The following is a 57,671-nucleotide window of genomic DNA, read 5'->3' as shown; positions in this document are numbered from 1 at the left end:
CTCTTCGAACTGCGTCCAGAAAGTGCTCGGTTATCTACAGCTATTCCGGCTTTGAAGCAGCGTGGAAGCAGTTGGCCCCACCCCGCATAGGGGTAGCCTTCTTCCCCTTGATCGGTCACCGTGGAATCTCCCGCCAGGAACAAGACTAGCGCTTCATTGTCCACCTGAATGTCCAAGGCATTGATACGCGGTGCCGCACCCGAGAACGATAGCTTTAGCTGCCCATCCTTAATCCTAATTGCAAAGGATTCGCGTAAGTATTGGCCCGCAGGCACATTTAGCGTGTCCAATACGAACTTGCCCTTTCCAGCTTTGATAAATGTGCTGGTATCTGCCAGAGCATCACCCAACAGCAGCGTAACACGGTAGATCCCATTCGGGAGATCCAGAAGAAAAACTGCTTTCTGTGGGATGCAGCAATCGCTTCGCAGTATATCTGTTCCCCCTCTGAAACGACCAAAGACGGTGGAATCAGAAGTGAAACCATACCCTATTTCCTTAGAATAAGATGTGTCCGGCCGAATTTTGGTGTAGCCAGGCTCAGCTTCCTTAATCCCAAAATCAAAACGATAGCTATCCAAATTCAGCCGCACCCTTCTTAATTAGAGATTTAAAGCATTATATTCGTTTGCTGAAATCAACCTTTCAAACCACTGGTGCTGATTCCTTCTACAATCTGCTTTTGGAAGATAAAGAAGATAATCATGACTGGTGCCAAACTTAGAACAGACATGGCGAACATTGGACCCCAGTTGGATACGGACTCACTGTCCAGGAACATTTTCAGCCCCATCGAAACTGTATATTTAGAAGGTGAGTTCAAGTACAATACCGGTCCAAGCAAATCTTCCCACCGCCAATAGAAGGAGAAGATCGCCGCAGTAGCCATAGAAGGACGGATAAGCGGTAGTATGATTCTGAAATAAAGTCCAAATTTCCCACAACCATCGATGGTAGCCGCTTCATCAAGTTCTACAGGAATGGTCCGAATAAACTGCAGCATTAGGAAAATGAAAAACGGGACACCGAAGAACTGTGGAACAACGATCGGTTTGATACTGTCGAGCCATTCCAATTTGGCATAGATAATGTATTGAGGGACGAGCACCACATCGGAAGGAAGCATCAGGGTCATCATCATGATTCCGAACCATAAGCCATGGCCTACAAATTTATTTCGGGCAAAACCAAAGGCAACCAGTGAAGATGAAATGACTGCGCCCAGTGTTGCGACAATGACAATTACAAAAGAGTTCTTGATGAAGACACCAAAGGAGTAACCTGCAACACCTTCCCAGCCTTTAGCATAGTTCCCCCATTCCCATGGATCAGGTATAAGGTGCTGAGCTGTAACAAATACAAGCCGGCTCTCTTTAAAAGAACTCATGATCATCCACAGAATCGGATACAGCATAACGATAGCGAGGCCACCTATAAGGATGTGATAAAGCGGCCATTTCAGTTTAATTTTCGCCATGGATTATTTTCCTCCTTCCGACTCGTAGAAGACCCACGATTTGGATGTCTTGAACAAGATTCCGGTCATGATGCCGACAAGCAACAACATTACCCAAGCCATAGCCGAAGCATAACCCATATTATTAAACATAAAAGCCTGACGGAATAAATAGAGAGAATACAACATAGTGCCGTCCATAGGTCCGCCTTCACCTTTAGAGATAATATAAGCTGGAACAAAGGTCATAAATGCGCTGATCGTCTGCATAACTAGATTAAACAGAATCACTGAACTTAAGAGTGGCATAGTAATCTTGAAGAATTTTCTGAAGAATCCGGCTCCATCCACACTAGCTGCTTCATACATTTCACCAGGAATGTTTTTGAGACCTGCCAGAAAGATCAACATGGATGAGCCAAACTGCCACACAGATAGAGTTATCAACATGATAAGTGCAGCGTTCGGATTGCCAAACCAACTTACCGGTCCAATTCCAAAAAAGCCAAGCATGCCGTTAATAATTCCAGTATCACTAAAAATATTACGCCACATGATGGAGACCGCCACACTACCCCCTATAATAGAAGGTAAATAATAAGTTGTCCGATAGGCTCCTACCATACGTGATTTCGTATTTAGAATCATGGCCACAAATAATGCGAAGGTTAGACGTAAAGGCACACCGATAAATACGTAAAGCAGCGTTACCTTTAGTGAATGCAAATATTTCGGGTCATTTGAGAACATTTTGATGTAATTATCAAATCCAATCCACTTAGGTGGAGCGAATAAATTATATTTGGTAAAAGAAAGATACAGTGAAATGATCATCGGGATCAGTGTGAAGCAAAGGAAGCCAATGACGAACGGACTGATGAAGGCATATCCTGTAAGGTTACTTCGTAACCGCCGGCCGGTGAGGTTCTTTTTCTTAACAGCCAATGGATTCGAAGGTAGGGGATTCGTTAATGCCAAGGGTCTCCAACTCCTTTTTATGTGAATAATATGGGAAACGGGATGCCGCCTAGCGAAATGGCATGCCGTTTCCCATGTGAGACGCAGTATAGTTATCTGTTACCCTACGATTAACGGCTGGAGAGAATAGAGTTCGCTTCTTTTCGGAACTGTGCCGCTGCTGCTGCTGGGTCGATTTTTCCGAAGTTCATTTGTTCAGCGAGGTCTGTAAGCAGGGCTACAACCTCTGGGGAACCTACCGGTGGACTCATAGGTGAAGTAGTAGGCTCCATGTCAGCAACAAACTTAAATACTTGCTTACCGGAATCAGTTAATTGAGTAGCTACAGATTCTTTGATTTTGCTTGAAATCGGTACTCCGCGTTCGCCTTTGATCAGGTTGTTAGCTTCCACATCATTAATCCAGAAATCAACGAACTTCGCTGCTTCTTCCTTCACTTTAGAGTTAGAAGTAATTGACCAGTACATACTTGGCTGCATGTAAAGCCCTTTATCCATATCTGGACCAGGCATTTGTGCCAGCTCCATAGGACGATTTACAGCGATTTGCAAAGCAACGTATTGGTTCGACCATTGCCATACACCGATACCTGTCCCTTTAACAATATCCGACTCTTCAATAACCCCTTTATTTTGGCTCAGTTTGTCTTGTGATGGGACCGCTCCATCTTTAATCAGACCAGACAACATTCCGAAAAAGTCAGTGAACAACGCATCGTCCTCATAACCAAGTGCGGAACCATCATTGTTATAGAGTGCCAGCCCTTTTGTACGCAGATAATAGTTGAAGAACACGTCTGCTGCCATGGAACCATCCATATACAGTCCAGCCGACTTAGCTTTCGCGGCGATTTCCTTGTATTGATCCCAAGTCCAGTTCTCTGGGATAGAATCAACACCTGCCTTTTTCAGCAATTCTGGATCATATTGAAAACCAAGTACGTTAACCCCTAACGGAATTCCGTATTGCTTCTCACCGATCACTCCAGTACTCAGCACGTTCTCATTCACATCGCCGACTTGAATCTGAGAGTTCAAATAAGGTTTCAAATCTTCGAGCTGTCCGTTAGATCCATATTGATTAATATAAGAAATATCCATTTGAACGATGTCAGGAAGTCTATTTGCAGCAGCTTGCGGAGCAAGCTTTTTCCAGTAATCATCAAAGGATGCATATTCAGGCTCAATGGTTACATTCGGATATTTGGCTTCATACATATCAATAACTTGTTGTGTATAAGAATGTCTTGTATCTCCACCCCACCATGCTATACGCAGGGTTACTGGTTCTGCTGAGGTCGTGGCCGCAGGTTTCGTTTCCGAAGGAGTATTTGTAGCGGAATCCGTAGCAGTAGCATTGTTATTGTTGTTACCTCCACCGCAACCAGCTAACATCGACGACAGCAATAATGGTACGGCTAGTAAAGCGAATCTCTTTTTCAATTTCATGTCCCCTTTTCCTATGATAGTGTAAAGGCTCTGATCCCTTTAGGTAGCGCTTTCATTGGTTAAATTTTCTCAAATATTCCGTGATTATTGAATACAAAAAACCGTCTTGTTTGTTCAATAATCAGTTCGCTTGAGGGGGTTTCATGAAATCTGTAGGGGTCTGGCCGGTTACTTTTTTAAAAACCTGACTGAAATATTGTGCATTTCCACCGAAGCCGAACATTTCAGCCAGCTCAAATACTCTCACATCCCCACTTCTCAAAATATGCTCCGATGCTTTAGCAATCCGGTAATTGGTTACATAATTCGAGAATTTCTCCCCGGTAATTTTTTTGAATATTTTGCCGAGATAGTCGGGATTCATATATAACATTTCAGCAGCGACCGAGCTAAGTGACAGCTCTGCATTCTTGTAATCCTCTGCGATAATTTTGAACATTTTGTCTACAATAAGTGATTGCCGGGAACTAAAATGTCGGTCATACATCGCTGTTAAGCGAACCGCTGCCTCTTTGACGTATGCTTTTAAACCTCCCAAGGTTCTAATTTCGGCAAGCTCCGCCAAGCCTGATGTGAAGCTATTTCTTTCATCAGGGACTGCTAAACGAATCATAGCGGAGTATAACTGCAAAACATAAGAACGCGTCACGTTAATATCTGACCGTTCATCAGCGAGCAAGTTGAATAATCGTTCCAATTCCAGCTCTACCGTATTTTGATCGCCTGCTTTTATAAGTAGACAAATATGCTCTTCATCTAACTCGATATCATTTCTTCCACTTAGCTCATCACTTGGGATATCACTTCCGGTAATCAAACCGCCCGCCTCCAAATAAAAACGATGGTTCAGGCACTGCAAGGTCTGACGATACAATCTCCGGGAATGAATCATAAGGTCAGCATCACTAATCGCGATTGTCACATCCATTTTATAAAACTTGCAGAATACCTCTCTTACTTCAGCGATACGTTTAAGCAGGGGGCTGTTCTGCACCGTATTGCCTTCGTCTTCCAGTAATATTAATAAATGACCGCCTATCGTCGCACTCAGGAGTGTTTCCTGAAGTACGTCCTGGGCAATATTTTGCAGAGCGAACAATTGCTCATATTCATAAGATCCCTCTAGCCGGAACAGGAGCAAGCGCACCGTTTTGTCATTAAGCTCGATGCCGAATAGTTCCTGATAATACTCTAGATCCTGACTTCCATAAGTTTTGTTAGAGATCCATTCCTTCAAAAATTGTTCTTTCACATGGGGCAATACCTTCTGTAGACGTTGTTTCATACTATTTACGAATTCGCCCCGGCTCTTCTGTTCATCGAGCTCTGCTACCAGCTCAACCAGTGCCTCATGGATCTGATTCTCATTGCACGGCTTTAAAAGATAATGTTTGACCCCGTTCTGCATAGCAATACAAGCATAATCAAAATCCTTATAACCAGTCAGCATAACGAATTTCACATCTGGAAATCGTTCACTGCATTTTTGCACCAGTCCCAAACCGTCTAAACCAGGCATAGAAATATCAGTGATCACAATTTCTGGGCTAAGCTCCTCTATTTTCACCAAAGCCTCAAGCCCGTTCCACGCCGTGCCTACAAGCTCTGTTCCCGCTCGTCCCCAGTCCACAACCTGCGATATCCCTTCCAGAATCAGTCGTTCATCATCCACCAGCAGCAGTTTATACATTCTCTAGCACTCCTTTTAAGTAAGGTATACGCACATGTATAGTTGTTCCTTGACCCGGCTCACTTTCTATGACTGTGCCCCATTCAGGGCCGAAGACGATTTGAATCCGTTCCGCGATGTTAGCTAAGCCGATGCCTTCTCCACGGGTCTTAACTCTCCCCATCTGCAAATCTTTGATAAATTCAGGGCTCATTCCCGGTCCATTATCACTGACTCTGATATCGAGGCCCTGCTCTTCTTCACTAACTGTTATAGAAATGGTGCACGGTTCAATATTAGGCTCTAGTGCATAGCGGATAGCATTTTCGATTAAAGGCTGCAAGGTCAGCTTCGGAATCAAAGCGTCATGCAGATGTTCAGGTACATCCATCCGGAAATCTAGCCTCTCATCAAACCGTGTTTTCTGGATAATGACATAATTGCGCACGATAGTGATCTCTTTTTCAAGTGTAATCAGCGGATCCTTGAGACCAATAGAGCTGCGGAACAAGTAACCGAGCGCTTCTACCATTTCTGAGATTTTGGCTTGTTTGTTCATTTTGGCTAACCAGTTGATCGATTCCAGTGTATTGTACAAAAAATGCGGATTAATCTGGGCCTGTAATGCTTTCAGCTCGGTCTCTCTAATTATCAGCTGCTTCGCATAGTTCTCATCAATAAGCTCTCTGATCCTGCGGATCATCATTTTAAAAGTCCGGTTTAGCTGACTAACCTCGTCCTGCGCAGTCTGTGAAACCACACCTAATGACTGTTCCTCCAGATTGTCCAGATCGCCCTTCTCGATTTGCTTCATTTTTTTGGTCAGCTTAGAGATCGGACGTACAATACTACGAGCAAGCCTGTAGCCTAAAAGGAGACCAATTAATAAGATTAGTGCGAATATGATGACGACCAGCTTTTTGACAAAAGTAATATGTTTGAACATCTCATTAAATGGAGTTGCATTGATGTAGATCCAATCTATATAAGATGATTTCGTCTTAGTTATAAAATAAGTACCTTCTTGATATTTGGCCGTGCGATATAGCTCCGGACGTTCTGTCTCTTCTTTAAGCTCTTCTGGCAAAAGAATCGGCGCTTCAGGATAGATTGCCTGTCCCGTCGTGGCATCAACTGCGATTAATTGGTCGGTATCGCTCGTACTATCCGCAATGATTAGATCGATCCGAATACGGATCACAAGTGTTCCCAGATCATCCAGCGTAAACGTTGACCCTGTATAAGATTTAATCTGCCGAACCGCCAAAAGTGAATTTCTGTTTCCTTGCGGATACCACACTATACTTCCACTAGCTTCCGCAGCTAACGGCTTTAACTGATCCTGCAGATCCTGTGATACCCCTTCACGATTACCCGCAGTCATTACTCCGCCACTCGTATCCATCAGCATCATGGAATAAACGTATTTCTCTGCCCCTGCAAAAGCAACCAGCCTGTTTATGATCTTGTTATGTAGAACTTGTCTTTCATAAGGCTGTGGATCATTCTGCAATTGGCGCAGGCATTCTTGAATTTGCTCATCAGACACGACTGTAAAAGAAAGCTGATCCAATTCTCTTAGGGCATTTTCGATGCTTATAGAGGACATCCCCAGTACCTCAGAGGCCTTTTCATAAATTTGCTTGTCATAGATACGATATACATATTGCAAAACGGTCAAAGAGAATAAAAAGGAAAGTAGAAGCAAAAAGGAAATAATCAGTATCATTTTGTTGAAGATGCCCGAACTTTTGTAAGCGCTAACATTTTTCCAAATCATCTACATTCTCCGCTCCCTAAATATGATAATTTTCATTTATTATCACTATAATTCCATTATAAACCATATTGTTCCATTTGGGTAAATTTACGTGAACTGAAAGCTAAGGATAGTATAATGGCTCGGCGAAAAAATTCCTATGTAAAAAAGGGCTCGAAATGAAATCCAGAATCAGACTTCACTTCAAGCCCTTATATTGAGCTACCTCCACACCTACAACTGACTAGCCAAGCATCATTCGGTCATCTGCCAATTTATGTCCGCTGATTGTCTCGAATTCTCCGAGCAACCGTTCTACAGTAAGATCTTTTTTACGTTCCTCATCGATATCCAAAATAATACGGCCCTTATCCATCATGATCAGACGATTGCCAAGACGAATGGCCTGTTCCATGTTATGAGTAACCATTAGGGTGGTTAACTTCATCTCACGGACAATGGACTCTGTCAGTTTAGTAATTAGCTCCGCACGAGAAGGGTCAAGGGCTGCTGTATGTTCATCTAAAAGTAAAATTTGCGGTTGAGTAAAGGTCGCCATTAGCAGGCTTAGCGCTTGTCTCTCTCCACCTGACAACAACCCTACTTTTGCCCGCAGGCGATCTTCCAGCCCAATCCCCAGCCTACTTAGCTCATCACGAAACAAAGCTCTTTTTGCTTTATTTACGCCAAAGGTTAACCCTCTGCTTTTACCTCTTTTATAAGCCATAGCTAAATTTTCTTCAATTGTCATATGTGGAGCCGTACCCGCCATTGGGTCCTGAAAGACACGGCCGATCCAGCGACTCCGTTGAAATTCCGCCAAATGGCTGATTGAATTCCCTTCAATGCTGGCTGTACCCAGATCCGGCTTCATGACACCGGAAATAATGTTCATCAGCGTAGATTTGCCAGCTCCATTACTTCCAATGATGGTGACAAAATCACCGGGAAGAAGCTCCAAATCAATGCCGAGCAGCGCTATTTTCTCATCGGGTGTTCCGGGATTGAACAGCTTAGATACGTTCTCCAGTTTAAGCATCAATGGTGCCCCCTCTCTTGCTGCTTAGCGCCTGCTCAGCTAATTCAACGGAACGCCTCCGCGCCATATTCTTCTGCTTCAGGAAACGCTGAATCGATGGGAATACAAGAGCGAAAATAACGATAATTGCTGTGATCAGCTTAAGATCCGAAGCTTTCAGCCACGGTACCCGCAAGGCAAGTGCAACTACGATACGGTAAACTATGGATCCGAGCACAACAGCCAATGTGGCCCGAAATACATTTTTGGCACCGAATATGGCTTCACCGATGATCACCGAAGCTAACCCGATTACAATCATCCCAATACCCATGGAGGAATCCGCAAAAGTAGAATACTGAGTGATTAGCGCCCCCGAGAGCGCCACCATTCCATTGGATAAACTGACGCCAAGAATAGTGGTATTATCCGTGTTTACACCCAGACTACGGATCATTCTTGCATTATCTCCAGTAGCCCGCAGCGCAAGTCCAAGATCTGTACGCAGGAATAAATCCATTACTATTTTCACAAAAATAACTACAAACGGCAGAACGAGCAGAGGATCAATGGAAGTGAACAAGGTAGTGTCACCCATTAAAGACCAGTTCGGTTTGCCACCAAATATCCGCAGATTAATGGAATAGAGTGCAATCATCATCAAAATCCCGGATAACAGTCCATTAATCTTGCCTTTCGTATGTAATAGGCCCGTACACATTCCTGCCAGCATTCCGCCAGCAATAGCGGCCAGGGTAGCAAGCCATGGTGCATAACCGTTAGTAATCATAACAGCGGCTATGGCACCACCAGTGGTAAAGCTCCCATCTACAGTCAAATCAGGGAAATCAAGAATACGAAAGGTAATGTATACACCTAAAGCCATAAATGCGTAAAGCAGTCCCATTTCAACGGCCCCGAGCATCGAATTTAACATAGATGACTTCCTCCTTCGAGCGGAAAGGGGCGTTCTCACGAAATCGCCCCTATATAATGGCTTATTGAATAATATTGGTAGCTTGATCGGCAACTTCTGCCTTCATTGCATCAGTCACTTCTATGCCTTGCGCTGCTGCAGATTTCAGGTTAAGAATGAGATCGAGTTTTTCTTGCATGGTTACTTTCATATCAGCTGGCTTTTTACCATTTTTCAAAATATCCACGGCCATTTGACCCACTTGATAGCCATGATCGAAATATTTAAAACCAACGGTGGCAAAAGCTCCCTTTTCAACCGTATCACGGTCACTGGAGAAGAAGGGGATTTTCTTGTCATTAGCTGTTTGAATTATGGTATCCACTGCACTTACGACTGTGTTATCCAAAGTAATGTAGAATGCATCTACACGACCCACAAGTGATTCTGCAGCTTGTTTGACTTCAGAGGTATTCGTGATGGCAGCCTTCACTAGCTCGATTCCATGCTTATCCAACTCTTTTTTAGCAATCTCAGCCATAATTACTGCATTTGGTTCACCTTCATTAATAACGATGCCCAGCTTTTTCACGTTAGGAAATTGGGTAGCTATAAATTGCATTAATCTGTTAATCGCTTCGGGATTGGTGTCCGATACACCTGATACATTTCCACCTGGATGCTCCAGATCCGTGACAATCTTCGCGTCGAGTGGGTCAGTTACTGCTGCGAATAAAATCGGTGTATCCTTACTTGCTTTGCTAAGTGCCTGAACAATTGATTGAGCGGAAGGCGTTGCAATTGCCAATACCAAATCATTAGAGTCAGCGGCAATCTTTTGAGCAATGGACAAGTTATTCGCTTGGTCAGCCTGTGCATTCTCAAGGTCAACCTTCAGGTTCTCGCCCTCAACGATTCCTGCATCCTTCAAAGCAGCGAGAATTCCTTCGCGTGTAGCATCAAGTGAGGGGTGCTCCACATATTGCGAAATCGCAATTTTGTACGTTTTTGAATCTGCTGCTCCTGCATTCGTAGGGGAATTACCGGAATTCGCTGCATTTCCTGAGTTTCCAGCAGTGTTATTGTTGCCACAACCAGCTGCTACGAGCATGAAGCATAAGCTTAATCCCGCCAAAATGTTTCTCTTTTTCATCAAAGTACCCCATTTCATTAGTTTATTAACGCATACATCAAGGTGAGCGACTCAGCATTATCACTTTTATCGATAAAAGCATTAAAGCATAAGCTTACACGTACCTCACATTAATGATAGAAATCTATTAAACCTATATTATATGGAGGTTGTTTATCCGTCAATCACTTATCATATTTCCATAGATTTCAAATTCTGAAGAATATATGACATCAAAACAGGTAATGCTTGGTTGTCTCTTACAGCGATTGCCTTTGTTTCTTTTACATAAAAAAAATCGCCCTGCACAAACTTAATTTACAGTTTGAAGATGGAGCGTGTTAAATGGCTAATAATCACAAAAGACTACTAACCACCGCTACTGTATTGCTTGCTGTCGCTTTAACGAGTTCATCCTGCGGTTATTCATCTCAATCGCAAAAACCTAAGGTTAACGCGCTAACTCCTGATGGAAAAAACGCCTCCAGTTATTATGAACAATCTGCAATTACTGACGCTCAGGGAAAGTATTGGATTCCACTCAAGCCTGCGGTTACTTCGCTCGGATACCGGATGAAGGATGATGGTTCACGTGATGGATACACTAAAATCGGTTATAGCGATGTTATGTATATGCTGCGCCCTGGCTCACCACAGGTATTCTCACTTGGGGAAAAAATCACACTGCCACAAGCCCCTAGACGGCAAGAAGGGCAAATCTATATCACCCCTTTAGCCTTGTCCAAATTTCTGCAAACAGAAGTAGGCTGGAATCCCCAGTCGGGTGAGATAAACATTGCTACACCATCCGAACGTAAGACTATCGAAAAATTATCTTCGGTCGAATCCACGAGTGAATCTAAACCTTTGCGCATTCAAAGTATTTCTGAAGCGGATAAAAAGGAGTTAGTCGCTTTTGCCAAAAATTTCTTAGGTGTACCCTACGACTTTGGCGCTGGATCTTATGAAGAAACCAAAAAATTTGATTGCTCTTCTTTTACAAGGCATGTATTCAAAAAATTCGGTGTCAGCTTACCTCGTTTAGCTAAAGATCAAGACAATTTAGGTACTCGTGTAAGTCGAAGCGAACTGGATGTAGGGGATCTTATTTTCTTTACCGTTCCCGGGCGATTTGAAAGTGATGCTATACCTGGCCATGTCGGTATTTACATTGGAGACGGAAAGTTTATCCACACTTGGGGTGAACCCGGAGTTCAGATCAGTGACCTCGACTCAGGTTATTGGAGTAATGTAATCCTCCATATGCAGCGTGTTTTATAAGCTTCCCATACTTTAAAAGAAATCATTCAAAAAGCCTGATTCCCTATTGAAGGGATTCAGGCTTTTTTGACTACAACTCTTATCCATTTCTTAATCCCAGCTCTTGCCCCTTCCGCTTATCCGGACAAACAGCTTTACAAGTTCTACTATAACAATAATCGCTACGGCTGCTGCACATACTATTCCCCACTGTAATCCACTTAAATGCGAGACACCAAACCAGTCGTTTAAGCCCGGGATGATGATCACAAGCACAAGCATTAGTATAGAGATCAGCGACGCCCATAACATATAACGATTGCTAAACCAACCGATCTGGAATAGCGATTTTTTATTGGATCTGACGTTAAAGGCATGGGCAATTTGCAGTAATCCTAATGTGGCAAAGGCCATTGTAACCGCAATACCTTCATTGTAATGCGTATGCGCCCATTGGTACACGAATAACGTAAGCGCCGCTTCTATAATCCCTTGATATATAATCCCGATGCCTACACCGCCAGCAAAGATGCTACTGCTTGCTTTACGCGGCTTCTTCGCCATTACATCCTCACCGGCTTTCTCAAGCCCGAGGGCAAGTGCAGGTAAGGTATCCGTAACGAGATTAATCCACAGGATATGGATCGGCTCTAGAATACGCCAACCAATCATAGTCGCGATAAATAATGTCAGCACTTCCCCAAGATTAGCCGAGAGAAGGAACTGGATTGCTTTGCGGATATTGCTGTAAACTTTCCGTCCTTCTTCAACGGCAACAACTATAGTCGTAAAGTTATCGTCGGCAAGAACCATATCTGATACACCCTTGGCAACATCCGTTCCGGTTATCCCCATGCCCACACCGATGTCGGATGATTTAAGTGCAGGAGCATCATTTACACCATCTCCGGTCATCGCCACAATTTTTCCTTTTTGCCGCCAAGCCTTAACGATACGCACCTTGTGTTCAGGAGAGACGCGTGCATAAACCGAATAATCGGTAACCTTCTCCGCAAATTCCTCTTCGCTGAATTTATCCAGCTCACTGCCCGTTAATACACCTGATTCATCTTCAATAATCCCTAATCTTTTGGCAATAGCCGCTGCTGTATCACGATGATCCCCTGTAATCATTACAGGTCTTATTCCCGCTTTACGGCAGATGGCTACCGCATCCCGTACTTCCTCACGCGGCGGGTCTATCATACCAACCAAACCAATAAATACTAACTCTTTCTCCGTCGTATCTGGTGAGAGATCAGTCGGCAACTGCTCCTCATCTCGGAAAGCAAACGCCAACACTCGAAGTGCGTCATTTGCAAGCATTTTATTACTCTCCATGATATTCCGCTTATGTTCGTCTTGTAGAGGTACCATTTCTCCATCCACATAGATATGGCTGCATTTGGACAAAAGTACATCTGGTGCACCCTTTGTCAGCACACGGTAACGTCCAGCTTCGACCTCATGAATCGTTGTCATCAGCTTGCGATCGGAGTCAAAAGGCAGCTCATTTTTACGTGGATATTTCTTTTCCAGCTCCCTTTTGTCAGTACCTATACTAAGCGCATAATCGACTAACGCGGTCTCCGTCGGATCGCCGATGATTGCTTTTCCGCTCTTGGTTTGGGGATCCTTGGTTCCAGCTTTTGCTTCAGTTTCACTAGGAGTCTTTCCTTCGTCAATGCTGGAGTCATTACAAAGCGTCATAGCTTGAAGCAATAACTCACCACCAGGAATCCCTTCAAGTCCTGCACTGGAATCAGTGGTCTTTCCGTTGACATGTACTTTTTCGACAGTCATTTTATTTAATGTTAAAGTACCTGTCTTATCGGAGCATATAATCTCTGTACTTCCGAGTGTCTCCACGGCAGGAAGCTTGCGAATGATCGCTTTTCGTCCCGCCATTCGCTGCACACCAAGCGCGAGAATGATCGTAACAATTGCTGGCAGCCCTTCCGGGATAGCCGCTACCGCAAGTGAGATCGAGGTGAGTAGCATATCCATTAGCTCTCTTCCCTCGAAGATCCCAACGGCAAAGATAATCACGCAAACGCCAAGAATAATAAAGGTGAAATATTTCCCTAGTTCATCCAGCTTTTTTTGCAGCGGTGTTACATCATTATCTTCCTCCGAGATATAACCGGCAATTCTACCGACCTCCGTCTGCATTCCTGTTGTTGTAACGACACCAACCGCCCGGCCATAAGTAACACTGCTGCTCATATAAGCCATATTGGTGCGGTCACCGATTACAATGTCGCTACCTTCAAGCACACCGGCCCGCTTTTCTGATGGCAATGATTCTCCTGTAAGCGCGGCTTCCTCCGTCTTTAACGATGCGGCTTCCAAAAGTCTTATATCCGCCGGAACTACATTTCCGGCTTCCAGTAATACGATATCCCCGGGTACGAGGTCTTCACTTTTTATCTCAGTAACCTGACCTGAACGTCTTACTCTGGCATGCGGAGAGGACATGCTTTTAAGCGCATCGAGTGCCTGCTCCGCCTTATTTTCCTGAATAACTCCAAGCACCGCGTTCAGAATGACTACAAGCAAAATAATAATCGTATCCGTCCATTCCCCCAAAACTCCTGACAATACAGCTGCTACTAGCAAAATAAAGATCATTACATTTTTAAATTGTTCGATAAACTTTTCTAATAGCGATTTAGTCTTCGCTTCTTGCAGTACATTCTTCCCATATCGCTCAAGAAGTTTAGCCGCTTCATCGGAAGATAAACCCTCTTTCCGAGTTTCCAGCCTATTCAGCACTTCTTCCTCGCTCAGTGTATGGAAGGGTACCAGCCCTTGCGATTGTGGATCATTTGAATTCAAGACCATAGCCTCCTTCCAGAATTGAGATCTGGTAAAACCTCTCATATGAGTTTTACCCAAAACAGGCATGGTGATTCTTGAATGGTATGTACTTTTTTAGAAATTTAGATATTCTTTCTTCAAATCCCGATTAAAGCTTTTAAACCTAGTCCCTTGATACAGGAGTTCGCCCCGGTCCCCTTCTACAATCAGGCCAAAATCCTGATCTCTTACCTGTAACTCCAATCGAGAGCCATCGGCAAACTCAAACGTAACGTAATAACTAGTATTTGCTCTCGATTCACCAGATCCACCCCACACCTCGGTTCGTTTGGTGACCGCTGTGCAGTTTGCTTTTATCAGAGGACTTGCGTTATTGGACATCCAGATTCTCACTGATTTAACAATTATAAAAACGAAAAGACCAAGAAAAAGTAAAGCAAATAATTTAAAAAACAGTGGCATCTCATGAATGAAGCTTCCGAAAAAGCTGCGTTCATCAAAACCGTTAAAATCCTGCCATTCGCTCAAATTTATCCCTCCTGACTGAAACTTGATAATAAAAGTTATCTATGCTGCGAAATACGTCATTTTTCCCGTTCGGTTTCATGTTTTCATCCTCTATATATGAATTTTTTTCACAAAACAATTTGGATTCAAAGGAAAAGGTATGGTATGCTTTTTATACTACATACAGTCGGGAGGTGTTATTTCGGTGCAATATATAGCGCGTTTATCACTACATTGCTTTCTTCGTATCGTCCTAATTCTGGGAATGATGTTCTCTTTCCCACCTGCCTGGTCTGGAGGATTATTCACTACGGAGCAAGAATCAACGACATCCGAAATTGAACACTACGAGCGAAAGTTTACACCTCCCGTAAGGATTGCACCTCAAATAACCCCTCAGGTAGGAACCATCAAAATAACTGAACAGTGGGGAACGAAGTCTCTTGCGGTAGTTGCAATACTCCCTGTACTTTCTTTGCTGTTCCGTCCAGTGATTTATAAATTTCTGCTTCGACTGCGGCTGTACCTGTTAAAATTCACGTCTCATTTTCTAATATCACTACCTTAGCGAAGTTCACCTCTGCCCTAAATGAATGTCGGCTGAAGGGAATTTAGAACTTCGATTGATAAAAATCTTATGTATCATGAATTATAGAGAAGCAGATTTCCCGGTGGGTATACATGCTCGCATTGCTCATTATCCACCGGAAGAAAGCAAGTATCTTGGCTGAACCTTGTTCTGGATATCCGTTCCGGTGCGCTTTTGCATTATTAATATTCGCAGCACTATTCTTGATTGCCGGATTTTCCGAGACCACTCATCTAGCAGACAGAAGTTATTGGCGCACTACTAGTGGACTTGTTCTCGCTGAAACTGAACGTGAGAGACGAATTGAAAAGCTCGTGATCCTATTTCGTTATTTCTTAGGTGCCATCTTCTTCTTCAGCTTGAGACTGAGGTACATCCACCTCCCTTAGGCGGTGAGGCGCTTTGTTACTCCCTTGCAGCAGTTATCGTTATACTGATTGGCAACTTCGTTGCAAGGCTTGCTGGCCGGACGTAGCGTTGGTCTCAGCCCTCATGGTTTGGTTCATCTATCATTGGATGCCTATAGTCTCGCGGGATAAACTTTAAATTGTTATAGCCAATTTGGGTAAAGCAGGCGGAGTGCTGGCTATTCTTCACTATTTGCAGCCATTTGCAGCTATTTTCAGCCACTTGCGACCATTCGCGGCGACTTGCGGCTATTTTCAGCCACTTGCAACCATTTGCGACCATTCGCGGCCATTTGCGACCATTCGCGGCCACTCGCAGCTATTCGCAGCCATGTAAGTGCCGATCATTGCTATCACTTAGACATCGTCCGATGAAAGAATCTATATGGATTTATAAAATAAGGGATAAAGTATTCAACTTTGAGAAACGACATGATGCACGAATATCCAAAAAATCTGCCATAGCCACTGAAAATAAGTAAGGTCGTTTCCCCTGTTGAAGGAGGAAAAAACTATGCAGAACAAAATAAATCAACGTCAACAGCTACAAAGAAGCTCTACCTTCCGAGTTCTTACAGTCATTGCCGGAGCATTGCTTGCTGCTGTAGGATTGGAATTATTTTTAATGCCACATGGCCTAGTTGTCGGCGGGATTACAGGTTTATCCGCATTATTCGCTCATACTACTGAAATGCAGCTTGGATTGTTTCTATTTCTATTCAATCTGCCCTTTATATTTATGTCGCGAAAGCAAGTAAATCTCCGCTTTGCTCTTTACACTGTTTTGGGATTAACCTGCCTAACCATCGCGTCTCTTGCGCTGCATCGTTTTCCTGCTGTGATTAGCGATCCTTTACCTGCCGCAATGGCAGGAGGCATCTGTCTAGGAGTAGGTATTGGAATATCTGTAAGATTCGGTGGTGTAAATAAACAAGCCAGTGACCAGGGATATTCTCTGTTGAGCGGCGGACCTCCAAAGTCAACGGAAGTCGTTATTATGATCCTGAACTGTGCAATTCTGCTTTTTGCAGGTACATTGTTCGGTTGGGAGCAAGCGATGTATTCTATTATTGCCTACCTGCTGGCTTTCGAAGGTGTTCGTATCTCACTACGGGGATTATCCCACTCCCGCACTGCTTGGATTACCAGCAGCAGATGTTTGGACATTCAGCAAGCAATTGCAACCTCCCTAAACCGAGAAGCTGCGATTGCCGAAGGTTCAGGGCAAGATGGAGAGGTTAGCACGTTGTTTTGTCTGACGAACAGAATGGAAGAAGATCATCTTCGGTCACTCGTTTTACAGTGTGATTCAGAGAGCCAAATTGTATTCAGATCAGCCACTAAAGATCATAGACAAACACGCTTACACGAATAAAAAAGGGGAGTGCCCTTAAGCCAGGAAAATGGCTGGAGCGCTCCCTTCTTTTTAAATTTAGCCTTTGATCGCAACTGATTTTCGGAGTGAGGCCCAGTTTCTTGAGCGAAGACCCCTTTTTTGTTTGTGACCCAAAACTTATTGATCGAGGCCTCAAACTCCTTGTGTGAGAGCTCAAACTTCGCTTAATCTAACATGTTTTCGCGATTGAGGCAGCTATCGGACACAGGAGACCTTATACGAGAAATTACCCTGAATTTTGGATGCTATCGGACCCCATAGCCCCTATTGGCACAAAAAACGCCAACTATGAGCTTATTTTTTATGAATAACTGCACTGGGGTCCGAAACCTTGCTCCAAAGGCGATATATTTGTGAATAACGTCATTGGAGTCCGAATGCCTCTGCGGATGAACATGATTCGGCGACATCGGACGGTGGATGACTATGATTTGGGGTCTGCGGACGATGGATGACTATGATTCAGTGGTATGAGATGTAGGATGGATATAATTTGGCGGTATCGGATAGCAAATGATCATATTTCTACGATATATCGGACGGTAGAAGACTATGATTCGGGATCAGCGGACGGTGGATGACCATGATTCGGTGGCATCAAACGATGGATGAATATAATTCAGCGGTACCGGACGACGAATGACTATGATTCGGTGGCAACGATTTGTCCGAAATAGAGTCACTATTCAGCAAGCCGTAACTGCGGCCAAAAACGCAAAGCAGCGATCCTCCAATAATAGGAGGATCGCTGCTTGCAGACTGTCACATACGATGAAAAAAACATCTATGGACAACCCCTACTTTTCATTTAATCCGCTACTTAACGGAACATTCCCCACAAGCGGATTAAATGAAAGGTGTTGTTCGGATCGATTTTCTGCGCGATGATAAACTTTACAATTTGTTCTTCCTGTGTCGAGGTCAATTTCTCGTTCAATACACCTGACGTTTTCCGTACCAATCTGCGAACAACCGCAGGATCCTGCAGCTCCTGTTTCGAGATGCCCTCAATCATACTTTTGATACGATCCTTCACAGTCGAGTTTTTCATCTTCAGCTTGATGCGATCCACCAACTGAGGGCTAATTCCGAATTGTTGATAACCCAAGTGTAGCACCTCCCGTCATATCCAATCTTTCACAGTATATGAGCCTTCGGTGCTACATGTGCCTAGTTAGTCAATTAATTCTCCTTGGAAGATCTGTTCACTCTGTAAATAATGCCGAAGAGATGCATATTCAGGTGATGTCCAAAAGGCTTCATCCTTAAGGAGCTCTGCAACATCATCCCGCGCCTGCTCGAGAATTTCAAAGTCAGCCGTCATATCTGCCAGCCGAAACTCCGGCAATCCACTCTGCTTTGTCCCAAAAAAGTCCCCCGGACCACGCAACTCCAAATCCCTTCGGGAAATCTCAAATCCGTCATCCGTATCGGTCATGGCAGTCATTCGCTCACGTCCGATTTCAGATTTTGGATCAGCTACCAACACACAAAAAGAGGCATACTGCCCTCTTCCTACCCGTCCACGCAGCTGGTGCAGCTGTGACAAGCCAAAACGATCCGCATCCATAATGATCATCAATGTTGCATTAGGAACGTCTACACCCACCTCCACCACCGTAGTGGACACAAGCAGCTGCAGCTCATTGTTATAAAACGCCCGCATCACTTCATCTTTTTCAGCGGGAGTCATTTTACCATGTAAAAGCCCAACTTTATAGCTAGGGAAAGCTTGGCTCATCTGAATATGCAAATCAATAGCATTCTGCACATCCAGCTTCTCAGACTCTTCAATGAGCGGGCAGATCAGATAAGCTTGACGACCGAGATCAATTTCACGCTTAATCAGATTCAGCACACGATCCATGAGATCATGCTTTACCCAGTAACTAGTTATTGGCACCCGGCCTTTCGGCCTTTCAGATAAAGTGGATACATCCATATCGCCAAAAACAGAGATAGCAAGCGTACGAGGAATAGGCGTCGCCGTCATCGTCAGTACATCCGGATTATATCCTTTACGCCGCAATACACCACGCTGATTCACACCAAAACGATGCTGCTCGTCAGTTACCACAAGACCCAGATCACGGAAAAATACATCCTCCTGAATCAAAGCATGTGTTCCTACCACGATATCAAGCATCCCCATTTGCAACGAAGCCAATAATTCTTTACGTTTTCGGCCAGTCACACTGCCCGTCAGGAGTCCTACAGTAATCCCAAACGGCTCAAACATTCTGGTAAGTGAACGCATATGCTGCTCTGCTAAAATCTCTGTAGGCACCATAAGTGCGCCCTGAAAACCAGATCTTACCGTAGCAAAAAGCGCCACAGCCGCAAGCACTGTTTTACCTGAGCCAACATCTCCTTGCAGCAGACGATTCATGCAATATGGTGAACGCAGATCATGTAAAATCTCCAGCTCTACACGTTTCTGTGCATCTGTAAGCTCAAAGGGCAGACTGCGCACGAACTGGCGTACCGTCGCGTTATCCACTGTGTGAACTACCCCATCCATCCGCCCGCGGTTCAGAACCCTGAACGCTTGCATCTTCAACTGGAACAGGAATAGTTCCTCATATACCATCCTACGGCGCCCCTGCTGCCCTTCACGAGTGTCCTCAGGCCTATGAATAGTGGCAATGGCCCGTTTACGCGGCATGAAGTCATATTCCCTCATAATAGAATGCGGTAAAATCTCTGGAATCAGATCCCCATACTGCTGAAGTCCCTGATTAATAACCTTCCTGATCCACGACTGCGTGATCTTGCCACCTACTGAATAGACTGGCTGCAGTGTTCCTGTCTTTCCTTCACCACGATCCGGAAATTCATAATCAGTCACTGTAATCTGATTGCGCTTCTGATCCCATTTTCCGGTCAGCACAATTTCCCGCCCCACAGTGAGTTGCTCTCTTACGTAATGGCGGTTAAACCAGGTTGCTGTGAACATCCAGGGCTCTGCAACCATCTTACAGCTAAGACGTGACTTGCCGCCAAAGCGCTGCAGCACAGGGATACCGATTACTTTTGCCTCTACGGTCACTTTATCCCCGTGTTTAGTCTCGCTAAGCGAGCGGGGACGATAATCCTCGTAGCGGAACGGATAATACTCTAATAAATCCTTTACTGTAAAGACGCCAAAGGCGTGAAGCTCGCTTTGCTTTTGAGCACTCACGCCAGTTATGTTTTTTACTTCAATTTGATTTAATGCCAGTGTCATATTTATCCCTCATTTTGCAGGCCAAATGAACACAGCTAATGTACCGTTACCGACATGGCTGCCCACGACAGGGCCGACGTTGGTCAGCACTTTTTCTTCCAAGGTGAAGTGTCCTGCAAGCTCATTCAGGAACTCTTCGCCGGAAGCCGGTTCAGCCGTATGACCCACGGCCACATTGATTTTGTTTACACCCTGCAGATCCCGCTTGAACAGTTCAATCATACGGGCGACAGCCTTCTTACGGCCTCTAACTTTCTCCACCGCATAAATAATACCCTCTGCATCAATGGACAATATCGGCTTAATATTCAGAAGTGTCCCCAGAATAGCGGAGGCTTTCCCAATTCTCCCGCCTTTTTGTAAATATTCAAGTGTATCTACTAAGAAGTAAAGCTTACGCGATTGACGTAGGCTTTCTACAGCCTCAAGTATCTCTTCAGGCCCTTTGCCTTCAGCAGACATTCTGGCAGCTTCCACTACCATAAATCCAAAACCATAAGAAGCGGAGAGAGAATCTACAACAGTGATTCCTTCTCCCTCCTCCTCCAGCATCGATTTAGCCAGCAATGCAGATTGATAAGTCCCGCTCAGTCCAGAAGAAATATGAAAGGAAAGGATAGAACAGCCCGGGTTACGCTCCAGAATACTGCGGTACACATTCATATATTCAACCGGTGAGGGTTGAGAAGTAGTCGGCAGCTGTGAGGTACGGGGAAGACGCTCATAGAACTGCTCCGGAGTCATATCCAGATTGTCCCTAAAAGCCTCTTCGCCGAACATTAAGGTCAACGGTACTACCTCAATTCCGTACGTTTCCGCCATTGCTGGCGGGATATCTGAAGTGCTGTCGGTGACGATAATGGTACGATTCATGGATTTTCTCCCCCAAGCTATAATTTTGCCAACTACGCAATAGCAAATTTCTACTCCATTGTTAAAGAACCATTAGTTCTTATCTATGGCTCTACAGAGAACAGATAATAATACAGGGGTTGGCCACCCTCATGAATCTCAACTTCCACATTGGGATAAGTCTCTTCCAGCCACTCACTCAAAGAATCAGTAGCCTCGGATTCTGTTTCTGCGCCAATAAGGATCGTGACGATTTCGTCGCCATTCTCCAGCATGTTGGATAACAGCGCCTGACTTGCAGCCAAAAGATCATCTGCCGCAGCAACAATTTTGGAATTAGAAATCCCAATAAATTGGCCCGACTTAATCTCCAGCTCATCAAAGCTTGTATCACGCACAGCGTTCGTTACTTGTCCGGACTTCACATGAGAGATTGCTTCCAGCATATTCTCAGAATTAGTCTCCACAGCATCTTCCTCTTGGAACGCAAAAGCTGCTGCGATTCCCTGAGGAATACTTTTACTTGGAATCACCGTAATCTCACGTTCGCCTTCTAGAAGATCTTTAGCTTGTTGAGCGGCAAGAACAATGTTCGAGTTATTCGGCAAAATATAAACATGCTTCGCAGATATAGAAGAGATCGCGTTCACGAAATCCTCCGTACTAGGATTCATTGTTTGACCACCAGCAAGGACTACATCTACTCCAAGGCTTTTGAAAATATCAGCAATACCAGCGCCAGAAGATACCGCAATGAAGCCGTATGGTGCCAAATCATCAGCTGGTGGTTCAGCAGGAGACATTTGCACTGCGCTCTTCTCATTCGGCATATCAGCGAACACATCAGGCATTGGTGCAATATCCATGCCCGCAGTCAGCAGGTCACGATGCTGCTCTCGCATATTAAGAATGTGTATCTGCGTGATCTCCCCATAAAGAAGAGCCAAGTTCATCACTTCACCCGGAGCCTTAGAGTGCACATGCACTTTAATCGTCTCATCATCCGAAATCACAATAATGGAATCGCCATTAACTGACAACGCTTTCCTAAAAGCTTCCTCATCAAAATTAGTTCTCACGTTAACGCCTAACTGGCGATTAATGAAAAACTCCATATCATATAGAAATTCTATATCTTCAGTAGATAGCTGTGACTGTGCAGAAGACTGTACAGAAAACAGTTCATTTTCAGGTTTCGTTAACACGGGTTTAGGCGCTGGTGCAACGGGTGTGTGGGTTTGTCCTTGCACAGATTCAGACAGTCCGGTACTTCCGTTCGTCAGATGCTGGTGAAACCCTTCATAAATGTAGACCAAACCTTGACCGCCAGAATCTACAACACCGACTTGCTTCAATACAGGTAATTGCTCAGGCGTATAAGCTAAGGCTTCTTTTGCTTTGGCTAATACCTCTGTCATCAGCTCCACAACGTCAGTAGTACGGCGGGCATAATAAACAGCATGTCTTGCAGCCTCTTTAGCTACAGTAAGAATAGTTCCTTCTACAGGCTTTACAACTGCTTTATACGCAGCGTCCACTCCGGTTTGCAGCGCAGCAGCGAACTGCTGTGTATTAAGCTCATCATGTTGAGCCGCATACCTGCTAAACCCTCTGAATAACTGGGACAAAATAACGCCGGAATTCCCGCGAGCTCCCATTAATAAGCCCTTGGAGAGTACACCTGCACATTGGCCCACAGAAGTGGTGTTATTTTTCTTTAATTCATTCGCACCTGCGGTCATCGTCAAATTCATGTTTGTACCGGTATCTCCGTCTGGGACCGGAAAAACATTTAGGGAATTGACGTGTTCTGCATGCTGTTGCAGCTTATCCGCTCCAGCCAATACCATAGCGGTAAAATCTGTTCCGTTTATAGAACGCTTACTCAATTGAGAATTCCCCTTCCTAACTTCATGCCTAATCATTCTATGATTAACAGGACATAATGCACTAATTTACATTGTACTATAAGTATTAAAAGAAATAAATGTTTTTGAATCGGTTGACGTAGCAAAATTTGCTGTGATATTATAGATAAGTATTGTTTATGCAGGTGTTAGGAATAAGGAGGTGTAATCTATGTCCCGCAAATGTGCAGTAACAGGCAAGAAACCGAGCAGCGGCAACCACGTGTCTCACGCTAATAACCGCAACCGTCGTTCTTGGGGAGTTAACGTTCAGAAGGTCCGTATCCTCGTGAACGGTAAACCAAAACGCGTGTACGTCAGCACCCGTGCTTTGAAAGCCGGTAAAGTTGAACGCGTTTAGTCTTTAGCAATTTTTAAGACCGAACGATAACTTATATGAAGCAAAAAGCACCCTTTACATTTGTAAGGTGCTTTTTTTCATGTTTTCTTTTCTGTTAGAGGCTTAACTCTTCTGAAATGTGTTCAATATTGCTTTAACAAAACCTCCCAAAAACCTTGGCAGCTTAAACGTGTAAAATTTCATGATTTACCCTCCCATCAATTCATGCCGTACGCAGGAGACTTTCCTCTTGTCAATAACGGAAACGAACTGCAGTCCTCCCTGCCAAAACAAAAAAAGGCTACATGAGATTTCTGCTCATGTAACCATATTTATGCACCGAGGACTTGGCCTATACCTCTAGTCTCAATAGCCTATTTTTTAACGCAGTGCTGATTCGGCTGCTTCTCGAATTCCCCGGATCGCCGCAGCACGATCACTCCGGCCAAAAACTGCATTCCCCGCTACCAAAACATCGGCTCCAGCTGCCACAACTAATGGTGCTGTCTCTTCCGATACACCACCATCGACTTCGATCAATAAATCTGGATTCACTTCATTCGCCCATTCTCGAATTTGAGTGATTTTGCGCAAAGTGTTAGGAATGAATGCTTGACCACCAAAGCCTGGATTAACGGTCATCACCAGAATCATATCCACATCCTCCAGCACCTCACGCACCGCTGAAGCCGGAGTGCCCGGATTAATTGCTACACTTGCCTTCAGCCCCAGTTCCTTGATCTGATGAACCACACGATGCAAATGAACGCATGCTTCAGCGTGAACGGTGATCACACTTGCACCTGCTGCAGCAAAATCAGGGATATAACGTTCTGGTGACTCAATCATCAAGTGAACATCAAGTGGAAGCTTGGTATGTAACGATACAGCTTTTACAATAGGTGGACCCAACGTGATATTCGGCACAAAATGACCGTCCATTACATCCACATGTATCCAATCTCCGCCACTGGCTTCCGCCTCTGCAACTTCTGGACCTAAACGCGCGAAATCCGCCGACAATAAAGATGGTGCTATTCGTATCATGATGTTAGTACCTCCGCTTTTTATCTTTCATTTCATTAAAAAACAGTTTGTAATGATCATAGCGACTATCCGCAATTTTCCCTGCTTTCCAAGCCTCTATTACACGACAGCCTGGTTCATGCTGATGACTGCAGCCCCGGAACTTACAATCGGATGCGTATTGAGCAAATTCACGGAAACAAGTGGACAGCTCTTCTACACCAAGCTCCAAGAAATCAAGCTGACTAAATCCTGGGGTATCTGCAACAAAACCTCCACCACCAATATCCATCAGCTCCACATGACGGGTCGTATGACGACCACGTCCCAATCGTAAACTAATCTCTCCAGTTTCCAGTTTAAGCCCGGGAACAATACGATTCAATAAGGTGGACTTACCAACCCCTGATTGACCGGCAAAAACGCTAATCCCACCAGTAAGCCGTTGTCTTAGCTCATCGCTTCCGGCACCAGTAAGTGAACTTGTGACCATCACTTCATATCCGATATCCTCATAAAGTTCTTTAACATAACGGGTAGCTTCACCATCATCATCCGCCAAATCCTGTTTAGTCAGAACAATTAGGGGTTCCAGACCTGAATGCTCAATATGAACTAGAAACTTGTCCAACAGATTCAGGTTCATATCGGGCTCCCGAACGGAGAATAAAAGGACTGCGAGCTTAACATTCGCTACAGGTGGACGAATCAGTTCAGATTCTCTAGGTAGAAGTTCATCCACCATTCCTTCTCCATGCTCAGTAAGAATATAAATAACCCGATCTCCAACTAGCGGAGCGATCCCTTTTTTCTTAAGAATTCCTCGGCCTCTGCATTGAACAGAATGCTCTTCAGTCGCAATTAATCCTTCGCGGAGCGGTTTCACATAATAATAACCGCTTAACGCCTTAACAATTATTCCTTCAGGCATACATAGTGAGCCTTCCTCTCCTGATTTTGCGAAAATGACCCAAGTCTGATATCCCCGGGTCATTTCGCTACGCCAACCGTTCAGGTTAAACCCTGTTTAGTTGTTGTTTTTATCTTTAGATTTATCCTTGCCTTTATTATTGTTCTTATTATTGTGCTTGTTATTGCCATTATTAGTCGATTCACTGTTTACCGAACTATTATTTACGAACCCTGTCTGATTCACCGCCCCGTTATTCCCCCCGTCATTCTCTGAACCTGAACCCGGCAAGATCTCCGGTTCAATCGTAGGTTCAGTTGTAGGCGTAGGTTCAGCAGAAGGTGTTGGAGTTGGCTGTGGTGTTGCTATAACTGGTGGTTCAGGCTCCTGAACGGTTCCGTTCTTAGCATCGATATAAGGAATGACATAAGTGTCCAAAAGCACACCGTCACGGGTAACAATAACTGAACCATCTTTATTAGGAGCCAATACTAGATTCACAGATAACACTTGGCTTTTTCCAATGGTACGTGTTCCCCAATCCTGCTTCTCTCCATTATTGCGCGCATCCACGAATTCGATACGAATCTTGCTCTTTTTCCCATCCTGAGCAGGAGCGACTGGCACATTAAAGGTATAATTCAGGGCTTCAGGTGGATAACCTGTACTTAAGTAAATCGTAATCGCTGTTCCAGGTGGAACAGAAGTACCGGTCCCCTTATCAAATGCCCAAGTCTTTGTTACTTTACCTTCTTCAATGCTGAAGCTGGATTCTTTCTTAACTTCTCCAAGAACAAGCTTGGCGCCTTCAAGCAGCGCCTTTGCTTCACTCTCCGTCTTACCGATGAGATCTGGCAACAGTACACTTTCTTCTCCTTTACTAACGTAAAGGGTGATTTGAACCGTCTCAGGATCGAATTCAGTATTTAATGCAGGGTCAGATTTTACAATGAGACCTTCATCTGTATTTTCGTCATAGAGAGGTTTATTATCAATCCGGTCCTGGGCTACACCCAGCGCCATCAATGCTTTAACCGCATCATCAAAGCTCTTGTTAACTACATCTGGCATCTTAGGTAGTGGCTTAGCCGTATTCACAGTGAGTATAAGGGACGCTCCTTTTTTCACTTTAGCATCCTTTTCCCTACTTTGCTTAATGACCACATTCTCTTCAAAATTCGGACTGTAGTCATACAGAATAGGATCAGCAACCTCAAGCCCCAAATCCTCAAGCTCAGTTTGAGCTTGTTCTATCTGTTTACCTACTACATAAGGAACGGAAACCTCAGGAACAACTAGCTGTGATTTAACGTACCATACGAGACTGGCCATAGCCAACAGCAACAGCAAGGTAAGCCCAATCCATAATGTAGGTTTTGCCCATTGTTTTTTACCTTTGCTTGATGGCACCGGTTCATCGTCTTCATCACGAACCATCCGTTCCTCACGATGATTACGATTACCATTGCTTCTTTGAATCGGTTTTATCGCCGGGATAACCCGCGTACGATCCTCATCTTCTTCATCGTTGAACAGAATCTTCGCCTCACTGCGGCGCTCCGGCAATAAGCATGTTTCCAGATCCTGCAACATTTCTTTGGCAGAGTCGTACCGCTCCTCCGGGTTTTTACGCATTGATCTTAGAATTACATTCTCAACGCTTTGCGGAATGAGTGGATTCAGAAGTTTTGGCTCTTCAAACTCTTCTTGCAGATGTTTTAAAGCTACACTAATCGGACTCTCTCCCAAGAAGGGCAGGCTTCCGGTAAGCATTTGATAAAGTACAATACCTAATGAATACAAATCAGACTTTTCTCCTGTAGAGACACCTTTGGCATGCTCTGGCGAAAAATAATGTACTGAACCAACCACAGAACCGGTCTGTGTAATGGTTGTTGACGTAACTGCGCGGGCAATCCCAAAGTCGGTTACTTTCACCCGGCCATTGCGTCCGATCAGGATATTATGTGGTTTTATATCACGATGAATAATTTGATTCTGATGCGCATGATCTAGGGCATCACAGATTTGTGAAGCGATCCGTACGGATTCATCAACCTGCAATGGCGCACGTTCTTTTATAATTTCATTAAGATTCTGACCCTCAATATACTCCATGACAATGTAATGAATTTCGTCTTCTTGTCCTACATCGTATATGCTGACGACATTCGGATGAGACAAAGATGCGGCAGATTGCGCCTCACGCCTAAAACGGCGAATAAATTCCTCGTCATGCACAAACTGATTGCGCAATACTTTGATGGCGACATTTCGGTTTAAAAGAATGTCATGTGCTCTATAGACGAGCGCCATTCCACCTCCGCCGATCCGTTCGATGACTTGGTAACGGCCGCCCAATTCGTGACCGATCATCAATCCCACTCCTTTGTTTCGGGCACAGCGGCCTCTCCATGATGTTCTAACAAAGCGACGCTAATATTATCGCCACCGCCGGCGAGCAGTGCCAGCTGAAGTAAACGGTCCGCTCTTTCCTCTAACGATATCTCATGTATACCTGAAACTTTGCCTAAATGCTCATTTGTGACAAAGTTGCTTAAACCATCGCTGCATAGAAGCAAAATTTCCCCAGGTAGCAGAGCTATAGGCGCCATATCAACCTCAACCTCAACATCTGTACCAAGTGCCCTCGTCAGCACATTACGACGCGGATGATTATCCAATTCCTCCACACTGATCTGACCGTTCTTGAACAGCTCATTGACTAGCGTATGATCCTCGGTTAGTTGAACTGCCGCACTGTCTTTTATTAAATAGGCTCTGCTGTCTCCGATATGGCCAATATATCCGTTTGATCCATTCAAAAGAACAGCAACGACAGTAGTACCCATATTATGATACTTATCGTCTCCGGAAGCCTCTCTGAACACAGTGCTGTTAGCTTCCAAAATAGCAGCTGACAACGCATCACGCAGAGCTTCGTCTTGAAGTTCAGGCTCTAACCCGTCCAGGTTATTCCTCATTGTCTCCAAAGCGAGCCTGCTTGCGGTTTCACCAGCCTGATGTCCACCCATCCCATCGGCAATTATGCCAAGTGTATAACCGTGGCGCGTCGCGCCGATCCAGACCGAATCCTCATTGACAGAGCGCACTCGGCCAATATCGCTGGCATGAACTGTTCTGATCAAATATCCTCACCCCAACTCCATATGTTTGGCACGCAGCTGTCCGCATGCGGCCGCGATATCATGGCCTTGCTCACGGCGAATAGTAACATTCACCCCGTTATCAGCCAAAATACGTTGAAACTCAAAGATATCATTGCGTGAAGTACGTACATATTTTCGCTCAGGCACATGGTTTACCGGAATCAAATTGACGTGGCACAGCATGCTCTTAAGCACCCCAGCCAATTCCTCAGCATGCTCCGGTTGGTCATTTACCCCGCCGATCAAGGCATATTCAAAGCTGACACGTCGTCCCGTCTTAGCTTGATAATAACGCAAGGATTCAATTACATCATCAAACGGAAAACGGCGGTTAACAGGCATTAGCTTTGAACGCAAGGCGTCGTTAGGCGCATGAATTGAAATCGCCAAATTAATCTGGGTATCTTCTTCTGCAAATTTATAAATGCTCGGTACAATACCGCTGGTGGAAACAGTAATATGCCGTTGTCCGATATTTAGGCCCTTCTCATGAATCATTAGACGCAGGAATCTCATTGTTGCATCATAGTTCTCAAACGGCTCACCAGTACCCATGATAACAATGCTGCTGACACGTTCGCCGCGCGCATCCAGGATTTGTTGGGAACGTACTACCTGAGCTACAATTTCTCCCGCTGTCAAATCCCGTTTTAATCCACCTAGTGTGGAAGCGCAGAAAGTACAGCCGATTCGGCACCCTACTTGGGTTGTTACACAAACGCTATTGCCATAATTATGTTTCATGATAACTGTTTCGATAGCATGATCGTCATGCAATCCAAACAGGAATTTTACAGTTCCATCTTTAGATTCCATTTTAGTAATTTCAGTTAGCGCTGCAATTGAGAATTGTTCATTCAGCTTCTGGCGAAGCCCTTTGGACAAATTGCTCATTGCTTCGAAGTCATTTACACGTTTTACATACAGCCAATCAAAAATTTGTCCACCACGAAAAGCAGGCTCACCATTGTCTTTCGCCCACTGTTGTAACTCTTCTAAAGAAAAATCATATATTAAAGGTTTCATTATTATCTACACCTGTTCTTTCATAAGGATATGCGTATTATTTCTCATTCTTCCTATTTTAACACAAATTTCAGAGACGGTAAAAGAAAACGCCCGCCGTACGGTAGCCCGGCGGGCGGAGGATACTACAATTGTCAGAAAATTTGCTATATTACAAGACTCTCTGAAGCTTGGAAATATAGAACCCGTCGCTCCCATAATGATGAGGCAGCAGCTGAATTCCTTCACCCTCAGCCAGCGCAGTACCCTCCAGCCTGTCCCATAATGGGGAGGCAAAAGTTACAGCAGTGAAGTCAGGATTCTGCTTCAAAAATTCAGCTACTACTTCACTATTTTCTGCTTGTTCAGTAGTACAGGTACTATATACCAGAATGCCACCCGGTTTCAACAGTTTAGAGACCGACTGCAGCAATTCCCGTTGCAATGACGCTACGCTAGCCACATCTTCCGGCTGCTTACGCCATTTGAGGTCTGGCTTACGGCGAATTACGCCGAGTCCAGAGCAAGGTGCGTCGAGAAGAATTCTATCAAAGGATTGATGCTCTAAAGTGTGCTCCAGCTCCAGCGCATCTGCACTGCCTGTAGATACGCAATCAAGACCTAAACGTTCTGCTTGATCTGAGATCAATTTCGCTTTATGCAAATGCAGATCATTAGCGTAAATTGATCCTTCATCTTTCATGAGCTCGCCCATATGTGCTGTTTTGCCCCCAGGAGCAGCGCAGCAGTCAAGCACCCTCATCCCAGGCTCCGGAGCTACCGCTTCAGCTACTAGCATAGAACTCTCATCCTGAACGGAGAGATATCCATCACGATACCAGGAGGTGAGCGCCAGGTTTCCGCCGCCTTTCACAACAATGCCATAAGGACTAACCTCAGATGCTGAAGCTTGCAGACCTTGTTCAATCATCTGGTTCAGCAGAGCTTCACGACTGATCATCGTTGTATTCACACGTACGCTGACCGCAGGCGGCTCATTATTAGATGCACAAATCGCTTCCGCCGTGTCGACACCGTACTCGGTAATCCAACGTTCCACTAACCACAACGGATGTGAGTATAAGATCGATATCCGCTGCACTTGACTCAGCCCGTCAGGCAGAACCGGTAGATCACCAGCACGCAACACACTGCGCAGCACGCCGTTAACCATCCCTGAGATTCCCTGGTGGCCTTTTTTCTTCGCTATATTAACAGCCTCATTTACAGCTGCATGGGACGGTATACGATCAAGATACATAATTTGATATAAACTTAACCGCAGTAAATTACGGACCCATGGCTGTAGTTTAGCTATCCCTTTACTAACAAATCCTTCAAGCACATAATCCAAGGTGTTCATCCGCGAAATAGAGCCATAAACAAGTTCTGTGACCAGTCCGGCATCTTCTCTGCTAAGTGTTGCCTTCTGTAGACTGCTGTTGAGCAGCAAATTGCTATATGCACCTTGCTGCTCAACTTTAACCATTATTTCAAGCGCGATTTCCCGTGCAGTGACAGGGGCAACCTTACCCTTGTTGCCAGCTCTGCCGTTGTTGCCAACTGCTTTTGAATTATTCCCTTGTCTCTTACCAGCGCCAGGATTTACTGCTGATCGGCCAACACCGTTTCCACCGCCGCTCAACCTAACACCGTCCCTGGCTTCATAACAGCACCACGGCTAAAATCGGCCGCACTCATTGCTTTTTTACCAGCAGGTTGAACCGTTGTCAGCAGCAGACTTCCGTCACCTGTTTTCACTTCGACACCTTGCTCGGTTACAGAAAGCACCGTTCCTGGAGCACTATCGCTTGCTTTCTGCGCTTCAGGCAGCTTAGAAGCCCAAGCTTTAAAGGTCTCACCATTCCAGAGCGTGAATGCGCCGGAAAAAGGAACTAATCCACGAATTCGATTATAGTTATCACGCGAGCTGGCGTTCCAATCCAAACGTTCATCCTCGCGATTAAGGTTAGGAGCATAAGTTGCCTCACTATCATCTTGCTGAACAGCTTGAACTTTTCCACTCACTAAACGTGGCATTTCAGACTTTAACAGATCTCGTCCCGCTAGGCTTAGCTTCTCAAAAAGAATTCCAGAGGTATCTTCATCCTCAATAGCCACTTCGACACGAGAGATCATGTCACCGGTATCCAGCCCTTCCGCCATATACATCAAAGTAACACCGGTCACTTTCTCACCATTGATGATACTACGCTGAATCGGAGCACCTCCCCGATATTTAGGAAGCAACGAACCGTGTACATTCACACAACCATTCCGCGGTAAGTCCAACACAGCTTTAGGCAAAATTTGACCATAAGCAGCCGTGACGATCAAATCCGGCTCATACGCAGCCAGCTCAGCGACTGCCTCAGGACGACGCATGCGTTCAGGCTGAAGCACAGGTAATCCAAGAGCTAATGCGGCTTCCTTAACTGGTGAAGGAGCCAAGATCTTTTTTCTCCCCTGCGGACGATCCGGTTGGGTGATGACAGCTACAACTTCATAGCCTTCATCTACCAGCATTTGCAAACTTGGCACCGCAAAGGCTGGAGTTCCCATGAAAACAATCTTCATATTCCTCACTCCTCAGTCTCGTTAGCAGTCATCTCGTACACTTTTTCAGCGATATCTGTAAACAGAACTCCATTCAAATGGTCAATCTCATGCTGAAAAGCCCGGGCAAGTAAACCACTGCCGGTTATCGTAATCTCTTTTCCCTCACGGTTAAGGCCACGTACAGTTACAGTCTCCGCACGGCGTACATCACCATTCAAGCCAGGAATACTAAGACATCCTTCAGGTCCTAGCTGTTCACCTTCCATGCTGATGATTTCAGGGTTAATCATTTTGATCAATCCATGCTCTTCATCCGCATCCACCACAATTAGACGTTTCAAAATTCCGACTTGGGGTGCCGCCAGCCCTACTCCTTCAGCGTCATACATCGTATGTGCCATATCATCCAGCAATTTTTTAACATTAGGAGTAACTACAGCTACTTCTTTAGCTTTTTTGTGCAATACTTCATCCGGTTCCTTAACGATCAAACGTATAGCCATTACAAAACACCTTCCCGTTCTGAACATTTCTATATTTAAAGTCAATTTATAAAGCTCTTTTTTTACATTGTAACATGATACGGATTTACATCAACATCTGCGGATCCACATCAATGCTGATCTGAAGACCAGTATCCCGTACAGAATCCTCTAACTCTTCAGCCACTTGGCGGACAAGTCCAATTACATCGATGGCGCCGCGCCATTTTATCATACACTGGAATCTATATCTACCCTTTAATCGAGGGATAGGTGAAGCCACAGGACCCAACAGATCTAACACATCGCTGGTTAGCTTATCGAGACTTCCATACCATCTTAGCTGTCTGGCCTTTCCTTGAAGATTCAGAGCATAATTCTCTGCCATCCGCAGTAGAAGCGGCAGCTGTTCATGAGACAACGTGACCAGGATGAGTCTGCAATACGGCGGATAATGGAGGCCTCTACGATGCTTCAGCTCTTCACGTACAAAAGAGAGGTAGTCATGTCCGCTGGCATGAATAATGGAATAATGCTCTGGCGTATAGGACTGAACGACCACTTCGCCTGGAAGCTGATGCCGGCCTGCTCTGCCTGCAACTTGGGTAAGCAATTGGAATGTCTTCTCTGCTGCGCGAAAATCGGGCAGGTTCAACGCTGAATCTGCTGTGATTACACCAACAAGAGTGACATCTGGAAAATCCAGTCCCTTTGCTACCATCTGAGTCCCCAGGAGAACATCCGCTTTTTTGTCCCGGAATTGGTTCAGCAGCTTCTCATGTGAGCCTTTTTCTGTTGTTGTGTCCACATCCATACGAATCACTCGTATGCCTGGGAACAGCTTACCAAGCTCTTCTTCCACCCGCTGTGTACCCGTTCCGAAAAACCGGATATGCTCACTCCCACACTCCGGACAAAGCTTAGGTGCTGGTTCAGCATGGCCACAATAATGACAACGCAAATTGTCACTACGGCTATGATATGTTAGTGAGATATCACATTCTGGACAACCGGCTACGTAACCACAGCTACGACACATGACAAAGGTTGAGAAACCTCTACGGTTAAGCAGCAGCACCGTCTGTTCTCCGCGTTCCAGCCTCTCTTCCAGTGCTGAATGAAGCTTTCGGCTGAACATCGAACGGTTACCTTCTTTAAGCTCTTCCCGCATGTCTACTACGTTCACCTTTGGAAGTTCATTTCCCAGCGCACGGGTAGGCATCTCCAGCAGTACCGGTGAAAAATGAATATCACTCTGCGATCTTGCAGCATGATAGCTTTCCAGCGAAGGCGTGGCAGATCCAAGAATCACAGCTGCCCCACACTGCTCTGCTCTACGAATAGCAGCATCACGGGCATGATATTTCGGATTCTCCTCCTGTTTATAAGAGGTCTCATGTTCTTCATCCATAATAATCAGCCCTAAGTTGGAGAAAGGAGCAAACACGGCCGATCTTGCGCCTACAGCGACTGTGGCCTTTCCTTCACGGATTTTACGCCACTCATCGTATCTCTCACCAACAGACAGCCGGCTATGCATAACCGCGACCCCGCTGCCGAACCGCCCCTTAAACCGCTCCACCATTTGTGGCGTTAAAGCAATCTCTGGAACAAGAACAACAGCCTGTCTACCCTGATCTAAACAACGTTTAATACACTGCAAATAGATCTCTGTCTTACCACTACCCGTAACTCCATGAAGCAGAAATACTTCGTGAAGCTGCTCTTCTACGGTTCGAGAAATCCTTGTATATACGACCTCTTGTTCCGCTGTAAGCGGTAGAGGTGCGGTAGGTTTAAAATCTCGTCCTTGATAAGGATCGCGATAGACTTCAATTTCACTGATCTCGATAAAACCTTTTTCCTCCAAGGCCTTTACAGTACTTGCCGTTACTTGGAGTGCAGACAAAACTTCTTTAAGGGCCATGGGGAGTGTAGCTTCCATATCAACTAAAAAGCTCAGAACTTCCTTCTGGCGTGCGGATTTTTTCGGAAATTTGTTCAAAGCCTCACGGGCAGCAGTGACACCTATCGCCAGATCGACTGCCTTGAGCTTTTTCTTGCCCATTTTATCCTTAATGGATTGACTCTCTATAAGTACTCCACGCCGCAGCATGAACTTCACCGTCTCAGCAGCCTCAGGAAATGCACGAGTAAGCTGCTTCATAGAAACTTCGCCACTACGTCCAATAAATTCTGTGATTAGCCGTTCCTCATCCCCTGTGTCTGCAAACATTGGGAACAATTCATCCGCTGGAAATGCTGTTTCTTCCTGCACATCTCCAAGTGAAATCAGCCGTTCTGCCTTCCCTTTTAGAGCGGTGGGCAACATCGCCTGCAGTGCTGAAATTCGTCTACATGCATATCTTTTACTCATCCAGTCCGCAAGCTCAACTAATTCAGGAGATAAAGGCGGAAGCAGATCCAATACTTCTTGGATTGGCTTTAGGCTAGGACTCACTAGGGTCTCGCCTGATTCTAAAGACACTACAAAACCTTGGACTGTCCGGTGCCCAAACGGAACGGCTACCCGACTGCCCACTTCAATCCATAATTTCAGGGATTCCGGAATACTATAATCAAATGGCCGGTCAGTGCTGCGTACAGGCACATCCACAATGACCTTGGCGATATCCATTATAATGAAGCTCCAGTAATTCGCTCTGCCACGAGCGTCAGCAAACGACGAGCAACCTCATCCTTCGACAATTGTGGCAATTCAAGCACCAATCCATTCACATCATATATCGAAACGATATTCGTATCCGCTCCAAATCCGGCTCCTGCAGCCGCTACATTGTTAGCAACGATGAGATCGCAGTTTTTGCGGACCAGCTTGTCCTTAGCATAAAATTCCGTATTGCCCGTTTCCGCAGCAAAGCCAACCAAAAACTGCTTGTTTTTGTTCTTACCGAGTGTTTCCAGAATATCCGTTGTCTTCACAAGCTCAAGTGTCATCGTCTCTCCGCTTTTTTTAATCTTAGAAGGCTCACTATGCTTCGGACGGTAATCCGAAACAGCCGCCGCCTTGATCATAATGTCGCAGCTGTCCCACTGTGCGGTAACTGCTTCATACATTTCTTGTGCAGATTGAACACGAATGACTGAAATCTCTGGATCCTGTGGAGGAGCCTCATCTGTACGCGCAGCAATCAACGTTACCTCAGCTCCCATTGCGCGCGCAGCACGTGCTAATGCGAAGCCCATTTTACCTGATGAATCATTGGAGATATAACGTACTGGATCAATGCGTTCTACCGTTCCACCCGCTGTGATGACGATTTTTTTACCCTCAAGAGGTTTGGATGCGACGCTTGCTTGGTGTGCAAAAAAATTCTCAACCACACTCACAATAGCCTCCGGCTCTTCCAGCCGACCTTTGCCAACGTATCCACATGCCAGCAGTCCTTCACCAGGCTCAATAAACTGAATGCCTCGACTAGCGAGAATATTCAAATTATTAAGTACAGCTGGATGCTGATACATATGAACATTCATAGCTGGTGCAACCATAATAGGAGCCGTAGTAGCAAGCAGTGTAGTAGATAACATATCATCGGCGATCCCGTGCGCCATTTTGGCAATTATATTTGCGGTCGCGGGTGCTACCAGTACAAGATCCGCAGCATCTGCCAGATCAATATGTGAAATGGAGGATGGATCTCTCTCCTGGAATGTATCGCTGTATACTCGTTGCTTCGATAGTGACTGTAGAGTTAATTCTGTAATGAACTGCTTCGCCGAAGCTGTCATAATGACATGAACCTCGGCTCCTTTTTGGACAAGCTTACTGGTCAAGGACGCCGCTTTATAAGCAGCAATTCCTCCTGTGATCCCAAGTAAAATAGTCTTCCCCTTCAAGCTCTTCAACATGATCTCCCCCCTGTTCCCTACTCTTACAACGAATGGCTATCTTTACGACGAGAAAAAAATAACAACCTTCCGGTTGTCATAAAGAGCCCGGTTCTGGGCTTTCATCATAAATTTAAGACCCGTAAATGCTCCATAACCCAAGAAGAAACGGCAGCGCCTCAAAACAAATAGGCGGCATCCGTTTCTACAATAGGTCATTATTACTTATGCTTGAGACTACTCTTCACCGCGGGTTAGAGTAATGCGATCTTCGTAAATTTCCTCAAGAGCAACACCAACAAATTTATGCGATCTAGGATTCTTCACATCTGTCTTGCCACCCTCACGCAATTGTCTAGCACGACGTGCAGCAGCGACAACGAGCGAATACTTACTGTCAACCTTAGTCATCATTTCATCAATGGATGGATATAGCACTGGGACACCTCTTCATAGTTTACTGTTAATACTTTTGACCTTCAGCATTAATTATCTGACTTTACAATGTTCGGCGATAATAATGCTTTCTATTCTCTTACAAGCCAGATCAATCTCATCATTCACAACAGCATAATCATAATGCTGCATTAAGTTGATCTCATCCTCCGCTACAGTCATGCGGTGATCGATCACATCTGGATGCTCAGTACCCCGTCCGCGAATGCGGTCCTTCAACTCGTCCATGGATGGAGGAAGAAGGAACACAAAAATCCCTTCAGGAAATTTTTCTTTGACTTTGAGAGCGCCTTGAACCTCAATTTCGAGAATAATGTCTTTGCCGCTATTGAGAGTTCTCTCCACAAAATCACGGGGAGTACCGTAATAATTACCTACGTACTCCGCGTATTCAAGCAATTGATCGGCTTCGATCATTGCCATAAATTCATCTTTGCTTTTGAAAAAATAGTTGACGCCATCTTCCTCACCCGCACGCGGACTGCGAGTAGTAGCAGAAACTGAGTAGACAAGTTCGGGCATCTTCGGACGTAGTGCTGTACAAACAGTACCTTTACCTACGCCGGAAGGTCCGGATAATATGATGAGCAATCCTTTTGACATAATACACTCCATTTAGTTGTTATTCGTCGTTGTCGTCATCTTTACTGGATAAGCGATGCGCCACAGTCTCCGGCTGTACAGCCGATAGGATGACATGATCACTATCTGTAATGATTACGGCACGAGTCCGTCGGCCATAGGTGGCGTCGATCAACATATGCCGATCACGTGCCTCCTGGATAATACGTTTGATTGGTGCAGATTCCGGACTGACGATAGAAATAATGCGGTTGGCAGACACAATATTTCCAAAGCCAATGTTAATAAGTTTGATTGCCATGTTCCGGTAGTTCCCCCCATAAAGTTCTATGCTATTACCTATTCCCGATTACTCTATGTTCGCAGCTTGTTCTCGAATCTTCTCCAGTTCTGCTTTCATATCTAGCACAAGACCCACGAGAGTTAGATGATTGCATTTCGATCCGATTGTATTTGTCTCACGGTTCATCTCCTGAATGAGAAAATCCAGTTTGCGTCCTACCGGTCCTTTCCCCTTCAGGAGGGCTCTGCATTGCTCGAAATGACTATACAACCGGGTCAACTCTTCATCAATATTACAGCGATCTGCAAAAATAGCGATCTCCATCCCGAATTTATGCTCATCAAAAGCGAACGTCCCATCATTTAGTTCATTCAATCGATGTCGAAGTTTCTCTCGATATTCAATGATTACGACAGGTGCAAGTTCAACCATTTCAGCATGCATGTTCTCAAGATGGTTCAGGCGCTGTTCAATATCTGCGGCTAGATAACTGCCTTCACGGGCGCGCATCTCCAGCAGAGACTGCAAACACTGCTCAAGTCCCGCCTCCAATACTTCGGAGTAGTCTTCTAATGTCGCAGACACGGCACCCGCAGCCTCGTCTTTGCTGTCCATAATACCGGGTATAGAAAGTATATCACGTAAAGTCAACTCACCCGTCAAACCATATTCGTTCTTAAGCTGCTCTGCTGCCTTTAGATAGGTCATTACAGCAGAGTGATTCAGAACCGGTCTAACAGTCGACTCATCGTGCTCTCTATTGATGGTAACATCTATTCTTCCCCGTTTGATGTGCTGTTGAACCTTTCTTCTCAACACATCCTCATAACCCGTCCAATCCCGGGGCATCCGCAGTACAACTTCGCAGTACCGGTGATTCACCGATTTCACTTCGAACATAATCTTGTAGCCGCCGAATTGCAGGGACGATTGACCGTATCCGGTCATGCTAAATGACAACGGAATCACATCCATTACACTATTGTAATTGATTATTACTAGCGAAACAAGGGGGACAATTTGCGTCCTGATTTCTCCCACACATACTCCATAAGCTGTGCGCTCATATCGTAGAACATGAACGGAGTCATTAGATAGATCCCATTAAAATGGGCAGTAGCAACATCTAACAGTTCCTTAGCGATAGCGACACCTTCTGCTCTTCCAGCTTCCCCTTCAAGTCCCTTCATGCGGTTGCGGACATCGTCCGTAAGCTGAATACCGGGAACCTCATTATGTAGAAACTCTGCATTACGTCCGCTTGCGAGTGGCATAACCCCAATGAATACGGGGATTTCCAGATGTGCTGTTGCCTCAGCTATCTTCACGATAAGTTCCTGATCATAGACAGGCTGGGTCATAATATAGTCGGCACCAGAGGCAATTTTCTTCTCCAGACGTTGCACTGCCTTATCCAAATGTTTAACATTCGGGTTAAATGCAGCTCCGATTACAAAATTCGCTTTCTGTTTCAACGGTTTACCTGAGAAGGAAATCCCGTCATTCAGCTGCTTGATCATTCTAATAATCTCAAAAGAGGTTAAATCATAAACCGAGCTTGAGCCGGGAAGATCTCCAAATTTCGCAGGATCACCTGTTACGGCCAGCACATGATCAATTCCAAGCGCATCAAAACCCATCAAATGGGATTGAGTACCAATTAAATTACGATCCCGGCAAGCAATATGCACTAGCGGACGAAGTCCAGTTTTAGCGTGCACCAAATGCCCCAAAGCCATATTGCTCATCCGTGTAACAGCCAGGGAGTTGTCGGCGAGGGTCAACGCATCCGCCCCTGCTCTTCTAAGCGCTTCTGCGCCCTGCATAAACTTTGTGATATCCAATTCGCGAGGTGGATCAAGCTCAACAATGACCGTATGTCGTTCCTTGACCAGATCAACCAGATTTGGCTCTCTACCCTCTCTATCATCATCGCCAAAATTATCTTGCAGCGATACACGCTCCACAGTAGGTGGCAACGGTTGAGCAAGCGGTTGCGGTACATAATTCTTCAGTGCAGACGAGATTTCTGCAATATGCTGCGGAGTTGTACCACAGCAACCACCGATTATCCGGCAGCCCATCTCCGCAAAAGTCTGCGCCATTTGCCCAAAATATTCTGGTGAAGCCCCGTACCGGTATTCTCCGTCTACATAATCCGCTACACCCGCATTTGGATACACAGAAGCTGGCAGAACCAGACTCCCTTGTACAGCTTTTAGCGCTCGCTTCATTCCGTTCGGGCCTGTGTTACAGTTAAATCCAATAACATCAGCGCCATCGCCTTCCAGGATACGAAAAGCTTCCGGCAAAGTTAATCCATCTAATGTGCGCGCTGTTTCATCGACAGCTAATTGGCAAACTACAGGAAGCGAGCTGATCTTGCGGAGCGTTCTTAGAGCTAAATGCAGTTCCTCAACATCGTAGAAGGTTTCCAGCATAATGCCATCTACGTCCTCTTCTAACAATGCAGCAATCTGCTGTGTAAAATATTTTTTCAGCTCTGTGGAAGAGAGATTCGCACGTTTGCCCGCACGAATAGATCCCACAGCTCCTAATACATACCCATGATCTCCAGCAGCCCGGCGAGCGATTCTAACTCCGGCTCGATTAATTTCCTCAACCTTGGATTCTAGACCATATTTGGACAGCCTGTCATAGTTCGCCGAGAAGGTGTTGCTTTCCAGCAGCACTGCCCCTGCCTCAATATAGCTGCGGTGAACATCTTCGATTACCCCCGGAGAGGTCAAATTTAATTCTTCATAGGAAATGCCGACTGGGAAACCCTTCTGATATAAGTAGGTGCCCATCGCTCCGTCTCCGACTAAAACTTTATTTCCCCATGCGGAACGTAAATCCGGCTTCACAACAAGATCCTCCCCTGCCACATTAGTTTCTAACTTTAGTTTCATACTAATGTAACATAAATCGGTATGGATGATAAGCTTTCCAAAAGAAAAGCATTTAGCCCAAAATATCCACCATGCATGTTCATCTATAAAAAGCTTCATACTAACGTTAATGCTGTTATTTCCATAAAGGAGAGAATACTTTGAAGAAAAAAACAAGAAAGTTTCTGATCCGAAAATACGCTGTAACTTTACTGCTAGCCACTCTCTGCTTACTGTATATTTATTTGCTAGATTGGCTGTATGGCTATGGGCTGGGTAACGTCGGCTATATCCTTAATTATCTGTTCTATACCGCCTCAGAGAAAGCTACTGCTTGTATTTTGCTGCTCTGCTTGTTCATCCCCGATATCTATTACTGGAAAACAGGACATCAACCAGAACGTGGCGGGGAAAGATGACTTCTTATCGCCGCAACGATGACAAGAATTACAGGGATCAACACCATAAAGAAGGGAAAAATCGTATATAACAATCTCCCTCCCTCATTAATATGTTCAGTAAAGCTCCGCGCGTTCAACATCGAGCTGAACAGAATGATCAGAGCACAGGGATAGACCATTCTCCGGTAAGGAATCTTGAACAATTCGGAAATCCCTATAAGTGCGGCCGCAAAAAACACTGACATTTTGAAAAAAACGCCGATAATCAGCACCATAACAACTAGAATATCCACCCGTTGAATAAAATCGGAGATTGAAATCTTGCTAATCGTGGGCATCAGAGGTAGGGGTGAACGTTTCACAATATCTGTGCCAAGCACGGAGATATTCAGCATCATAGTCAGACTTAAGAGCAAACCTGAAAAAAATATCCCTGCTCCGATGACCCAAGGACCTTTTTTAACATTGTTCAGATAGGGCATTAGCATGGTAAAACAAATCATTTCACCAAAAGGGAACATATAATTCTGGCGAATGACAGATTCGATCACAGGCTGGAACCCATTCTCAAAAACAGGAAGCAATCGATTCAAATTAATTGAACCCGATAACATCAGCATAATCGAGCAAAATATACCGATCAGCATTACGAGAGTTGCGAATACCAATGAAGTTCGGGATAACACCTCTACTCCTTTATGCAAAACATACGCAGAAGATAAGATCATCAATGTAGATATGATAAACAAAGGTGTGCGATGCATAGTAGCCATAACCAGCATAGAACTGCCATCCCGTAAATCACGACCCGCTAAATTGAGAAAAAGGATAATGTAGAGAACGGAAATCACTGTACCTAAGGATCCTCCCAGCAGCTTGCGGGTATAGGCCGTTAAGGGGAGTTCCGGAAACTTTCTATACAAATAAGTGTACCCCGAAAATACAATCAAACCGATCAAAGTTCCGAGCAGTATGGAAATCCACGCATCTTTACCAGACTCCATCCCAAGATTCACCACCAGCGCTGTTCCCAGTTCAAACAACAATGTCAACGTGAAAAATTGGAGTAGTCCTATTTTTATTTTCCCCATAGCTGCCCCTCCTTTATTGTCATTACTTATTCTTGGACTGAAAGGAATCACTCCGCATATCTGTATGCCTGATCACAGCATCCGTATTGATATTAACCTGGCAGGTTTCAAATATACGGTCCCAATGATCTTTTACTTGTTTCCAGCCACGTGGATTAGCTCTTTCTACTGCTTCACCAAAACCTAGATAATCACTTTTTAACGAACGGGCAGTTGCTATGGCAGCGCGGATCTGCTCTTGAATATTCTTTTCCAAAAGCTTCGAAAGATCATTTAACACTGTTGGATCTGTTAGATCCAAGCCATTGGGCGATTCCTTTAATCCAGCCTGCTGAGTGACGTTAATCGTGAAGACAGGATGCTCTATGTCTTTCGCATCAGCGTGGATATGTACCTGTGATAAATACACATTAAACGATATATAATCATTCTCACCAATCGAGACCAGCACCGGCATCTGAGAGATTTTATTCTTAAGCAGAACGGTACCGATCGCTTCCTCGCCGAGCAGCCATCCTTTAAGCTTGTCTTCTTTAAACGCTGCAAGACCCGTAACTTTTATTATGGCCTCCGGTCTTATTTTTTTTAAATTATCATTACTTTCCCTCTGCTCCAAATCTCCAGTCACTAGCACGCCATTGATCACTGGCCCCCCACCAGCAACCTGTATCCCCCGGATAATATCATCCACTTCCATCCGATAGTTATATCCAAATTGCTTGGAGGTTGTCTGTAGCTTCTCCACCAAATCATTGGCTGGAATCCTTCCGAACACGGTCATAGTCGTCATACATTCACTAGCAGGCTGTCCCTTGGAAATAAAAATCAGGCTTGTCAGCCGGGTTTCACTTTCCCTTTCCAACACATCCATGATATCCTTGATGCCTTCTTGCGCGAACTTCTCGGAAATGATGACCACCCGAATATGTCCTAAAGACAAAAAACGTGCAGTCTGACGCGAGGCATTAGCTAGTGCTTCAAACATAGAGCGGCCGCTACCTTTATATACCGATACAGGTGAAGTCCCTCTAGCGTTCTTCCCAGAGATTTCGTCAGCAACGATAACCTGAAAAGACAATACGTACTTCTCTTCTTCTGTAGGTCCTCTATCTATGGCCACACCGGAAACGATGGCTCTTCTGTTTAATTCCACACTATCCCAGCAGCCTGTGAGACTAAGACAGATCAATATGCATGGTAAAAGTCCTGCTAAGAAAAAATTGCATTTACTCAGAATCTTGCTTTCGTTTCTTATGCGGCTGTGTCCCTTTAGTCTTATCAAGAATTTTTGGAGATAGGTTCTGTTCATGTCCGGCTGTGATCTCCTTCCCTTCTGAAATATTCCCTTGCTGCGCAGTAGCAGGAGCTGGCTCTGCTGTGCCAAGCGCCCACAAAGGCAGCCTTAAGACGGCATCCTTTTGACCTCTGGATGACAAAGGCACGATTGGAGACAAATAAGGAACGCCAAAAGAACGCAGACTGTTGATATGTGCAACCAGTACGATTAAACCCAATGTAATTCCGTAAAAACCAAACATACCAGCCAATATCAAAAAACCAAAGCGGATAATTCTGCCCGCAATCGCCATGTTATAGGCTGGAATGGCAAAGCTCGCAATCCCGGTCAATGCGACCACAATCACCATAACGGGCGTAATAATTCCAGCCTCTACTACGGCCTGACCAAGAATCAGAGCACCTACTACAGATACGGTCTGCCCAACTGCACGCGGCATTCTTACTCCCGCTTCCCGGATGATCTCAAACGCACCTTCCATTAGAATCGCTTCTACAAAAGCGGGGAAAGGCACATTTTCCCGTTGCGATAAAAGGTTGATCAGTAAAGTTGTAGGGATCATCTCATAATGAAACGTCGTTAAAGCTATATACACGGAAGGCCCTAGAATAAGCACGATAAAACTGATATACCGAATAATTCGCATCAGAATTGCAATATCGAACCTTTGCGCATAATCCGAAGCAGACTGAAAAAAAAGAGTGAAAACCGCTGGCAAAATCAATACAAAGGGGGTGCCATCAACGACAATCACTACCCTCCCTTCTAACAGATTCGTTGCAGCAACGTCTGGCCGCTCGCTGTTATTGATAGTCGGAAAAGGGGTAAAGGTCTTATCCTGAATCAGCTCTTCGATATAACCGGATTCCATGATGGCATCTACATTAATCTGCTGCAGCCGTTTTCTAACTTCTTCAACCAGCTTCTCGTCCGCAGTATCCTTGATATACATTAAAGCCACATCGGTCTGAGTTACCGACCCGATCTTCACATGCTCGAGTCTTAGTTTGGGTGATCTTATTCTTCTGCGTATTAATGAGACATTCGTAGCCAAAGATTCAACAAAGCTATCCTTTGGACCACGCACAACTAGCTGAGTGGAGGGTTCAGTGACAGAACGAGCTTCCCCTCCTTCAGTCTCACACATGATGGCACTGTCATAACCTTCAATGAGAATCAGTGTCTTCCCAGAAAGAATTCCGAGCAGCACCTCGTTCCAATCCCCCTGCAGCTGCGCTTCACCTATTTCCAGGGCACGGTTTAAGATGAGGTCATTCAGATTGTTTGCTGTAGTATTACTTTCCTTGAGCATCTCATCCGTTATGGAGAGCAATGAACCCATTACAAATTGATTAACGGTTTCTGTCTTAGCTAGACCATTAAGATGTACCGCAGCAGCCTCAACAAAGGATTGCTCACCAAGCCTTACCTGGCGGATTCTAAGATCCGGACTATCTCCCAGCTCGTTAATGATATTGTTTAGCGTCTGCTCCAGATGAATGGTTAATCTGGCTCCAAAACCTGGACCCGCCGGGTCTGCTTGCTGTCCCTTACCGGATTTATTTCTTTTAGTTAACCCGTTGATGTTCAACAAGCTTCCCTCCTTTTTTTCATAAGCATTGTAGTATTATTCTCGGTTACTCCTTCCATTATTCGGCTGCTTAAAGTCACATCAGGTTAGAAACACAAAAAAGGCAGTCCAAGAATGCGCTCTTGGACTGCCTTTTTTGTTCTTTTTTTATATTGCTACACTGCCCGTGAATACGACCTCAGCAGGTCCAGTCATATACACATGATTATCCTCTTCATTCCATTCTATATAGAGATCGCCGCCCTTTAGACTAATCCAAGCTGCCCGGTCTGTAAGATCATTCAGCACAGAGGAGACAAGGGTTGCACAGGCTCCAGTGCCACAGGCAAGCGTAGGTCCTGCCCCACGTTCCCAGACACGCATATCCACTCTCCCCCGATCCAGTACCGTTGCGAATTCAACGTTTACTTTTCTCGGGAACAAAGGATGTACCTCAAGCTTAGGTCCCCATGTGGCAAGATCAAAATTCACTGCATCTTCTACGTAAATCACGCAATGAGGATTTCCCATGGATACCGCTGTGAACTTAAATTCGGTTCCGTCCGCTTCAATCGGCTGAGAGAGCACTGGCTCTGCATCAATAGATACTGGAATTTGCAGACCGGACAATACAGGTTCGCCCATATCTACGGTTACAGTCTCCACAACACCGTCTTTAACGTTTAAAGTAACCTTTTGTTCTCCGGCACCAATCGTTTCTATTACAATCTGCTCTGAGCTTACCATTCTGTGGTCATATACATATTTAGAGACACAGCGAATAGCATTTCCGCACTGCTCCGCTTCCGAACCATCAGAATTCATAATACGCATCATGAAATCGCCACGCGCAGAGGGCAGGATATATACCAGTCCGTCAGCACCGATTCCAAAGAACCGGTTACACAGGGTTACAGCAAGCTCCGCTGCATTACTTGGCAGCTCTTGCTCACCGAAAACAACGATGAAGTCATTACCGAGGCCGTGCATTTTTGTAAATTCCATTAAAAGTCCACTCCTAAAGGTTTTGTTATGTTAGCATTCGCTTAAGCTTAAGGTTCTGTGTAATTTAGCATTTCGCAAGCATATGAGCGGTTAACTGCAACAAGTATACCTTTAGGAATGGAGCATTAGTATTGACTTTATGCTGAAATTTTTGTACTTTTTATCATCGTACTGCCGCTGCGCCCACGATTACGTTTGCCGCCCCAAACACTGCCGGCACCCATCAAGAAGGTTGGGATCCCCGCTGTTACAAACACCAGACACCATTCGCGGAAATTGAGCGGCACTGTTTTGAAGACAGGCTGGAGCACAGGTATATACATTACGGCCAGCATCAGTAAGACTGATGACAATACGGCAAGCACTAGATACTTATTCTGGAACGGATTGCGGTGGAACACTGAGCGCGAGCTGCGGCAATCGAAGACGTGGATCAACTGTGCCATAACGAGTGTAGCAAAAGCCACCGACTGTGCCCGAATCAATTGTGCAGGATTCTCTGGTGCTATACGTAAAGTTAGCCAAAATGCTCCCAGCGTACATAAGCCAATTAAGAGTCCACGGCTTATAATTTTCCAGCCTAAGCGGCGGGCAAAAATATTCTCTTTCGCACCACGCGGTTTATGCTCCATCAAATCCTTCTCGGGCTGATCCACGCCAAGGGCCATCGCTGGCAGTCCGTCTGTCACTAGATTGACCCATAGGATTTGAATGGGAACGAGTGGCAATGGCAGAGCGAGCATCATGGCAAAGAACATTGTCAGAATTTCTCCTACATTGGATGCCAACAAATAACGAATGAATTTACGAATATTCTCATAGATGTTTCTGCCTTCTTCGATGGCAGCAACGATCGTAGAGAAGTTATCATCTCCGAGAACAAGTGATGATGCTTCCTTTGTCACATCTGTGCCTGTGATACCCATGGCTATTCCAATATCCGCAGCCTTAATGGCTGGAGCGTCATTCACTCCATCTCCGGTCATAGCCACTACGTGACCATGACGTTGTAGCGATTTAACGATCCGAAGCTTATGCTCTGGAGATACGCGGGCGAATACATACACATTGTCCGATACCTTATCCAGCTCATCATCATCCATCCGGGTTAACTGAGCACCTGTCAGCACCGTTCCACCACGCTGCAGAATTCCCAGCTGGTGTGCAATAGCCTCGGCAGTTGTACCATGGTCACCGGTAATCATAACTGTCTTGATCCCGGCACGGCGTGTGACGCTGATGGCATCGCGGACTTCACGACGTGGCGGATCAATCATTCCTGCCAAACCAACAAAGACTAATTGATTCTCCGCATCCTTTTCACTATTCACATGTTCATTTGGACGCATATCCCGGTAAGCCATACCTAGCACACGAAGAGCTCCAGAAGCCATCTGCTCATTGGCATCAAGCACCTTCTGCCGCAAAGTTGGCGTACAAGGCACAACACCGCCCTCCCAAAGCATGTACGAGCAGCGATTGAGCAATACATCGGGCGCACCTTTTGTACATACCATCCGTCCTCCAGGATGGCCTACGATCACAGACATCAGCTTCCGTTCAGAATCAAACGGAAATTCCTGTTCACGAGTGTAGGTTACAGCAAGCGTCTGAGCGGTCAGTCCCATCTTTCCTGACAGTGCCACGAGCGCTCCTTCTGTCGGGTCGCCCTTTAGTTCCCAAACGGAAGTGTTGTCTGCAGACTTTTCAAGAATAGCATCCTTATCCTTCCCTTTGCGTTTGCCCCGCACTTCAGACTGGAAGGTCTCGATGATTTCTGCGTTGCTGCATAATGCGCCGACCTGCAACATCCGCCGTAAACTTTGATCATGTTTTAGATCCACTGCTTTGCCTTTCTCCAGAACCTGTCCATTTGGAGCATACCCTTCGCCTGTTACCTCAAGACCACGTCCACCCGTCCACAATCGGGTCACCGTCATTTTATTCTGCGTTAAAGTTCCTGTCTTGTCTGAACAGATTACCGAGGCACAGCCCAGCGTTTCCACTGACGGCAATTTACGAACGATAGCTTTGCGTTTGATCATCCGCTGCACACCTAGCGCAAGCGCAATAGTTACAATAGCGGGGAGCCCTTCCGGAATCGCGGCAACTGCCAAGCTCACACCCGCCAAGAACATGGAGGTGGCAGGCTGTCCATGCAGAATACCTGCTGCCACAACTACAATTGTCAATCCCAGAGATACGTAGATCAGAATCTTCCCTAGCTGCTCAAGCCGATGCTGCAAAGGCGTTTCCTGAGAATCCGTATTTTGGATTAGATCTGCTATCTTACCCATTTCCGTATTCATACCGGTACGAATTACAACAGCTCGCCCTGTTCCTCTGGTTACCATAGTACCCATGAAGCCTAAATTCTTCTGATCACCAAGCGGAATCTCTTCTGCACGGATCGCTTCTGAATGCTTCGAGACAGGCAATGATTCCCCAGTAAGTGCGGATTCTTCCACATATAGAGCACTGCAATCCAACCAGCGTACATCGGCAGGAATCCGATCGCCACTCTCCAGCAAGACAATATCGCCTGGCACCAACAGCTTGGCTGGGATAATCTCGCTATTCCCTCCACGTAGTACTTTGGCAGAAGGTGCGGAGAGCTGCTTTAAAGCTCTTAGCGAACGTTCGGCGCGAAACTCCTGAACAAATCCAAGCGCTCCATTCAGTAGGATAATCGCGATGATCGTGATGGCATCCAAGTATTCGCCTAGCAACCCGGATACAAGCGTCGCACCCATGAGCACAAGCACCATGAAATCCTTGAACTGGTTCAACAGCAGGGTAAACGGAGATACCGTCTTTCCTTCCGACAGCTCGTTATACCCGTTCTCCTTTCGTCTCTCCGCGGCTTCCTCATCACTGAGGCCCGTCCTTGGCTGGACATTGAACATTTTCTGCAGCTCTTCTGCACCGAGACGGTGCCAACTGTTTTGTTCCATGACTTTTCTTTCCCTCCCGGTCGTTTCTTTACTTCCGGCGGCGCACAGCTTTTCCACCTGTTCATGACAAATGTATTCAAGGTCGTCCAATAATATCACCCCTAACCAATTCCCCTTTTGCGCGAATGTCCTAAAGTATGGCATCATAGAGAGGTAAGCATAAACATCTTTGGCGTCCTTATAAGGACAGGCAGGCGTTTGAGCGAAAAATATAAGACCTAAAGTATGGTGTGAAACTTTTACTTTCTTATATTTAAGAAATTCATTTCACGGCGACAGGAGAGCTTTATCATGGCATTAGACGGCATTGTTACCCGAGCTATCGTGCACGAATTGCAATCATTCATAGGTGCACGTATAGGAAAAATATATCAACCGAACAACCACGATTTAATTTTTAACCTGCGCGGCGCAGGTGGCGGCGGCAAGCTGCTGCTCTCTGCTAATCCAACGTATCCTCGGGTGCATTTTACCGAAAGAAACAGCATTAATCCTTCGGAAGCACCCATGTTCTGCATGCTTATGCGGAAGCATTGTGAGGGAGGGACCATTGAAAGCATTACGCAGGTTGGCATGGAACGAATTATTCACATAAACGTCAAGACTAGAGATGAGCTTGGTGACGTATTCGCCAAAAAGATCATCATTGAGCTCATGGGTCGGCACAGTAACATCATTCTAACTGATCTCAGCTCTGGAACGATCATAGACGGCATTCATCATGTAACTCCATCGATTAGCAGCTATCGGATTGTGATGCCTGGCATCGCGTACACAGAGCCGCCACAGCAGCATAAGCTGAACCCTTTGGAGATTGGCCAGGAGCAATTTCTCAATTTAATCTCGGCTGCTGAAGAAGCTGCACTGATAGAGGATGTTGAGGAGGAAGCTGAGCCAGAAGAAATCATTGAGGGAGAGCTTGCTAATCTGATCACAAAAGAAGCAGTAGAGCAAAAACCTGACGGCTCTGGCGGTCCTTCTCCCTCAGCTGACCCGGTGGGCTGGATGGTACATGCTTTCAGCGGAATGAGCCCGCTGATTGCTGGTGAAATTGCTCTTCGTCTGAGAAACACCTTGGATAAAGGCGAAGTTACAGAATCCGAAGCAGCGTTTCCGAAACAGTTATGGGTTGCCTTCCATTCCGTAATGGGCCCCGTACGTGATAACGAATTTTCTCCTGTTGCAGGTGCAAACGCAAAAGGTAAGATGATTTTTTCTGCGATCCCCTTAACACTTCTGGGTGAGAGTGCGAAACATTACAATTCCATAAGTGAATGTATGGAGGATTATTACGGGGATAAAGCCGAGCGCGATACTGTAAAGCAACGGGTGAGTGATTTGATCCGTTTCCTCAGCAATGAACGGAGCAAAAACGTTAAGAAACTCGCGAATTTGCAGAAGGATCTCGACGAGGCTCAGGATGCTGATCGTTACCGCATTTGGGGTGAGTTGCTTTTCGCTTCATTACACACGGTATCCAAAGGGGATAAAGAAGCGTCCTTGGTCAATTATTATGATGAAAATCAGGCGGAAATGGTGGTTCCGCTCGATCCGTTATTAAATCCTTCGGACAATGCACAACGTTATTTCAAAAAATACAACAAATATAAAAATAGTCTGCTTGTCATTAATGAACAGCTTTTGAAGACGCATGAGGAAATTTTGTATATGGAGAGTTTGCTGCAGCAACTTGCCCACGCTTCCCTCAACGACATTGAGGAAATCCGCGATGAGCTTGTAAGCCAAGGTTATCTGCGTGACCGGAGCAAAAAGGGTAAAAAGAAGAAAAAGGCCACCCGACCCACATTACAGGTCTTCACCTCTTCAGAAGGAATCGATATTTATGTCGGCAAAAACAATTTGCAGAACGAATACGTCACCAATCGGCTGGCTTCTCCGAATGATACTTGGCTGCATACCAAGGACATCCCCGGATCACACGTGGTCATCCGAAGTGAGCAATTTGGAGATGCAACGCTAGAAGAAGCCGCTCAGCTTGCCGCTTATTTCAGCCAAGCCAAACAGTCCAGCAGTGTGCCTGTGGACTGTACATTGATCCGCTATGTACGTAAGCCAAGCGGCTCCAAACCGGGATTTGTAATCTATGATCATCAAAAGACACTGTTCGTCACACCTATTGAGGAAAGAATTAAGAGTCTTCCAAATACTTTGAGAAGCTAAATACTAGATATAAAGAAACCTCCAGCTGCAGATGTTGAACATCTAAGGCTGGAGGTTTTTTATAATTTGCTCCGCAAATCGACTAATTTCATGCCTTTTTGTTTAAAAACTTCAGTACTTCTGTAGAAACCGTAACACTGCCGATATCCCCGTGAAAAATCACGCCTTGACGGGCACCATGAAAGTCAGAACCTCCGGTTATTAACAGATTATAATCCTCAGCCAGAACTTGGTAACGTTCTTCTTCCGCAGGTCCATGATCAGAGTGATAGACCTCAATCCCTTTAAAAGCGCCTTGCTCCAGAATATCTCGCACCAGAAGGTCATCCCCGTACAAGCCCGGGTGGGCTAATACTGGAGACCCTCCTGCCTCAATGATCCACTCGCAAGCTTCCTCCGGTGTGATTCTAGGAGGTGATACATAGGCCGCTGCACCTTCGGCCAAATACTTGTTGAAGGCATCTCTCATATCGGTAGCTGCCCCAAGCCGAACCAGCTCGTCGGCAATATGTGGCCGGCCGATGCTTTCATCAGGCTTCAATTCCCGCCCGATCCCCGCTATAACCTGTTCCAAGGTAATCGCAATCCCAAGGTCTTGCAGCTTGGTAATTATCGCTTCATTCCTAAGTGCCCGGGTATCTCTTAGCCCTTCCAAACGTGAGAGAAATTGTTCATTCTCAGGATCAACATAATAGCCCAGCACATGAATGTCTTTGCCACCAGCACGCGTACTGATCTCTACACCAGGCACAACGGTTATTCCGTACTTCTCTCCTGCTTCACAGGCTTCCTTCACGCCAGCTACTGTATCATGATCCGTAATGGCAACAGCGCTTAGCCCCTTCTCCTTAGCAAGCCGTACATTCTCCGCTGGCAGCTGCATGCCGTCAGAGGCTTGAGTATGGGTATGGAGGTCGCATACATCCTTAGCAGATAGGTTACCTGCATTCTCCCACTCTTCCCGCAGAATCCCCATTTTTATGGCATCATAGTATTCTCCTCGCACGATTCGTGCTTTACGGACGCGAGCTTCCTCCACCATGCCACATTTCGCTGCCAATCCGATCATTCTTTTATTCCCTGACCAGGTGCCTATTCCAAGACGGACTGTATCAAGAGAATTAAATAAATAATCTATCCACATCTTAAACGCTTCCGTACCGTAACCACCTGACCAATAACTAGAATCAAAGATTACTATACCAATCTCCATCCAGTTGGTTTCTTGCGATATCCAGTAGCGCCCTACTTTGCCCTTTACCTTGCCGTCTATTTCTATGATCAACAGGTTACGCGGGGTTTCTGTCTCAACTAACGCCAAATGACCTATGTAGTCCTCGGTAAACTTTTCGAATCTTTGATGTGCCAAGGATTTATAGGGACCATCCCATTTCAAGTGTTCACGGTCTTCAGCTTCATGATAGTGATAATAAAGCTTCTGAAAATCAGCCTCTGTAATATCGCGCAATACTAGCTTTTCTCCACGTAGAACAATTGACATTGTAATATCCCCCGCTTTAACTATCAGATTTGATTCGAATGCTCACGCAAATAAGTCAGGAAGGTTACTGCAGAAATTGGCAGCAGTGTTGATTTTAGATGAATGGCGTAGAATTGTCTTTTAAAAGAGGCATCGGAGATATTCACAATTTTCAACAGTCCCAGCGCAACTTCATGCTTAACCGAAGAGGTCGATATGATCGTTATGCCAAGACCTGCTTCCACCGCAGATTTTACAGCTCCCGTACTTCCAAGCTCCATCACGATCTTCATTGTTCCCGGATCAAGTCCCTTGGAGAACAACTGCTCTTCCATCACACGCCGCGTTCCTGAGCCCTGCTCACGCAATACAAAAGGATGCTGAAGCACTTGCTCCAAGGTAACCTCTTGCTGCTCCGCAAGTGGATGATCATGTGGCACGATCAACTTCAGCTCATCCCCCATCACGGGCTCGATCTCCATGTCTGGATGTGTGACCGGGGCTTCAATTAAACCAAAATTCAGTTGATGCTTGAGGATTTCCTCCATAATTTGCGAGGTGTTCATCACTTTCATCATAATTGAAATGTTAGGATATTGCTTTCCGAAAGGGCCTAACAGCCGTGGCAGCACGTATTCTCCTATCGTAAGACTCGCCCCAAGCTGCAGCCGCCCCTCCAGCATATGTGTGAATGCTGACATCGCTTGATCTGTCTCACGCATCAGCTGAATACTGCGCAGCGCGTATGGCATCAGGGTGTGCCCTGCTTCGGAGAGTACGATTTTTTTGGTGGAACGGTTAAACAATTTGGTGCCAAAATAATCCTCCAGTGCCTGTACCTGCATGGTCACAGCTGGTTGAGTCATATGTAAAGTCTGCGCCGCCGCCGAGAAGCTTCCCCGCTCGGAGACCGTATAAAAAATATGCAGCTGATGAAAGTTCATGCTTCGCAACTCCTTATATTACAAAAAGAACGTCCTTTAAAGACAACAATTGTTTCTCGTAAAAGCTTAAGAATATTATATTCGTGCAGTATATAAATTCTTATATTTTTAAAAAGGACATGCAGACTCGCCGCATGCCTCTTGCCCGTTTCTTTATAGACTATTTGCGTCTTCGTTTCTTCTTCGACAGCTTTGTGCGGTGAGAATTACGCAGCAGTGAAAAATAGGTCTTTAAATCTCTCAACTGTGGCATCTCCGAGATTCTCCCTAGAAACGAAACGATGATCATAGAATATAATGGCTGGCCTGAGAGATCTCTCTCACCTGTCAATTCCGTAAACTCAGCGATTACTACAGAGTCATCGTCAATTAAATATGCGTTATAATCACTGCTTGAAAAGGGCTTGATCCGATTCTGCATTAGGCACTGCCACATCCATGCAGCAACCTCTTCGGCATTGCTTGCACCATTGCTGATGCGGTCCATATAACGGCTCTTCGCATGATTTGTTATAACGATATCGGCGACCCTGTAATCGTTCAGCATGATGTGGAAGGGCTCATAAGTGCTGGGCCAATCCGTCCCCTTGTTGCGCATCATCATCACACTCCACCATAAGGGTCTTAGTATGCACTTAATGTTGTCATCTTACCTCATTGCCGAAAGTTGTACAAGTTTCTACCGTCGAGAGTAATGGCGTTTTTTTGTAAATAAGCATAAAAAAAACAGGCGCTGTTTAAGCGCCTGTTTATCTCCTGGAATCACATACTGTAATTACGGGACTTGTCCGGTCCATTACTAGTATACTCTGTCTTAATTTCGTTACGATAAGATCTTTCAATCTTTCGCACATAGGAGAGTCTGCGGACATTCTTCATAACTTCCTCGGCCCGTTCTGCATTTACATACATAACTGCATAATGCATTTTCCGAGAAACATAATGTAATGTTCCGTATTTCTCAAGGTTACGTGCCGCTTTAACGTCACTTACCCAAATGATGTATCCTGTCCGTTCCGCAAACATAAGCTAAACCGCCTTTCTCTCTCTAAATCCTAAGGGAAGCTTATCCGCAGGAGCATTTTCCCCCGCTGCCGCATCCACCTTTAGGGGAAGGATCATTACTTGGTACTTTAATGCTATCTGATACTGAAAAAGCAATCGCTTCCGACATGGAATGCAGAATGTCGTCAAGGGTCTTCTCTGCCAGCTTGAAACGAACAACTTCTTCGAACCGCTCCAGTTCCGCTTCTACTGCCGAAACCTCATCCTTTGCTGAATGATAATTCGGGTGGAAATGTCCGAATCGCTGTGTTTCTTCAAACAACTCCTTCTTAGTCTGAAGTCGTTTGACCATGGCCTGAATTTCGGGGTTCGTATCAACCCGTCCTTTCCAGTATAAGTAATCCGACACCTCGGCGGATTGATTAATCATATCGCCTAATTCATAGGCGTATGTCAGCACTTCAGCCATATCGACCGTATTTATTTCAGCTACGCTCATGAACTCAGCTCTTTTCTTCGTTAATGATCTACCGATTCAGTAGACTTTTCTATCATACCATAATCACTCGCTTGAGCAGAAGAGGAATTTCTTCGTCCTTTGGGAATAACTAACTTCATTTCCTTCCAGTCTTCCGGAGTCAGCTCTATATCTTCAACCGTTTCACCATCGTGATAGAGCAGCTGTCCGGAAACTCTCCATGGATTTCCGCTTATGCGGGAAGGGATAAAATCTAACATCTGATCTTTTAGTGTAAAACGCACCTTGACTCCCCATCTCAACCCTTGCTCCATCACCTTTTGTGCAGTCGAGCTATGATAATGCCGCCATTCTTTGCTCCAGATCTGCGGTACATTTTCTCCACCGAAGAGAATCTCCTCCTCTTGTTCAGGAGCAATAACCGGCAGGTTAAGAAAAGGATTCCCTTTGGACAGCAATCCTAGTTCTACATTCAGCTCTGGAAGAACATACGTTGCTTCGGGGTTTCCTGTTTCATCAGGAAACCAACACCACCCTTCGTTTGTATCCTCCCCTTGCCCTCCAATGATTCTGGAAGGCGCTAGCCCCGCGGAGTACAGTTCTTTTCGTATCTGTTCCATATATTCCGGGTCCACTATGAAATGTAAAGGACCGATACGTTCAAGATTCTCTTGTAAACGCGGGTGAGCTGCGATAGCAGCTCCATCTGCTTCCGTCTGACAGGTCAAGAGAATTACTTGCGATAATGAGGTACGGCCAATACTTTTTGCCCATTGCTCAAGGGACATTTGAACCACCGAAGGAAGCCCGCCCAGCGCATGCTCGCTTATCCAGGAGATGATGTCATTGGGTAGCATTCCACGCTCAGCTGCAAGTTCCAACCTCTCTTTCGTCAGCCGGAAGCTCCATATCGTATCACTTTGCTGGAGCTCAGCGCAGCCAGCCAGTGTCCATCGTACAGAATAGGGGACCTCCGGTGGAACCAGCACCTCGAAATCCGGCTGCACAATAAACTGTTCCTGTGTATCTCCAGACCCAACAGCAGCGAATGATCCCCTCTCAGCAGATAGCATTGGCTTAGCAGCGGTCCAGCGAAAACACAACATACCCTCAGCGGTTTCTCCCAGTTCACACCAGCCAAAGCCTGTTAAACAACGTAACCAGTTCAAGCTTGATTGTTCAAGCTCATTACGGGCAACGTTACCTGTGAGATTAGAAGCCATCATCCAGTCTAATAGTGCGGGCAGCATTATCCATTTCCCGGGGATAAAATCTGCATTAGAAATTATATAACGAAAATGTTGATCGGCTGGCCCCACACTTCCAGAGCGATTAATTACAATCCCATAAAGAATGTCACTCATCGTCGCTTCAGGAAGCTGCAGCCAACGATCCAACAGCTCCAGATCAAGCGTGTATCCGTCGTTCTGCCTGTGGATAAGTCCAAGACACAGCAGGAGGTCTACCGTCACAATGACAGAAAGAGTTTTCTGTTCCTCTAATTGAGAACCTACGGAGAGCCCTTGCAAATACTCCTCCCCAAAAGAAAGCTGCGCCGCTAAGCGGTTAAGATGCTTTTTATGAATAATCCCCTTGGCTGTCAGCGGCAACCCTTCCGAAGCGGTGAACAGCAAAGCCCGAAACAAATCTATCGCCAGTCCGGCTCCTGCTTCCATGGTAAGACTCACTAAATGCCCGGCAATGAATTGCGGCTGATACGGGAAAAATTCTTGTTCAATTGCCGGCAGCTGATCAACAGGAATCTGGTACAGCTTTTCGCCTAATATTTTATGCCTTGCAGTTAACAGCCCCTCGCGGCGCAATTCGTTCATTGCAAGCTTTTGCTCAGCACGGCAAAGCGCCACAGGGCGCAATCGTTCTTCCTTCCCTTCCTCAAACGGCTGGGCAGCATAAGCTGCACATAATCGCTTTAAGACCTCTAATGCTTCTGTTGACAGCTGGTTCAATGGATGGTTCGCTCCTCTCCACTCGGCATCTTTTTAACGACATATTCATAGCCCTGCTCAGTCAAAAACATCCGGCGTCGCAAAGCGAAATCCTGTTCCCGGCTATCTTCAGATACCAGTGTATAAAAATAAGCTTTATTCTCCCCCGCTTTGGGACGGAGGATTCGACCTAGTCGCTGGGCTTCCTCCTGCCGTGATCCATAAGCTCCCGAGACTTCAATAGCAATTGACGCGTCAGGTAAATTCACCGCGAAATTCGCTACTTTCGACACCACCAGTACCTGTATATCTCCCTCATTAAAAGCCGCATATAGCTCGTCTCTTTCACGCTGCTTCGTTTTGCCGGTAATTAAAGGTGCCCCGATCCTGTCAGCCAGTTCACTTAACTGGTCGAGATATTGT

General features: G+C 45.4%; 49 protein-coding genes and 1 pseudogene (2 of these 50 running past the window's edge). 6 read left to right on the top strand and 44 right to left on the bottom strand.

All coding sequences use genetic code 11. From position 1 onward, the window contains the following. From MKZ09_RS14080 to MKZ09_RS14040, 9 genes are all read right to left on the bottom strand, one after another. A protein-coding gene (locus MKZ09_RS14080) for a rhamnogalacturonan acetylesterase (protein WP_076202544.1) crosses the window boundary here: on the bottom strand, nucleotides 1–581 show its 5' portion. 532 nt of this gene lie to the left of the window's left edge; 581 of the gene's 1,113 nt are visible here — the first part of the coding sequence; the start codon lies at nucleotides 579–581; its stop codon lies beyond the left edge, outside the window. Nucleotides 582–637: 56 nt separating this feature from the next. Continuing rightward, nucleotides 638–1,477: a carbohydrate ABC transporter permease gene (locus MKZ09_RS14075; protein ID WP_076105000.1), complete on the bottom strand. Its 840-nt coding sequence runs from the start codon at nucleotides 1,475–1,477 to the stop codon at nucleotides 638–640. A 3-nt stretch (nucleotides 1,478–1,480) separates the two neighbouring features. Next, nucleotides 1,481–2,401, bottom strand: a complete 921-nt coding sequence (locus tag MKZ09_RS14070) for a carbohydrate ABC transporter permease (RefSeq protein WP_076105030.1) — start codon at nucleotides 2,399–2,401, stop codon at nucleotides 1,481–1,483. Nucleotides 2,402–2,544: 143 nt separating this feature from the next. Next, nucleotides 2,545–3,882: an ABC transporter substrate-binding protein gene (locus MKZ09_RS14065; RefSeq protein ID WP_076202541.1), complete on the bottom strand. Its 1,338-nt coding sequence runs from the start codon at nucleotides 3,880–3,882 to the stop codon at nucleotides 2,545–2,547. Nucleotides 3,883–4,003: 121 nt separating this feature from the next. Continuing rightward, entirely contained in the window at nucleotides 4,004–5,572 is a 1,569-nt protein-coding gene (locus MKZ09_RS14060) for a response regulator transcription factor (RefSeq protein WP_076202538.1), read from the bottom strand. Next, a complete protein-coding gene (locus tag MKZ09_RS14055) occupies nucleotides 5,565–7,331 on the bottom strand; it encodes a sensor histidine kinase (RefSeq protein ID WP_076135748.1) in 1,767 nt (588 codons plus the stop codon). The genes MKZ09_RS14060 and MKZ09_RS14055 overlap by 8 nt, the downstream gene beginning before the upstream one ends. Nucleotides 7,332–7,554: 223 nt before the next feature. Then, nucleotides 7,555–8,349 carry an ABC transporter ATP-binding protein gene (locus MKZ09_RS14050; RefSeq protein ID WP_076135466.1) on the bottom strand — a complete coding sequence of 265 codons (795 nt, stop codon included), beginning with the start codon at nucleotides 8,347–8,349 and terminating at the stop codon, nucleotides 7,555–7,557. Beyond that, entirely contained in the window at nucleotides 8,342–9,265 is a 924-nt protein-coding gene (locus MKZ09_RS14045; RefSeq protein ID WP_036686219.1) for an ABC transporter permease, read from the bottom strand. Before MKZ09_RS14045 ends, MKZ09_RS14050 begins: the two co-directional genes overlap by 8 nt. A gap of 61 nt (nucleotides 9,266–9,326) precedes the next feature. Further along, nucleotides 9,327–10,397, bottom strand: coding sequence for an ABC transporter substrate-binding protein (locus MKZ09_RS14040; protein WP_076135464.1), 1,071 nt, complete (start codon nucleotides 10,395–10,397; stop codon nucleotides 9,327–9,329). Nucleotides 10,398–10,721: 324 nt separating this feature from the next. Here MKZ09_RS14040 and MKZ09_RS14035 point away from each other — a divergent pair, with 324 nt between their 5' ends. Then, complete coding sequence (locus MKZ09_RS14035) at nucleotides 10,722–11,657, top strand: C40 family peptidase (protein WP_076135462.1); 936 nt, start codon at nucleotides 10,722–10,724, stop codon at nucleotides 11,655–11,657. A gap of 90 nt (nucleotides 11,658–11,747) precedes the next feature. On the opposite strand, the gene MKZ09_RS14030 is transcribed toward MKZ09_RS14035, so the two are convergent. After that, on the bottom strand, nucleotides 11,748–14,444 hold the full coding sequence (locus MKZ09_RS14030) for a calcium-translocating P-type ATPase, SERCA-type (RefSeq protein ID WP_218643110.1): 2,697 nt from the start codon (nucleotides 14,442–14,444) through the stop codon (nucleotides 11,748–11,750). Nucleotides 14,445–14,570: 126 nt separating this feature from the next. After that, a complete protein-coding gene (locus tag MKZ09_RS14025) occupies nucleotides 14,571–14,984 on the bottom strand; it encodes a DUF2500 domain-containing protein (RefSeq protein ID WP_256715124.1) in 414 nt (137 codons plus the stop codon). A gap of 184 nt (nucleotides 14,985–15,168) precedes the next feature. On the opposite strand from MKZ09_RS14025, the gene MKZ09_RS14020 reads away from it, so the two are divergent. Both MKZ09_RS14020 and MKZ09_RS14015 read left to right on the top strand, forming a co-directional pair. Continuing rightward, nucleotides 15,169–15,531 (top strand): hypothetical protein, encoded by a 363-nt coding sequence (locus MKZ09_RS14020; protein ID WP_076202532.1) that lies wholly within the window; start codon nucleotides 15,169–15,171, stop codon nucleotides 15,529–15,531. Nucleotides 15,532–16,473: 942 nt separating this feature from the next. After that, nucleotides 16,474–17,334, top strand: coding sequence for a YitT family protein (locus MKZ09_RS14015; protein WP_076202526.1), 861 nt, complete (start codon nucleotides 16,474–16,476; stop codon nucleotides 17,332–17,334). 841 nt (nucleotides 17,335–18,175) lie between these two features. Here MKZ09_RS14015 and MKZ09_RS14010 read toward each other — a convergent pair. The 4 genes from MKZ09_RS14010 to MKZ09_RS13995 form a co-directional block, all read right to left on the bottom strand. Then, nucleotides 18,176–18,463, bottom strand: coding sequence for a stage VI sporulation protein F (locus tag MKZ09_RS14010; protein ID WP_076202524.1), 288 nt, complete (start codon nucleotides 18,461–18,463; stop codon nucleotides 18,176–18,178). Between the two features lie 66 nt (nucleotides 18,464–18,529). After that, on the bottom strand, nucleotides 18,530–20,581 hold the full coding sequence (gene recG, locus MKZ09_RS14005) for an ATP-dependent DNA helicase RecG (protein WP_076202521.1): 2,052 nt from the start codon (nucleotides 20,579–20,581) through the stop codon (nucleotides 18,530–18,532). A gap of 9 nt (nucleotides 20,582–20,590) precedes the next feature. Next, a complete protein-coding gene (locus MKZ09_RS14000) occupies nucleotides 20,591–21,454 on the bottom strand; it encodes a DegV family protein (RefSeq protein ID WP_036686209.1) in 864 nt (287 codons plus the stop codon). An 83-nt stretch (nucleotides 21,455–21,537) separates the two neighbouring features. Beyond that, nucleotides 21,538–23,322, bottom strand: a complete 1,785-nt coding sequence (locus MKZ09_RS13995) for a DAK2 domain-containing protein (RefSeq protein ID WP_076136154.1) — start codon at nucleotides 23,320–23,322, stop codon at nucleotides 21,538–21,540. A 190-nt stretch (nucleotides 23,323–23,512) separates the two neighbouring features. Between MKZ09_RS13995 and rpmB the strand changes: the two genes are divergently transcribed. Further along, the gene (gene rpmB, locus MKZ09_RS13990) at nucleotides 23,513–23,701 is read left to right on the top strand and encodes a 50S ribosomal protein L28 (RefSeq protein WP_036686205.1); all 189 of its coding nucleotides are present in this window, start codon (nucleotides 23,513–23,515) and stop codon (nucleotides 23,699–23,701) included. A 102-nt stretch (nucleotides 23,702–23,803) separates the two neighbouring features. Here the strand turns inward: rpmB and spoVM are convergent, their stop codons facing one another. From spoVM to MKZ09_RS13910, 16 genes are all read right to left on the bottom strand, one after another. Continuing rightward, nucleotides 23,804–23,884, bottom strand: coding sequence for a stage V sporulation protein SpoVM (spoVM, locus tag MKZ09_RS13985; RefSeq protein WP_020431362.1), 81 nt, complete (start codon nucleotides 23,882–23,884; stop codon nucleotides 23,804–23,806). 177 nt (nucleotides 23,885–24,061) lie between these two features. After that, complete coding sequence (gene rpe, locus MKZ09_RS13980; protein WP_076136152.1) at nucleotides 24,062–24,727, bottom strand: ribulose-phosphate 3-epimerase; 666 nt, start codon at nucleotides 24,725–24,727, stop codon at nucleotides 24,062–24,064. Between the two features lie 4 nt (nucleotides 24,728–24,731). Then, nucleotides 24,732–25,637, bottom strand: a complete 906-nt coding sequence (rsgA, locus tag MKZ09_RS13975) for a ribosome small subunit-dependent GTPase A (protein ID WP_036686201.1) — start codon at nucleotides 25,635–25,637, stop codon at nucleotides 24,732–24,734. A 96-nt stretch (nucleotides 25,638–25,733) separates the two neighbouring features. Next, nucleotides 25,734–27,992 carry a Stk1 family PASTA domain-containing Ser/Thr kinase gene (gene pknB, locus MKZ09_RS13970; protein WP_076136151.1) on the bottom strand — a complete coding sequence of 753 codons (2,259 nt, stop codon included), beginning with the start codon at nucleotides 27,990–27,992 and terminating at the stop codon, nucleotides 25,734–25,736. Beyond that, nucleotides 27,992–28,765 carry a Stp1/IreP family PP2C-type Ser/Thr phosphatase gene (locus tag MKZ09_RS13965; RefSeq protein WP_076202518.1) on the bottom strand — a complete coding sequence of 258 codons (774 nt, stop codon included), beginning with the start codon at nucleotides 28,763–28,765 and terminating at the stop codon, nucleotides 27,992–27,994. Before MKZ09_RS13965 ends, pknB begins: the two co-directional genes overlap by 1 nt. A gap of 6 nt (nucleotides 28,766–28,771) precedes the next feature. Continuing rightward, nucleotides 28,772–29,812, bottom strand: coding sequence for a 23S rRNA (adenine(2503)-C(2))-methyltransferase RlmN (gene rlmN, locus MKZ09_RS13960; protein WP_036686196.1), 1,041 nt, complete (start codon nucleotides 29,810–29,812; stop codon nucleotides 28,772–28,774). Between the two features lie 151 nt (nucleotides 29,813–29,963). Beyond that, nucleotides 29,964–31,280 (bottom strand): 16S rRNA (cytosine(967)-C(5))-methyltransferase RsmB, encoded by a 1,317-nt coding sequence (gene rsmB / locus MKZ09_RS13955; protein ID WP_232061522.1) that lies wholly within the window; start codon nucleotides 31,278–31,280, stop codon nucleotides 29,964–29,966. 152 nt (nucleotides 31,281–31,432) lie between these two features. Beyond that, nucleotides 31,433–32,368 carry a methionyl-tRNA formyltransferase gene (fmt, locus tag MKZ09_RS13950; protein ID WP_076202512.1) on the bottom strand — a complete coding sequence of 312 codons (936 nt, stop codon included), beginning with the start codon at nucleotides 32,366–32,368 and terminating at the stop codon, nucleotides 31,433–31,435. Nucleotides 32,369–32,373: 5 nt separating this feature from the next. Next, nucleotides 32,374–32,853 carry a peptide deformylase gene (def, locus tag MKZ09_RS13945; RefSeq protein ID WP_036686193.1) on the bottom strand — a complete coding sequence of 160 codons (480 nt, stop codon included), beginning with the start codon at nucleotides 32,851–32,853 and terminating at the stop codon, nucleotides 32,374–32,376. Between the two features lie 85 nt (nucleotides 32,854–32,938). Then, complete coding sequence (priA, locus tag MKZ09_RS13940; protein ID WP_076202509.1) at nucleotides 32,939–35,470, bottom strand: primosomal protein N'; 2,532 nt, start codon at nucleotides 35,468–35,470, stop codon at nucleotides 32,939–32,941. Continuing rightward, nucleotides 35,470–36,705, bottom strand: coding sequence for a bifunctional phosphopantothenoylcysteine decarboxylase/phosphopantothenate--cysteine ligase CoaBC (gene coaBC, locus MKZ09_RS13935; protein ID WP_076202506.1), 1,236 nt, complete (start codon nucleotides 36,703–36,705; stop codon nucleotides 35,470–35,472). The genes priA and coaBC overlap by 1 nt, the downstream gene beginning before the upstream one ends. A gap of 216 nt (nucleotides 36,706–36,921) precedes the next feature. Next, nucleotides 36,922–37,122: a DNA-directed RNA polymerase subunit omega gene (gene rpoZ, locus MKZ09_RS13930; protein WP_036686188.1), complete on the bottom strand. Its 201-nt coding sequence runs from the start codon at nucleotides 37,120–37,122 to the stop codon at nucleotides 36,922–36,924. Between the two features lie 51 nt (nucleotides 37,123–37,173). Then, complete coding sequence (gene gmk, locus MKZ09_RS13925) at nucleotides 37,174–37,743, bottom strand: guanylate kinase (RefSeq protein WP_076129144.1); 570 nt, start codon at nucleotides 37,741–37,743, stop codon at nucleotides 37,174–37,176. 19 nt (nucleotides 37,744–37,762) lie between these two features. Then, nucleotides 37,763–38,023, bottom strand: coding sequence for an extracellular matrix/biofilm regulator RemA (gene remA / locus MKZ09_RS13920; RefSeq protein WP_006209218.1), 261 nt, complete (start codon nucleotides 38,021–38,023; stop codon nucleotides 37,763–37,765). A 48-nt stretch (nucleotides 38,024–38,071) separates the two neighbouring features. Further along, nucleotides 38,072–38,965 (bottom strand): YicC/YloC family endoribonuclease, encoded by an 894-nt coding sequence (locus MKZ09_RS13915; protein WP_036686185.1) that lies wholly within the window; start codon nucleotides 38,963–38,965, stop codon nucleotides 38,072–38,074. Nucleotides 38,966–39,003: 38 nt separating this feature from the next. Next, the gene (locus tag MKZ09_RS13910; protein ID WP_076202503.1) at nucleotides 39,004–40,872 is read right to left on the bottom strand and encodes a bifunctional homocysteine S-methyltransferase/methylenetetrahydrofolate reductase; all 1,869 of its coding nucleotides are present in this window, start codon (nucleotides 40,870–40,872) and stop codon (nucleotides 39,004–39,006) included. Nucleotides 40,873–41,057: 185 nt separating this feature from the next. On the opposite strand from MKZ09_RS13910, the gene MKZ09_RS13905 reads away from it, so the two are divergent. Continuing rightward, entirely contained in the window at nucleotides 41,058–41,315 is a 258-nt protein-coding gene (locus MKZ09_RS13905) for a hypothetical protein (protein ID WP_036686181.1), read from the top strand. On the opposite strand, the gene MKZ09_RS13900 is transcribed toward MKZ09_RS13905, so the two are convergent. The 5 genes from MKZ09_RS13900 to MKZ09_RS13880 form a co-directional block, all read right to left on the bottom strand. Continuing rightward, nucleotides 41,288–42,388 carry a GerAB/ArcD/ProY family transporter gene (locus MKZ09_RS13900; RefSeq protein ID WP_076202500.1) on the bottom strand — a complete coding sequence of 367 codons (1,101 nt, stop codon included), beginning with the start codon at nucleotides 42,386–42,388 and terminating at the stop codon, nucleotides 41,288–41,290. The genes MKZ09_RS13905 and MKZ09_RS13900 overlap by 28 nt on opposite strands. A gap of 22 nt (nucleotides 42,389–42,410) precedes the next feature. After that, nucleotides 42,411–43,697, bottom strand: coding sequence for a Ger(x)C family spore germination protein (locus tag MKZ09_RS13895; RefSeq protein WP_081394198.1), 1,287 nt, complete (start codon nucleotides 43,695–43,697; stop codon nucleotides 42,411–42,413). Continuing rightward, nucleotides 43,615–45,276: a spore germination protein gene (locus MKZ09_RS13890; protein ID WP_076202497.1), complete on the bottom strand. Its 1,662-nt coding sequence runs from the start codon at nucleotides 45,274–45,276 to the stop codon at nucleotides 43,615–43,617. The genes MKZ09_RS13895 and MKZ09_RS13890 overlap by 83 nt, the downstream gene beginning before the upstream one ends. Nucleotides 45,277–45,423: 147 nt before the next feature. Beyond that, nucleotides 45,424–46,260, bottom strand: a complete 837-nt coding sequence (gene dapF, locus MKZ09_RS13885) for a diaminopimelate epimerase (protein ID WP_076202494.1) — start codon at nucleotides 46,258–46,260, stop codon at nucleotides 45,424–45,426. Nucleotides 46,261–46,397: 137 nt separating this feature from the next. Further along, complete coding sequence (locus MKZ09_RS13880) at nucleotides 46,398–49,214, bottom strand: calcium-translocating P-type ATPase, SERCA-type (RefSeq protein WP_076136131.1); 2,817 nt, start codon at nucleotides 49,212–49,214, stop codon at nucleotides 46,398–46,400. A gap of 291 nt (nucleotides 49,215–49,505) precedes the next feature. Here MKZ09_RS13880 and MKZ09_RS13875 point away from each other — a divergent pair, with 291 nt between their 5' ends. Next, entirely contained in the window at nucleotides 49,506–51,395 is a 1,890-nt protein-coding gene (locus tag MKZ09_RS13875; protein ID WP_076202491.1) for an Rqc2 family fibronectin-binding protein, read from the top strand. Nucleotides 51,396–51,483: 88 nt separating this feature from the next. Here MKZ09_RS13875 and MKZ09_RS13870 read toward each other — a convergent pair whose 3' ends face one another. The 8 genes and pseudogenes from MKZ09_RS13870 to MKZ09_RS13835 all read right to left on the bottom strand — a co-directional run. After that, a complete protein-coding gene (locus MKZ09_RS13870; RefSeq protein ID WP_076202858.1) occupies nucleotides 51,484–52,371 on the bottom strand; it encodes a PHP domain-containing protein in 888 nt (295 codons plus the stop codon). 72 nt (nucleotides 52,372–52,443) lie between these two features. Beyond that, nucleotides 52,444–52,896, bottom strand: a pseudogene (locus MKZ09_RS13865) (GNAT family N-acetyltransferase); the annotation flags it as partial. A 23-nt stretch (nucleotides 52,897–52,919) separates the two neighbouring features. Then, on the bottom strand, nucleotides 52,920–53,819 hold the full coding sequence (locus tag MKZ09_RS13860; protein WP_076129135.1) for a selenium metabolism-associated LysR family transcriptional regulator: 900 nt from the start codon (nucleotides 53,817–53,819) through the stop codon (nucleotides 52,920–52,922). Nucleotides 53,820–53,979: 160 nt separating this feature from the next. Then, complete coding sequence (locus tag MKZ09_RS13855) at nucleotides 53,980–54,417, bottom strand: hypothetical protein (RefSeq protein WP_076129159.1); 438 nt, start codon at nucleotides 54,415–54,417, stop codon at nucleotides 53,980–53,982. Between the two features lie 164 nt (nucleotides 54,418–54,581). Next, entirely contained in the window at nucleotides 54,582–54,845 is a 264-nt protein-coding gene (locus MKZ09_RS13850; protein ID WP_036686170.1) for a YlbG family protein, read from the bottom strand. 40 nt (nucleotides 54,846–54,885) lie between these two features. Further along, nucleotides 54,886–55,323, bottom strand: a complete 438-nt coding sequence (locus MKZ09_RS13845; RefSeq protein WP_076129134.1) for a YlbF family regulator — start codon at nucleotides 55,321–55,323, stop codon at nucleotides 54,886–54,888. A gap of 20 nt (nucleotides 55,324–55,343) precedes the next feature. Further along, nucleotides 55,344–57,269: a helicase-associated domain-containing protein gene (locus MKZ09_RS13840; RefSeq protein WP_076202488.1), complete on the bottom strand. Its 1,926-nt coding sequence runs from the start codon at nucleotides 57,267–57,269 to the stop codon at nucleotides 55,344–55,346. Continuing rightward, nucleotides 57,266–57,671: the final stretch of a DNA repair helicase XPB gene (locus tag MKZ09_RS13835; protein ID WP_076202485.1), read on the bottom strand. Its footprint extends 1,307 nt past the window's final position; 406 of the gene's 1,713 nt are visible here — the last part of the coding sequence; its start codon lies beyond the right edge, outside the window; its stop codon occupies nucleotides 57,266–57,268. The genes MKZ09_RS13840 and MKZ09_RS13835 overlap by 4 nt, the downstream gene beginning before the upstream one ends.

The sequence above is a fragment of the Paenibacillus sp. FSL R5-0908 genome, from assembly GCF_038006245.1.
In the GTDB taxonomy this organism is placed as follows: Bacteria; Bacillota; Bacilli; order Paenibacillales; family Paenibacillaceae; genus Paenibacillus_AQ; species Paenibacillus_AQ odorifer.
This window is presented reverse-complemented; position numbering and strand designations above follow the sequence as displayed.

Bases quoted from the DNA above. Each gene is read 5' to 3' on its own strand.
- MKZ09_RS14075 (WP_076105000.1), bottom strand. From the start codon at position 1,477: ATGGCGAAAATTAAACTGAAATGGCCGCTTTATCACATCCTTATAGGT.
- MKZ09_RS14065 (WP_076202541.1), bottom strand. From the start codon at position 3,882: ATGAAATTGAAAAAGAGATTCGCTTTACTAGCCGTACCATTATTGCTG.
- MKZ09_RS14060 (WP_076202538.1), bottom strand. From the start codon at position 5,572: ATGTATAAACTGCTGCTGGTGGATGATGAACGACTGATTCTGGAAGGG.
- MKZ09_RS14055 (WP_076135748.1), bottom strand. From the start codon at position 7,331: ATGATTTGGAAAAATGTTAGCGCTTACAAAAGTTCGGGCATCTTCAAC.
- MKZ09_RS14050 (WP_076135466.1), bottom strand. From the start codon at position 8,349: ATGCTTAAACTGGAGAACGTATCTAAGCTGTTCAATCCCGGAACACCC.
- MKZ09_RS14045 (WP_036686219.1), bottom strand. From the start codon at position 9,265: ATGTTAAATTCGATGCTCGGGGCCGTTGAAATGGGACTGCTTTACGCA.
- MKZ09_RS14040 (WP_076135464.1), bottom strand. From the start codon at position 10,397: ATGAAAAAGAGAAACATTTTGGCGGGATTAAGCTTATGCTTCATGCTC.
- MKZ09_RS14035 (WP_076135462.1), top strand. From the start codon at position 10,722: ATGGCTAATAATCACAAAAGACTACTAACCACCGCTACTGTATTGCTT.
- MKZ09_RS14015 (WP_076202526.1), top strand. From the start codon at position 16,474: ATGCAGAACAAAATAAATCAACGTCAACAGCTACAAAGAAGCTCTACC.
- recG (WP_076202521.1), bottom strand. From the start codon at position 20,581: ATGACACTGGCATTAAATCAAATTGAAGTAAAAAACATAACTGGCGTG.
- MKZ09_RS14000 (WP_036686209.1), bottom strand. From the start codon at position 21,454: ATGAATCGTACCATTATCGTCACCGACAGCACTTCAGATATCCCGCCA.
- rpmB (WP_036686205.1), top strand. From the start codon at position 23,513: ATGTCCCGCAAATGTGCAGTAACAGGCAAGAAACCGAGCAGCGGCAAC.
- spoVM (WP_020431362.1), bottom strand. From the start codon at position 23,884: ATGAAATTTTACACGTTTAAGCTGCCAAGGTTTTTGGGAGGTTTTGTT.
- rpe (WP_076136152.1), bottom strand. From the start codon at position 24,727: ATGATACGAATAGCACCATCTTTATTGTCGGCGGATTTCGCGCGTTTA.
- rsgA (WP_036686201.1), bottom strand. From the start codon at position 25,637: ATGCCTGAAGGAATAATTGTTAAGGCGTTAAGCGGTTATTATTATGTG.
- pknB (WP_076136151.1), bottom strand. From the start codon at position 27,992: ATGATCGGTCACGAATTGGGCGGCCGTTACCAAGTCATCGAACGGATC.
- rlmN (WP_036686196.1), bottom strand. From the start codon at position 29,812: ATGAAACCTTTAATATATGATTTTTCTTTAGAAGAGTTACAACAGTGG.
- rsmB (WP_232061522.1), bottom strand. From the start codon at position 31,280: ATGGTTAAAGTTGAGCAGCAAGGTGCATATAGCAATTTGCTGCTCAAC.
- fmt (WP_076202512.1), bottom strand. From the start codon at position 32,368: ATGAAGATTGTTTTCATGGGAACTCCAGCCTTTGCGGTGCCAAGTTTG.
- def (WP_036686193.1), bottom strand. From the start codon at position 32,853: ATGGCTATACGTTTGATCGTTAAGGAACCGGATGAAGTATTGCACAAA.
- priA (WP_076202509.1), bottom strand. From the start codon at position 35,470: ATGGATATCGCCAAGGTCATTGTGGATGTGCCTGTACGCAGCACTGAC.
- coaBC (WP_076202506.1), bottom strand. From the start codon at position 36,705: ATGTTGAAGAGCTTGAAGGGGAAGACTATTTTACTTGGGATCACAGGA.
- gmk (WP_076129144.1), bottom strand. From the start codon at position 37,743: ATGTCAAAAGGATTGCTCATCATATTATCCGGACCTTCCGGCGTAGGT.
- remA (WP_006209218.1), bottom strand. From the start codon at position 38,023: ATGGCAATCAAACTTATTAACATTGGCTTTGGAAATATTGTGTCTGCC.
- MKZ09_RS13900 (WP_076202500.1), bottom strand. From the start codon at position 42,388: ATGGGGAAAATAAAAATAGGACTACTCCAATTTTTCACGTTGACATTG.
- MKZ09_RS13895 (WP_081394198.1), bottom strand. From the start codon at position 43,697: ATGAACAGAACCTATCTCCAAAAATTCTTGATAAGACTAAAGGGACAC.
- dapF (WP_076202494.1), bottom strand. From the start codon at position 46,260: ATGGAATTTACAAAAATGCACGGCCTCGGTAATGACTTCATCGTTGTT.
- MKZ09_RS13880 (WP_076136131.1), bottom strand. From the start codon at position 49,214: ATGGAACAAAACAGTTGGCACCGTCTCGGTGCAGAAGAGCTGCAGAAA.
- MKZ09_RS13875 (WP_076202491.1), top strand. From the start codon at position 49,506: ATGGCATTAGACGGCATTGTTACCCGAGCTATCGTGCACGAATTGCAA.
- MKZ09_RS13870 (WP_076202858.1), bottom strand. From the start codon at position 52,371: ATGGGGATTCTGCGGGAAGAGTGGGAGAATGCAGGTAACCTATCTGCT.
- MKZ09_RS13860 (WP_076129135.1), bottom strand. From the start codon at position 53,819: ATGAACTTTCATCAGCTGCATATTTTTTATACGGTCTCCGAGCGGGGA.
- MKZ09_RS13855 (WP_076129159.1), bottom strand. From the start codon at position 54,417: ATGCGCAACAAGGGGACGGATTGGCCCAGCACTTATGAGCCCTTCCAC.
- MKZ09_RS13850 (WP_036686170.1), bottom strand. From the start codon at position 54,845: ATGTTTGCGGAACGGACAGGATACATCATTTGGGTAAGTGACGTTAAA.
- MKZ09_RS13845 (WP_076129134.1), bottom strand. From the start codon at position 55,323: ATGAGCGTAGCTGAAATAAATACGGTCGATATGGCTGAAGTGCTGACA.